The sequence below is a fragment of the Rothia sp. HMSC065D02 genome (assembly GCF_001815285.1).
Lineage (GTDB): Bacteria > Actinomycetota > Actinomycetes > Actinomycetales > Micrococcaceae > Rothia > Rothia dentocariosa.
The window spans coordinates 624,912-682,582 of the sequence record NZ_KV820092.1 but is presented as its reverse complement, the minus strand read 5'-3'; the positions used below and the strand labels follow the sequence as shown (position 1 = coordinate 682,582).

General features: G+C 49.8%; 46 protein-coding genes, 1 tRNA gene and 1 riboswitch (2 of these 48 cut by a window edge). Of the genes, 34 read left to right on the top strand and 13 right to left on the bottom strand.

The window, feature by feature from the left end; genetic code table 11:
- From HMPREF3016_RS10345 to fabF, 8 genes are all read left to right on the top strand, one after another.
- A protein-coding gene (locus HMPREF3016_RS10345) for a YraN family protein (RefSeq protein WP_239661838.1) crosses the window boundary here: on the top strand, nucleotides 1–329 show its 3' portion. It extends 118 nt beyond the left edge of the window; only the last 329 of its 447 coding nucleotides appear in the window; the start codon falls outside the window, past its left edge; its stop codon occupies nucleotides 327–329.
- The gene (locus HMPREF3016_RS10340; protein ID WP_070741974.1) at nucleotides 329–1,873 is read left to right on the top strand and encodes a YifB family Mg chelatase-like AAA ATPase; all 1,545 of its coding nucleotides are present in this window, start codon (nucleotides 329–331) and stop codon (nucleotides 1,871–1,873) included. The genes HMPREF3016_RS10345 and HMPREF3016_RS10340 overlap by 1 nt, the downstream gene beginning before the upstream one ends.
- Nucleotides 1,874–2,073: 200 nt before the next feature.
- Nucleotides 2,074–3,408, top strand: coding sequence for a DNA-processing protein DprA (gene dprA / locus HMPREF3016_RS10335; protein WP_246828539.1), 1,335 nt, complete (start codon nucleotides 2,074–2,076; stop codon nucleotides 3,406–3,408).
- A 60-nt stretch (nucleotides 3,409–3,468) separates the two neighbouring features.
- Nucleotides 3,469–4,539 carry a tyrosine recombinase XerC gene (locus tag HMPREF3016_RS10330; RefSeq protein WP_083315916.1) on the top strand — a complete coding sequence of 357 codons (1,071 nt, stop codon included), beginning with the start codon at nucleotides 3,469–3,471 and terminating at the stop codon, nucleotides 4,537–4,539.
- A 294-nt stretch (nucleotides 4,540–4,833) separates the two neighbouring features.
- Entirely contained in the window at nucleotides 4,834–5,733 is a 900-nt protein-coding gene (locus HMPREF3016_RS10325) for an ACP S-malonyltransferase (protein WP_070741968.1), read from the top strand.
- Between the two features lie 56 nt (nucleotides 5,734–5,789).
- On the top strand, nucleotides 5,790–6,815 hold the full coding sequence (locus HMPREF3016_RS10320) for a beta-ketoacyl-ACP synthase III (RefSeq protein ID WP_070448639.1): 1,026 nt from the start codon (nucleotides 5,790–5,792) through the stop codon (nucleotides 6,813–6,815).
- Between the two features lie 202 nt (nucleotides 6,816–7,017).
- Nucleotides 7,018–7,260 carry an acyl carrier protein gene (locus tag HMPREF3016_RS10315; RefSeq protein ID WP_004004541.1) on the top strand — a complete coding sequence of 81 codons (243 nt, stop codon included), beginning with the start codon at nucleotides 7,018–7,020 and terminating at the stop codon, nucleotides 7,258–7,260.
- A gap of 88 nt (nucleotides 7,261–7,348) precedes the next feature.
- Nucleotides 7,349–8,617 carry a beta-ketoacyl-ACP synthase II gene (gene fabF, locus HMPREF3016_RS10310; protein ID WP_048751633.1) on the top strand — a complete coding sequence of 423 codons (1,269 nt, stop codon included), beginning with the start codon at nucleotides 7,349–7,351 and terminating at the stop codon, nucleotides 8,615–8,617.
- Between the two features lie 208 nt (nucleotides 8,618–8,825).
- On the opposite strand, the gene HMPREF3016_RS10305 is transcribed toward fabF, so the two are convergent.
- Complete coding sequence (locus HMPREF3016_RS10305) at nucleotides 8,826–10,301, bottom strand: GH25 family lysozyme (protein WP_070741965.1); 1,476 nt, start codon at nucleotides 10,299–10,301, stop codon at nucleotides 8,826–8,828.
- 484 nt (nucleotides 10,302–10,785) lie between these two features.
- A riboswitch (FMN riboswitch) is annotated at nucleotides 10,786–10,925 on the top strand.
- Between the two features lie 123 nt (nucleotides 10,926–11,048).
- Between HMPREF3016_RS10305 and pnuC the strand changes: the two genes are divergently transcribed.
- From pnuC to lgt, 12 genes are all read left to right on the top strand, one after another.
- Nucleotides 11,049–11,768, top strand: a complete 720-nt coding sequence (pnuC, locus tag HMPREF3016_RS10300) for a nicotinamide riboside transporter PnuC (protein WP_070741961.1) — start codon at nucleotides 11,049–11,051, stop codon at nucleotides 11,766–11,768.
- The gene (gene ribD, locus HMPREF3016_RS10295) at nucleotides 11,765–13,012 is read left to right on the top strand and encodes a bifunctional diaminohydroxyphosphoribosylaminopyrimidine deaminase/5-amino-6-(5-phosphoribosylamino)uracil reductase RibD (protein ID WP_048751636.1); all 1,248 of its coding nucleotides are present in this window, start codon (nucleotides 11,765–11,767) and stop codon (nucleotides 13,010–13,012) included. The genes pnuC and ribD overlap by 4 nt, the downstream gene beginning before the upstream one ends.
- A 191-nt stretch (nucleotides 13,013–13,203) precedes the next feature.
- Complete coding sequence (gene ribB / locus HMPREF3016_RS10290) at nucleotides 13,204–14,481, top strand: 3,4-dihydroxy-2-butanone-4-phosphate synthase (RefSeq protein WP_048751637.1); 1,278 nt, start codon at nucleotides 13,204–13,206, stop codon at nucleotides 14,479–14,481.
- Nucleotides 14,478–15,239 carry a GTP cyclohydrolase II gene (locus HMPREF3016_RS10285; RefSeq protein WP_013398969.1) on the top strand — a complete coding sequence of 254 codons (762 nt, stop codon included), beginning with the start codon at nucleotides 14,478–14,480 and terminating at the stop codon, nucleotides 15,237–15,239. Before ribB ends, HMPREF3016_RS10285 begins: the two co-directional genes overlap by 4 nt.
- A gap of 82 nt (nucleotides 15,240–15,321) precedes the next feature.
- A complete protein-coding gene (gene ribH / locus HMPREF3016_RS10280) occupies nucleotides 15,322–15,795 on the top strand; it encodes a 6,7-dimethyl-8-ribityllumazine synthase (protein WP_048751639.1) in 474 nt (157 codons plus the stop codon).
- A gap of 139 nt (nucleotides 15,796–15,934) precedes the next feature.
- Nucleotides 15,935–17,527 carry an anthranilate synthase component I gene (locus HMPREF3016_RS10275; protein ID WP_070741959.1) on the top strand — a complete coding sequence of 531 codons (1,593 nt, stop codon included), beginning with the start codon at nucleotides 15,935–15,937 and terminating at the stop codon, nucleotides 17,525–17,527.
- 24 nt (nucleotides 17,528–17,551) lie between these two features.
- The gene (locus tag HMPREF3016_RS10270) at nucleotides 17,552–18,235 is read left to right on the top strand and encodes a Trp biosynthesis-associated membrane protein (RefSeq protein ID WP_070741956.1); all 684 of its coding nucleotides are present in this window, start codon (nucleotides 17,552–17,554) and stop codon (nucleotides 18,233–18,235) included.
- A gap of 173 nt (nucleotides 18,236–18,408) precedes the next feature.
- On the top strand, nucleotides 18,409–18,663 hold the full coding sequence (locus HMPREF3016_RS10265; protein ID WP_048751642.1) for an HGxxPAAW family protein: 255 nt from the start codon (nucleotides 18,409–18,411) through the stop codon (nucleotides 18,661–18,663).
- Between the two features lie 94 nt (nucleotides 18,664–18,757).
- The gene (gene trpC / locus HMPREF3016_RS10260) at nucleotides 18,758–19,552 is read left to right on the top strand and encodes an indole-3-glycerol phosphate synthase TrpC (RefSeq protein WP_070741953.1); all 795 of its coding nucleotides are present in this window, start codon (nucleotides 18,758–18,760) and stop codon (nucleotides 19,550–19,552) included.
- Nucleotides 19,553–19,739: 187 nt separating this feature from the next.
- Nucleotides 19,740–21,071 (top strand): tryptophan synthase subunit beta, encoded by a 1,332-nt coding sequence (gene trpB / locus HMPREF3016_RS10255; RefSeq protein ID WP_070448648.1) that lies wholly within the window; start codon nucleotides 19,740–19,742, stop codon nucleotides 21,069–21,071.
- A complete protein-coding gene (gene trpA / locus HMPREF3016_RS10250) occupies nucleotides 21,068–21,919 on the top strand; it encodes a tryptophan synthase subunit alpha (protein ID WP_070448649.1) in 852 nt (283 codons plus the stop codon). The genes trpB and trpA overlap by 4 nt, the downstream gene beginning before the upstream one ends.
- Nucleotide 21,920: 1 nt before the next feature.
- Entirely contained in the window at nucleotides 21,921–23,048 is a 1,128-nt protein-coding gene (lgt, locus tag HMPREF3016_RS10245) for a prolipoprotein diacylglyceryl transferase (protein WP_083308359.1), read from the top strand.
- A gap of 228 nt (nucleotides 23,049–23,276) precedes the next feature.
- On the opposite strand, the gene HMPREF3016_RS10240 is transcribed toward lgt, so the two are convergent.
- Nucleotides 23,277–23,849: a flavodoxin domain-containing protein gene (locus HMPREF3016_RS10240; protein ID WP_013398977.1), complete on the bottom strand. Its 573-nt coding sequence runs from the start codon at nucleotides 23,847–23,849 to the stop codon at nucleotides 23,277–23,279.
- A gap of 509 nt (nucleotides 23,850–24,358) precedes the next feature.
- On the opposite strand from HMPREF3016_RS10240, the gene pyk reads away from it, so the two are divergent.
- A complete protein-coding gene (pyk, locus tag HMPREF3016_RS10235; RefSeq protein WP_013398979.1) occupies nucleotides 24,359–25,837 on the top strand; it encodes a pyruvate kinase in 1,479 nt (492 codons plus the stop codon).
- A gap of 199 nt (nucleotides 25,838–26,036) precedes the next feature.
- Here the strand turns inward: pyk and HMPREF3016_RS10230 are convergent.
- Nucleotides 26,037–26,116, bottom strand: a tRNA-Leu gene (locus tag HMPREF3016_RS10230).
- 211 nt (nucleotides 26,117–26,327) lie between these two features.
- Between HMPREF3016_RS10230 and HMPREF3016_RS10225 the strand changes: the two genes are divergently transcribed.
- On the top strand, nucleotides 26,328–26,942 hold the full coding sequence (locus tag HMPREF3016_RS10225) for an ANTAR domain-containing response regulator (protein ID WP_004004567.1): 615 nt from the start codon (nucleotides 26,328–26,330) through the stop codon (nucleotides 26,940–26,942).
- 440 nt (nucleotides 26,943–27,382) lie between these two features.
- Here HMPREF3016_RS10225 and HMPREF3016_RS10220 read toward each other — a convergent pair whose 3' ends face one another.
- Nucleotides 27,383–27,847: a PaaI family thioesterase gene (locus tag HMPREF3016_RS10220; RefSeq protein WP_048751656.1), complete on the bottom strand. Its 465-nt coding sequence runs from the start codon at nucleotides 27,845–27,847 to the stop codon at nucleotides 27,383–27,385.
- A gap of 112 nt (nucleotides 27,848–27,959) precedes the next feature.
- On the opposite strand from HMPREF3016_RS10220, the gene HMPREF3016_RS10215 reads away from it, so the two are divergent.
- The gene (locus HMPREF3016_RS10215; protein WP_048751660.1) at nucleotides 27,960–28,373 is read left to right on the top strand and encodes a nuclear transport factor 2 family protein; all 414 of its coding nucleotides are present in this window, start codon (nucleotides 27,960–27,962) and stop codon (nucleotides 28,371–28,373) included.
- Nucleotides 28,374–28,452: 79 nt separating this feature from the next.
- On the opposite strand, the gene HMPREF3016_RS10210 is transcribed toward HMPREF3016_RS10215, so the two are convergent.
- A complete protein-coding gene (locus HMPREF3016_RS10210; protein WP_048751662.1) occupies nucleotides 28,453–29,730 on the bottom strand; it encodes a dicarboxylate/amino acid:cation symporter in 1,278 nt (425 codons plus the stop codon).
- Nucleotides 29,731–29,959: 229 nt separating this feature from the next.
- On the opposite strand from HMPREF3016_RS10210, the gene polA reads away from it, so the two are divergent.
- Together polA and rpsA are read left to right on the top strand one after the other, a co-directional pair.
- Complete coding sequence (gene polA / locus HMPREF3016_RS10205; protein WP_083315915.1) at nucleotides 29,960–32,905, top strand: DNA polymerase I; 2,946 nt, start codon at nucleotides 29,960–29,962, stop codon at nucleotides 32,903–32,905.
- A gap of 321 nt (nucleotides 32,906–33,226) precedes the next feature.
- Nucleotides 33,227–34,687 carry a 30S ribosomal protein S1 gene (gene rpsA / locus HMPREF3016_RS10200; RefSeq protein WP_004004572.1) on the top strand — a complete coding sequence of 487 codons (1,461 nt, stop codon included), beginning with the start codon at nucleotides 33,227–33,229 and terminating at the stop codon, nucleotides 34,685–34,687.
- Between the two features lie 115 nt (nucleotides 34,688–34,802).
- Here rpsA and coaE read toward each other — a convergent pair whose 3' ends face one another.
- Nucleotides 34,803–35,423, bottom strand: coding sequence for a dephospho-CoA kinase (gene coaE, locus HMPREF3016_RS10195; RefSeq protein ID WP_246828538.1), 621 nt, complete (start codon nucleotides 35,421–35,423; stop codon nucleotides 34,803–34,805).
- A gap of 33 nt (nucleotides 35,424–35,456) precedes the next feature.
- Here coaE and HMPREF3016_RS10880 point away from each other — a divergent pair, with 33 nt between their 5' ends.
- From HMPREF3016_RS10880 to HMPREF3016_RS10180, 5 genes are all read left to right on the top strand, one after another.
- Nucleotides 35,457–36,149, top strand: a complete 693-nt coding sequence (locus HMPREF3016_RS10880) for an IMPACT family protein (RefSeq protein WP_280927146.1) — start codon at nucleotides 35,457–35,459, stop codon at nucleotides 36,147–36,149.
- A 139-nt stretch (nucleotides 36,150–36,288) separates the two neighbouring features.
- Nucleotides 36,289–37,488, top strand: coding sequence for a hypothetical protein (locus tag HMPREF3016_RS10190; protein WP_239664686.1), 1,200 nt, complete (start codon nucleotides 36,289–36,291; stop codon nucleotides 37,486–37,488).
- A gap of 114 nt (nucleotides 37,489–37,602) precedes the next feature.
- Nucleotides 37,603–39,771, top strand: a complete 2,169-nt coding sequence (uvrB, locus tag HMPREF3016_RS10185; protein WP_070741947.1) for an excinuclease ABC subunit UvrB — start codon at nucleotides 37,603–37,605, stop codon at nucleotides 39,769–39,771.
- Between the two features lie 209 nt (nucleotides 39,772–39,980).
- Nucleotides 39,981–40,664: a hypothetical protein gene (locus HMPREF3016_RS10875; RefSeq protein WP_004004577.1), complete on the top strand. Its 684-nt coding sequence runs from the start codon at nucleotides 39,981–39,983 to the stop codon at nucleotides 40,662–40,664.
- Nucleotides 40,665–40,818: 154 nt separating this feature from the next.
- The gene (locus HMPREF3016_RS10180; RefSeq protein ID WP_048752307.1) at nucleotides 40,819–41,514 is read left to right on the top strand and encodes a hypothetical protein; all 696 of its coding nucleotides are present in this window, start codon (nucleotides 40,819–40,821) and stop codon (nucleotides 41,512–41,514) included.
- Nucleotides 41,515–41,535: 21 nt separating this feature from the next.
- Here the strand turns inward: HMPREF3016_RS10180 and HMPREF3016_RS10175 are convergent, their stop codons facing one another.
- The gene (locus HMPREF3016_RS10175; protein WP_048752271.1) at nucleotides 41,536–41,934 is read right to left on the bottom strand and encodes a winged helix-turn-helix transcriptional regulator; all 399 of its coding nucleotides are present in this window, start codon (nucleotides 41,932–41,934) and stop codon (nucleotides 41,536–41,538) included.
- Between the two features lie 155 nt (nucleotides 41,935–42,089).
- Here HMPREF3016_RS10175 and HMPREF3016_RS10170 point away from each other — a divergent pair, with 155 nt between their 5' ends.
- Nucleotides 42,090–42,692 carry an NAD(P)-dependent oxidoreductase gene (locus tag HMPREF3016_RS10170; RefSeq protein ID WP_048752269.1) on the top strand — a complete coding sequence of 201 codons (603 nt, stop codon included), beginning with the start codon at nucleotides 42,090–42,092 and terminating at the stop codon, nucleotides 42,690–42,692.
- A 76-nt stretch (nucleotides 42,693–42,768) separates the two neighbouring features.
- Here the strand turns inward: HMPREF3016_RS10170 and HMPREF3016_RS10165 are convergent, their stop codons facing one another.
- The 5 genes from HMPREF3016_RS10165 to HMPREF3016_RS10145 all read right to left on the bottom strand — a co-directional run bounded on the left by HMPREF3016_RS10165 (nucleotide 42,769) and on the right by HMPREF3016_RS10145 (nucleotide 52,501).
- A complete protein-coding gene (locus HMPREF3016_RS10165) occupies nucleotides 42,769–44,220 on the bottom strand; it encodes an alpha/beta fold hydrolase (protein WP_070523762.1) in 1,452 nt (483 codons plus the stop codon).
- A 114-nt stretch (nucleotides 44,221–44,334) separates the two neighbouring features.
- Complete coding sequence (locus HMPREF3016_RS10160) at nucleotides 44,335–45,651, bottom strand: hypothetical protein (RefSeq protein WP_070741944.1); 1,317 nt, start codon at nucleotides 45,649–45,651, stop codon at nucleotides 44,335–44,337.
- 154 nt (nucleotides 45,652–45,805) lie between these two features.
- A complete protein-coding gene (locus HMPREF3016_RS10155) occupies nucleotides 45,806–47,146 on the bottom strand; it encodes a hypothetical protein (protein WP_238789068.1) in 1,341 nt (446 codons plus the stop codon).
- A gap of 694 nt (nucleotides 47,147–47,840) precedes the next feature.
- Nucleotides 47,841–49,205, bottom strand: a complete 1,365-nt coding sequence (locus HMPREF3016_RS10150) for a hypothetical protein (protein WP_048754325.1) — start codon at nucleotides 49,203–49,205, stop codon at nucleotides 47,841–47,843.
- 689 nt (nucleotides 49,206–49,894) lie between these two features.
- Nucleotides 49,895–52,501, bottom strand: coding sequence for a DEAD/DEAH box helicase (locus HMPREF3016_RS10145; protein WP_070535128.1), 2,607 nt, complete (start codon nucleotides 52,499–52,501; stop codon nucleotides 49,895–49,897).
- Nucleotides 52,502–52,866: 365 nt separating this feature from the next.
- Here HMPREF3016_RS10145 and HMPREF3016_RS10140 point away from each other — a divergent pair, with 365 nt between their 5' ends.
- From HMPREF3016_RS10140 to HMPREF3016_RS10130, 3 genes are all read left to right on the top strand, one after another.
- A complete protein-coding gene (locus HMPREF3016_RS10140) occupies nucleotides 52,867–53,451 on the top strand; it encodes a hypothetical protein (protein ID WP_070742078.1) in 585 nt (194 codons plus the stop codon).
- A 236-nt stretch (nucleotides 53,452–53,687) separates the two neighbouring features.
- Complete coding sequence (locus tag HMPREF3016_RS10135) at nucleotides 53,688–55,514, top strand: ABC transporter transmembrane domain-containing protein (protein ID WP_246828537.1); 1,827 nt, start codon at nucleotides 53,688–53,690, stop codon at nucleotides 55,512–55,514.
- Nucleotides 55,507–57,240 (top strand): ABC transporter ATP-binding protein, encoded by a 1,734-nt coding sequence (locus HMPREF3016_RS10130; protein WP_070741935.1) that lies wholly within the window; start codon nucleotides 55,507–55,509, stop codon nucleotides 57,238–57,240. Before HMPREF3016_RS10135 ends, HMPREF3016_RS10130 begins: the two co-directional genes overlap by 8 nt.
- A 112-nt stretch (nucleotides 57,241–57,352) precedes the next feature.
- Here the strand turns inward: HMPREF3016_RS10130 and HMPREF3016_RS10125 are convergent, their stop codons facing one another.
- Nucleotides 57,353–57,671, bottom strand: the 3' portion of a protein-coding gene (locus tag HMPREF3016_RS10125; protein WP_246828536.1) for a hypothetical protein. It continues 770 nt past the right edge of the window; the window shows 319 of its 1,089 coding nt (coding positions 771–1,089); the start codon falls outside the window, past its right edge; it ends in the stop codon at nucleotides 57,353–57,355.

The following is a 57,671-nucleotide window of genomic DNA, read 5'->3' as shown; positions in this document are numbered from 1 at the left end:
TTCTTAGTGTTAATGGGTACCGGATTCTGGAACGTAATTGGCGTCCGCCCGCAGGGCTAGATATTCCGCTGCGGGGAGAGCTAGATCTTATTGCTATTACTCCCCAGGACGAGCTGGCTTTTGTCGAAGTTAAAACTCGATCCTCAGAAGAGTACGGGCATCCTTTTGAAGCTATCAATGGTGATAAGACTAAACGCACACGTGAACTCGCTATACTATGGTGTCGTCTACGCGAGAACCTTGATTTTGGGCATTTTCGTGTTGATGCTATTGCGGTGACAGGAACTCCTGAAAAGTTCACCTTCGAACACTTGATGGGGGTGGCGTAGTGGGGTTTGCACGTACGTATTCGGTAGCTTTGGTTGGGCTTCACGGCCATATCGTTGATGTTGAGGCGGATGTCTCTCAAGGGCTTCCCGGATTTGTGCTCTTGGGTCTTCCTGATACAGCTCTTAACGAATCTAAAGAGCGTGTTCGCTCTGCCGCTAAGAACTCGGGTATTTCGCTAACACAGCATAGACTCACCATTAACCTAACACCCGCAACACTGCCTAAGCGTGGCTCTGGGTTTGATCTTGCGATGGTAATCGCGGCTCTGCAAGCTGAACGAAATTTAAATCCTAGCGGTGATTGCGTTTTTCTTGGGGAGCTAGGGCTCGACGGTTCTTTGCGGTCCGTTCCTGGCATACTGCCAGCTGTAAAAGCTGCCGCTGATGCGGGGCACTCGCGCGTAGTGGTGCCCCACGCCAATGTTGCAGAGGCGTCGTTAATTCCGGGAATTCAGGTTGCCGGATTTCGGTGTTTGGCAGAAGTATTCTCTGCTTTCGGAGCGAGCACAGAGAACCTGAAATATCCACCAGCGCCGGTTGAGTCGGTGACTCCGAATCCTTCTGCGCATACTGCGGTATTAGCTGATATGTCTGATGTTGCGGGGCAACAACAGGGAAGATTTGCCCTCGAAATTGCTGCCGCCGGGGGACATCATATTTTATTGCAGGGTCCCCCCGGATCAGGGAAAACAATGCTGGCAGAGCGGCTTCCTACTATTCTGCCTCTTCTTGATGATGAAGCAGCTATGGAGGTAACAGCGATTCAATCGCTCTGCTCATCGGACGCATCTTTGAGCGAACTAGTGCGTATACCGCCTTTTGAAGCTCCGCACCATAGCGCATCTGCACCCGCTATTTTGGGAGGAGGCAGCGGAATCCCGCGACCGGGTTGCGTTTCAAAAGCCCATCGCGGAGTACTTTTTCTGGACGAAGCTCCAGAGTTTAAACGTACAGTGCTCGATTCGTTGCGCCAGCCTTTGGAGAGCGGAGAAATAGTTCTTGATCGAGCTGCGGCCTCAGCAATTTACCCGGCCCGGTTTCAATTAGTTCTTGCTGCCAACCCTTGCCCTTGTGGAATGAACGTAGGTACCGGTGCTGATTGCACCTGTACCCCTCGTGAGCGACGCTCATATTTCAGCCGTTTATCGGGACCACTTCTTGACCGTATAGACCTCAATCTGATGGTTCCTAAAGTATCCTCCGCCGAGCTTGCTAGCCAAGAACGCGGGGAAAGTTCTCGTAGCATTCGAGAAAGGATTATCACAGCTCGTGCTGCCCAGGTGGAAAGATTATCTCCCTTTGGGTTACGGGTTAACGCTGAGACGAATGGAAAAATTCTACGTGGACCGCTTCGGCTGAACTCAACCTTGGTACAAGGTCTTAACCGAGCCGTAGACCGGGGCACTTTAACAGCGCGCGGATACGATCGCGTGTTACGCACCGCATGGACTCTGAGCGACCTAGACGGCACGACCTCACCCCAACAGGAACATCTTGATGTGGCTTTATTCCTGCGGCAGCAGGGTGGGCATCAAGGGCTATAAAAATTATCCACGTTGATGGAATAAACGAGCATAGTGAAGAGATAACTATCATGCCAGACGTACTTTTAGACGTAGAAAACCATACATATTTTCAACAGCTAATGATGTATCGCCGGAAAGAGCTTGAAAGCCTAGACCAAGCGTACATCCCGGAGCCTTTTGAAAGTTCAACACCGTTTCAGTGGCGAATAAATGCGAAGTTGCAGGATGAAGAAGCCGAGCTGCTATTTGAGGAAAACCTGGAACCGGAAGAACGGATACGCCAGGTGCGAGCCTATATTCGGTTATGTACCGCCCTTATTATGCGCTTTGCTGATCCTGCGGATCCTCTGATCGTTGAGGGACTAAAAACTTTGGGGGCTCCGCTTACTTTGTATTGCGTGACTAATCCGGAAGGAATGACGGAAACGTGGTGGAATGGGGGAGAACCCAGCGAAGAAATTGCCGATGTACTTCGTGCCGCAGGGGTCAGTTATACACCCGGTCAGCATTCCATGAGCTATGAGGACTTTACTCGTGGTATCGCGAAGAAGCGTAGGAGATGGCAGGGACGTCAGCGATTTGAACCTCGACGTGAATGCGCTATGGCGGTATCTTGCGGTATATGGCTTGTAACCCCTGTTGATGATTTTTGGCCTAACCACCTTCAAGATTTAGGGGATGAAACTCCGTATGGTCTGTGGGGCAAGGGTGATCCCGCAAAATTACGGATACTAACAGAGTATTTTCAGAAATGTGTTGCGGTCGTTGGTTCGCGCGATGCGAGTGTGTACGGTGCTGATGCAACATCATATTTAGTACACGAATTAGCGCAGAAGAGTCACATTATTATCTCCGGTGGGGCTTATGGCATTGATGTGGCTGCCCATCGTGCTGCGCTTGCCGCAGGAAGTTCTGCGGTTCCTACGATTGCGCTCATGGCTGGAGGCCTGGATCATTTCTATCCCGTGCAGAACAGCGAGATTTTGCACCGTATTGTGGAGGAAGGCCTTATTCTGAGCGAAGTATCTATTGGAAATACCCCCACACGGTGGAGATTCCTAGAGCGTAACCGTCTTATTGCCGCCCTTTCACACGACATTGTGGTGGTAGAAGCACGTTGGAGGTCGGGCGCCCTCAACACCGCCCGGCACGGACTTGAAATCGGACGGGAACTTTGGGCTGTTCCAGGGAATATTAACTCTCCGAACTCTGTAGGTTGTCACAGGCTTATTCGGGATGGCTATGCTCGTATCCTGAGCGAGATACAAGATATTCTGGAAGCTCGTGAAGGGTTCGATGCTCTGCAGGAAGAAAAGCAAAGTCATGATCACGAGCAAAGCACAATTCTCGATACCATGTCGGAGGCGCAGGGACGGCTTTGGGACATGATGTCCCCACGGACCTACCGATCGGCGGAGGAACTTGCGGGCCACATCGGCTTGCCTTTGCGCGGTACTATGGTAGAACTGAGCCAATTGGCGCAACAAGGTCTGGCAGAAACCGATGGGTTCGGGTGGCGTAAAATACGGCAGGAAGCTCGCTCAGCATCATAGCTTAGTACATGGACTTGCTAACCTCGCAGAAGAGATAGGGACAGAAAGGAGGAAGGAGAAATGACAGCAGCATTTTGGGATGATAATAAAGAGCTTTCAAAGACTTTACCTATGCCCGATGCAGTTCTACCGGAAAGTTCATTAGCCCCTACCCTCCCCATGTCAGCAAGCCAGCAGGACCCCGCCCCAGACCTTGCTCCCGTCTTATCTGGAGAAGTATTTTTACCTATTGTCGAGCATTTCGAACGTTATCTCAGGTACGAGAAGTATCGTTCCGAAGAGACTATCCGATCGTACATATCTGATCTCTACGGGTTTTTCGGTTTTATCGGACGACGGGGAATTAGCCGTGTTGAAGATATAAACCTGCAGCTTATCCGTGAATGGCTGGGGTCTATGCACCTAAAACAAAATGCCAAGACAACTGTAGCTCGACGTGGTTCGACCCTGCGCACTTTTTTCAGCTGGGCTCATGAGGAAGAACTCATCACAGAAAATCCTACCCGGGGAATGAGTACGCCTAAGCGCGACCGACATCTTCCTGCTGTCCTGAGCCAGGAACAAATGAGCTCCGTTTTGGACACCGTAGCACTGCGATGCCGCGAAAATCCGCAGGATATCCGGATGCTGAGGCTTTGGGCTGTTCTAGAGGTTCTGTACTCATCGGGTATGCGTATCTCAGAACTTACAGGCTTGAATCTATCGAGTATAGACCGAGCTAATAAGACGGTTCGCGTTATCGGTAAAGGTAATAAAGAACGTGTTGTACCATTGGGAACCCCCGCGATGAAAGTTCTTTCACAGTGGGTCAAAATAGGGCGCCCGTATTGGATAGCCAAAGGTTCACGCGATGTAACTGCCCTGTTTATAGGGCCACGCGGCAAACGTGCAAACCCTCGACAAATTCGTGAAGATATTAGCCGAATCCTACGTACACTTGAGGATACCGAGGTTTCAGGGGCACATGTCCTTCGTCATTCTGCTGCAACTCATCTTGTTGACGGAGGGGCAGACATTCGTACCGTTCAAGAGCTGTTAGGGCACGCATCGCTCTCAACGACACAGATCTATACCCATGTCTCCATGAAACGTTTAGCAGATACCTATACTCGTGCTCATCCGCGAGCTTGAGTGTACGGAAGCGGAAAAGGCTATTGAAGTTTTTCGTGTGCCTGCCCTGCGCGGTAAGCGAAAAATGATGACGTTACAAGAAGTAGCTGGTATCTAGAAGGCATAAGATATCAAGACCAATATCCAGCGGAGCCTGTGGTGGGCGCTTATGGAATATACCGGCTAAGACAAAAGATGAGTAGAATATCTCTGGAGCGTTTATCAATAATATGTGGCATTTGAGCTACTCCGTACGATGATAAAGCGATAGAATACTATACGCGAGAGCATCATGAGCTATTTGAAAGGTCAAGAATGTACGCTATTGTCTGCCCCGGTCAAGGATCTCAAAAAAAGGGTTTTCTCACTCCTTGGCTTGAGATTGTTGGAGTTCGTGAACACTTTGAGCGTCTCTCACAAGCAGCAGAGCTTGACCTTATCCATTACGGCACCGAAGCCGAGGAAGAGGCTATTAAAGACACCGCTATTGCCCAGCCTTTGATTGTTGCTGCAGGTATTGTCACCGGGCGTCTAACGCTTGCTCGTCTAGGAACAGAGAATTTACTTTTCGCAGGGCACTCCGTAGGAGAAATTACAGCAGCTGCGCTTTCTGGAATTCTTAGCGATGAAGATGCTATGCGTTTTATTCGCGTTCGTGCCACCGGCATGGCCCAAGCCGCCACTGCATCCCCAACCGGTATGGCAGCAGTCCTGGGCGGCGATGAAGAAGAGGTTCGTGAAGCAATTAAAGCGGCGCAGCTGGTTGCAGCCAACTCCAATGGCGGTGGACAAATCGTTGCAGCAGGCGCACTTGACGCTCTTGAAAAATTCACTGAGAATCCACCGGCTCGTACTCGTGTTATTCCGCTTAAAGTTGCTGGTGCCTTTCACACAGAAGCTATGGCCCCGGCCGTGGAACCACTCAAGAAATTTGCAGACACGATCACGGTTGAAGATCCAAAGCACAAAATTTTGAGTAATCGCGATGGCTCTGTGGTCGCTACCGGACAGGAATTTCTCGATTCTCTCGTCAAGCAGGTTACAAACCCTGTGCGGTGGGATCTGTGTATGGCTCAGATGTTGCAAGACGAAGTCACCGATATTATTGAGGTAACACCTGCAGGAACCCTCGTCGGATTGGCAAAACGCGCAATGCGTGGTGTACCTTTCACCGCCGTTAACGCTCCTGAAGACCTCGAAAAATTTGGTGTATAGGTTTAAGGCGTATCAGATCAGACCCACGAAGAAACAGCTCAAGGAACAGTAAACACGTGACTACCCTCAAACAATATGAGAACAATCGTTACTCCCGCATTTTAGGCTATGGGGCTTCCCGTGGTGAGGTGATTGTTCATAATAACGATATCGTTGAAGCTATCAACTCGTCTGATGAGTGGATTAAGCAGCGTACCGGGATTTCAACCCGACATCGAGCTAGCGAAAACCAAACCGTTAATGACCTTGCAATCGCAGCAGCTCATGATGCGCTCGCCAACTCACACGTGATGGGTGAACAGATTGATGCCGTTATTATCTCAACAATTTCCCATCCGTATGCTACTCCGTCACTAGCTGTTCTGGTTGCGGATGCCATTGGGTCTCGGTGTCCTGCTTACGATATTTCTGCGGCCTGCGCTGGCTTCTGCTATGGTATAGCTCAGGCAGATGCTATGGTTCGTTCTGGTATGGCGCAGAATGTTCTCGTGATAGGCGTTGAAAAACTCTCAGATTTTATAGATAATACGGAACGTTCTATCTCATTCTTGTTGGGAGATGGAGCGGGTGCGGCTGTTGTTGGCGTATCAGATGAGCCTGGTATCGCCCCGACTATTTGGGGATCAGACGGCTCTCGTTGGGGAACTGTTGGAATGACCCATTCCCTCCTCGATATCCGTAACCGTGATTTTGTCGCTAACCCCGTGCAGGAAGACGAAAAGATTTGGCCTACCCTGCGTCAAGATGGACCTTCAGTCTTCCGCTGGGCCGTGTGGGAAATGGCAAAAGTTGCACAGCAGGCTTTAGAATCGGCAGGTATTACTCCGGATGAGCTGGGTGCATTAATTCCGCATCAGGCTAATGCTCGCATTATCGATCAGATGGCAAAAACCCTGAAATTGCCTGAAAATGTCGCTATTGCGCGAGATATTGCTGATGCTGGTAACACGTCTGCCGCCTCCGTTCCTTTGGCAGCGCATCGTCTTTTGCAGGAACAGCCTGAACTTTCTGGAAGATTTGCATTACAGATTGGTTTTGGGGCCGGTCTTGCATATGCGGCACAGGTTGTTGTTCTTCCGTAAGTTATCGAGATCATTCTTAAGGTATCTGAATATAACTTTTATGAGATAGCTCAAATTCGTACCTGCAAACACTAGATTTACAGTACGAATTTGAAAAACTCGGGGTTATTGTGTGAGATACTTACACAGACACGATAAACTCGATTATGCACATGCTCTTAACCAGGAGCGTGCTACCACTTCTATGACAAAGGAGCCCTTCATGGCTAACAAAGAAGAGATCCTCGCAGGTCTTGCTGAGATTGTAAACGAAGAGACCGGTGTTGAAGTTGAAGATGTTCAGCTGGATAAGTCCTTCACCGAAGACCTCGATATTGACTCTATCTCGATGATGACTATCGTAGTGAACGCTGAGGAAAAGTTCGAAGTTACTATTCCAGACGAAGAGGTCAAGAACCTCAAGACTGTTGGTGACGCAGTAGACTTTATCGCAAAAACAGCCTAAATTAGGCTGCCGACGGTGGGCGCGGGCAAGTAACCGCGCCCACCTGTCTAGTTTCACCCTCCACCGATATAACCAAGAAAGTGTGAAGATGTCTCGAAAAGTGTTGGTGACCGGTCTCGGCGCAACCACTCCTATTGGCGGCGACGTCCCCACCACCTGGGCAAATGCGCTTACAGGCGTCTCGGGTATCACTAAAATTGATGAGCCCTGGGTAGAAGAATACAGCTTGCCTGTTTACATCGCTGGGCGCCTCGCAGAGCCTGCTCACGAGTCAGAACGACTCACCAAAGTTGAAGCAAAGCGCTTAGATCCTTCAGGACAGCTAGCACTTATCGCTGCTCGTGAAGCCTGGGAAGATGCTGGTTTTTCGGGTTCCGACGCTGAATCCGCAGAAGAAGTTGATCCCTTACGCACCGGTGTAGCATTTGGTACTGGTATCGGTGGTGTGTGGACCCTGCTTGATGCGTGGGATACATTGCGTGAGAAAGGACCTCGAAGGGTTCTTCCCATGACAGTTCCCATGTTAATGCCTAACGGCAACGCAGCCGCTGTGTCGATGAACCTGAAAGCGCGCGCCGCTGCTCAAACCGTCGTATCTGCCTGTGCTTCTTCAACGGAAGCTATGGAGTTGGGGGTCGATATGATTCGCACAGGTAAAGCAGATGTGGTTGTTGTCGGCGGTTCCGAAGCAGCAATTCATCCTCTTCCGTTAGCGGCCTTTGCGCGTATGCAGGCACTATCGTCGCGTAACGATGACCCCGAAAAAGCCTCACGCCCTTATGATGTGGATCGTGACGGATTTGTGATGGGCGAAGGTGCCGCGGCTATGATTCTTGAGTCAGAGGAGCATGCCCGAGCCCGTGGAGCGCGAGTCTATGCCGAGCTAGCAGGTACCGGTGTCTCTGCTGATGCCTTCCATATAACCGCTCCCGATCCTGATGCTCTAGGAGCCACACGAGCTCTGCGTGAAGCACTCAAAGATGGGGATATTGACCCTGCTACAGTTGTGCATATTAACGCACACGCAACCTCAACTCCTGCGGGGGATCTACCGGAAGCAACTGCTATGCATGCTACTTTCGGTGAGCATACAAAGAATATTGCTGTTTCTGCAACCAAGTCTATGACGGGGCATCTTTTGGGTGGTGCAGGAGCCCTTGAAGCAGTGCTTACCGTATTGGCGATTTACAACCGCAAAGCTCCGGCTACTATTAATCTGGAAAACCAAGATCCGCAGATTGATCTTGACGTTGTGACACAGGCACGGGAGCTTCCTGAAGGAGAGATTGTTGGTATCTCGAATTCCTTCGGCTTTGGTGGACATAATGCAGTCGTCGCGTTCCGTTCTGTTGAGTAACTCTGCATAATACTGCATTGGGGTCTTCTCAGGAATTACCTGAGAAGGCCCTTTTCGTATCTGTGTACAGCTGAAGCCATGAAAAACAGTGAGGTATGCATACCTAACGCAGCTGTCATATCTGAAAGTACAGCGGGTAATAATATCAGGGAGGATTCCCACAGTTTTGTGGGGAATCCTCCCTGATTATTAATGAGAAGCGACTATTTTACTTGTGCTTATAGCGGTAGATAAACGCTGCCATCGCACCCCGTTCAACAGGTTGCCAAGGACGGAAGGTGCCATCAGCCCAACCGGTAGCGATACCAGTACCTTTGAGCCACATAATTTCTCGATAAAATTGATTGTTCGCTCCGACATCTGAGAAATTACGGCCTGCAGGCACCGCTGGCTTCCCCGCAAAACGGTAGAAGAAAGCTGCCATCGCATCGCGGTTGACACTATCGTGCGGACGGAAGGTGCCATCAGCCCAACCGGTAGCGATACCTTGCTGATGCATCCAGACAATTTCGCGATAGAACTGGTCTTGAGGCGCTACATCGCGGAAAGGTGAACGTGCTGGAAGATTAACCGGGGGAGAGCCCGCCATACGGTAGAAATAAGCTGCCATCGCAGCGCGTTCTACACCTGCGTCCGGTCGGAAAGTGCCATCCGGCCAACCGGTAGTAATTTTCTCGTTGGCTAACCATTCAATTTCTTTATAGAAAGGCGAGCTCTGCGGAACATCTCGGAACCGGGTCTTAGGAGCCGTTTCTACTCGGGGCGCGGGTTGAGGATGCCATGAACGGTTCTTTGCCCCCGCGTTGGTGGCTAGTGCACGTAAATCGTGAACCGTACCTGGGAAGAAATTCGAGTCTCCAACGAAAGGTCCTTCAGAAGAGAACTGCCAGATATCGTAATTACCCCACCCGGCTGGCATAGGACCGGGATAGTAGTTGTAATTTGCCAGATGCAGGAGGTGGTTACCGAACTCTGTTGCGCCTACGCATTGTCTCCACCAGTAATTAGCGGTATAAATCATAGGATATCGACCGGTGAGGCTGCGGTAGGTCTCCATGAAATCACGAATCCACCGAGTGAGATCGGCACTGCTCATGTTGTAGCAGGTGTTGCCAAGACTCGGATATGGGTTGTATTCAATATCGAGTAGGCCGGGCATTGTAATTCCGTCGTTACTCCATCCACCGCCATGTCTGACGAAATAGCGTGCCTGTTCAGCTCCAGAGGTAGAGCGTGGGTTGGCAAAATGATAGGCACCACGAATCATACCTGACTGTGCGGAACCGTTGTATTGCTGAGCAAAGTAAGGGTTAGTGTAATAGTTACCCTCTGTTGCTTTTGTGTATGCAAAACGGGAGCCCATATTATATGCACGGTTCCAGTCTACATTTCCTTGGTATGAAGAAACGTCCATACCGAGGGTCCCACCTGTGGGAGTCCACATGGAAGTGGCATTAGGGGAGATCTTGCCAAGAGTTGAGGATTGCGACTCTGCAAGGCGAGCTCGCTCACCTGCACCCATTGGAGTATTCATTTCCTCGTGAGCGGGAATTTGAGCTGTAGCAGAAGCATCAGAAGTATTTTCATGAGCTACTGCCGGGCTTATAGTCCCTAGAGCCAGCACCATAGCGCCAACGGCTGCTAGGGTCTTTGAAATAGACTTTTGCCGGTTAAAAAGTTTCATGTTTACCTGCAATTTTATTTAGTTGTGTATGTGAGAGTGATATGTGCTGCGCATGATTTAAAAATACGAATGAGTTTTTCGATTCTTAAAAATGCACTGCAGTTCGTGCTCTTCAGGGGAAGCATGAACGAAATGTATTCTAGAGATAATTTCCTATAAATTTCAAATATTCTGCTGCTTTGTAGCATGGTTTTTCGGGGTTGTGAGTATTTTTTGAGCATCAGGTATTAATATTCCTTATATTCCAGATTTAATATCATTAAATTATATGTTAAACCTCATATATGGCGAAAATGGTTTTATGTTTTTTAATATAAACAGGTGGGAGTGAACAATACATTCTATATGAGAGTGTATAATATATAAATCACAGACTTAGATGTACATAAATTAGTTATATCTTTACCTACACATGTGCAAGTACTGGTGCCTTCTCCAAGACCTGCTTTTGGCGATCTTGCGTGGTGTGCCATAATTGACCCGTAATCGTGCTCCGGGGTCGGTGAAATTCCGAACCGGCGGTGACAGTCCGCGAACCGTGCGTATCAGTTATTGTGATGCTTACGGCCGAACCGGTGCAACTCCGGTACCGACAGTACAGTCTGGATGGTAGGCAGCACGAGCAGAAAGCACGGGATGCGGTCACGGTATATATTCGAAACCGTTATCTAATGTTCCAGCAATTGCCGGAATCAATGCATTTTGTTCTCCCCGGAGTCGCCGCAATGACGATGAAAGGGAGGAACAGTGAACGTTCTGCGGTGGCTCTTCGACGCACAAATACAGTTTGGAGACCAGATTCTTCTTGTGCGCGAAGTTTTAGGTAACCTTTTCGGTTTAGCCTCAGCTTTGGGCGGAATGCGCCGTAAAGTCTGGGCATGGCCGATCGGTATAGCCGGAAATCTGCTGCTTTTTACCGTTTTTATGGGTGCCTTCTTCGGCAGCCCCAACCCCATTAATATGCTTGGTCAGGCTGGGCGCCAGGTTATGTTCATAACTGTTTCTGTATGGGGCTGGTATCGTTGGCGGCAGTCCTGCAGAGCTCAAGGAACGCGTGCCGAGGGGGCAGCTGTAATTCCACGATGGGCATCCAGGCTGGAACGTTTTAGCATTATCTCTGTACTTATTCTTGGCACGATAGCGTTAACTCCAATATTTCGTTCTCTAGGGTCATACGAGCCCGTATGGTCAGATGCTTGGATATTTACCGGTTCGCTTATAGCGACCTATGGTATGGCACGAGGATGGGTAGAGTTCTGGCTAATTTGGGTTGCTGTTGATATTGTTGGTGTTCCGCTGCTTTGGAGCGCAGGCTACTATGCCACCTCTCTGATGTATGTTTTCTACGGATGCTTTACTCTTGTAGGCTTCTTCGTATGGTGGAGTACTCGGAATCGTGCAGAAAAAACCCGAGTCCAAACGCAATTTCCGGATATTACTGTTGACGTGGAATCGAGCAAATCATGACAACGTATCTAGGTCCTGAGATGTATACGCCCGTAAATGATCTTGACTATTCTGCTGCGGAGTACGGTCATCTTCAAGGAATACCCGCTTCGGTAACTGTGAAGGTCCCTGAAGGGGCATTGACCGATGATCGTGCTATGAGTTTGGCTATAGAAGCCGCTCGTCAGGGTATACGAGGGGCTAACCCACTTGTTGGAGCGGTTATTACAAACTCTGCCGGTCAAGTACTGCATATTGGATGGCATCGCGGGGCAGGAACCCCTCACGCTGAAGCTGATGCCCTAGCTCAAGCCCGCGCGGCTGGCACGGATATGAGCGATGCAAAAATGTATGTGTCGCTAGAACCCTGCAATCATACAGGCAAAACTGGTCCGTGCTCGCATGCTATCAAAGAAGCTGGAATTTCTCAGGTCTTTTATGCATATCCAGATAGGAACGCTCAGGCTTCTGGCGGAGCAGAATATTTACGCTCTCACGGAGTCGTAACAACGTATATGCGAGAATTTGCTGAGGACTCGTACTCGCTAAATGAACGATGGTTTATTTCGGTCGCAGAAAAACGACCATTTATTACCGTTAAATCTGCTTCAACTCTTGACGGTTTTATCGCGGCAGCAGACGGCACCAGTAAATGGATAACTGGTTCACAAGCACGTGCTGATGGGCATCTCATCCGAAAACGCGCAGACGCCGTGATGATCGGAACCCGCACTACACTCCTTGATAATCCCTCACTAGATGCCCGTGATATCTCAGGGCAACGCTACAAGAAACAGCCTTTACGGGTTGTCATGGGAGAAACAGATATACCAAGCACCTATAAAGTGTGTGGTCTAGGTACAAGAGACCCAGAAAATTACATGCAGGTTTACACTCACGAGCCCAGAGTCCTTCTTGACGAACTTTACAGTCGTGGGGTGCGACACCTCATGATTGAGGGAGGACCGGGAATGGTTGGTCTATTTACCGGGGAAGATCTTCTTGACGAACTTGTTTGGTACCGCGCTCCTATACTCATGGGGCACGGTAAAAGTGCAATGTACCGACTTATTACCAACACGTTGGAAAATGCCCCTCGTCTGCAGCTTGATGATCTCGGGATGCTTCCCGCAGTTCGGGTCTTAGGCGAAGACACCGCAACGCACCTGATACCAAGCCCACGCAGTACCGCAAAAAATACGCCGGGTATTCGTCGTGTACTCCCACGTTTCACTCACAAATATTTTCCAGAACCACGAGAATAAAAATTACAAAAGTTACGCATAATTCCTGGAAACAAAGTGTAGGAAAGGGAACATCGTCTTTGAGATCGTTCCGGTATGCACCTGCACGATATTTCGGGGAATAAAGGACTCGTCTTTATAGTTGTAGTGCAAGTATCGTAGCGGCATCTGAATTCCATCTCGGTGCAGCTGCCACAGAGGAGAAGACACACATGTTCACAGGAATTATCGGTGCGCTAGGTACCGTTGAATCCGTTCAACCAGTCTATAATGCTCAAGGGGCTTCGACCGGAGCTGCATATATCACTATTAACGCTGGTGACATTGTCTCTGACTTGGACCATGGAGGATCCCTAGCTGTCAACGGTGTATGCCTAACTGCCGTTGATGAGGATAGCATTGAACCGCAGCAATTTCGCGCTTATGCCATGGGGGAGACGCTCACTCGGACCAATCTAGGCACACTAACTCAAGGATCGGTCGTTAACCTTGAACGGTGCATGCCTGCCAGCGGAAGGTTCGACGGACACGTAGTCCAGGGACACGTAGATGGTATCGCGACGGTTACATCAATAACGGAACATGATGCATGGTGCACTGTTCGTTTTTCCATTCCTCAAGAACTTGCTCCGTATCTGGTTGAGAAAGGTTCTATTGCCGTCTCCGGCGTATCGCTGACAGTAACAGCGGTTTCTGCCTCTGTTGAGAGCGCTCCCTGGTTTGAAGTCGGTTTAATTCCTGAAACTCTTAGCGCAACTAATCTAGGGCAGCTTACCGTAGGAGATACTGTCAATCTTGAAACAGACGCGCTCGCTAAATATGTAGCCCGGTTGATGGAAACGAGAAATATAGATTTCCATGAAACTTCCGTAGTTGCACAAGAGCTGGATTCTATTCAGGAGGCCATTGAGGCTATCTCCGCCGGTCGAGCTGTCGTTGTAGTGGATGATGAAAACCGTGAAAATGAGGGAGATATAATTTTTGCGGCTGAATATGCTACAGAAGAACTCATGGGATTTACTATCCGCTATACTTCCGGAGTGATATGTGCTCCAATGAGTCACGAACGCGCAGACAGCATGAACTTACCGCCGATGACCGCGCACAATGAAGATCCTAAAGGTACTGCATATACGGTTTCTTGCGATGCGCGTGTAGGAAGCACAACAGGTATTAGCGCTGCCGATCGTGCCCGTACAGTCAGAGTTCTTGCAGACGCCTCAGCGGGCCCTGAAGATTTGAGCCGTCCGGGGCATATATTTCCCTTGCGTGCCGTAGCTGGTGGGGTTTTGGAACGTGCTGGGCATACAGAAGCGGCCGTAGAACTTACTCGTGCGGCAGGTCTTTCGGGCGTAGGCGTTATCGCCGAGCTTGTTCATGATGATGGAAGTATGATGCGCTTTGAGGCTTTGCGCTCTTTTGCAGCTGCACACAGCCTCCCCATGATTTCGATCGAAGACCTTATTCAGTATGTGAAGGAACGAGCATGAGTGATACTCCAGAAAAGCAGAGCACTCAGCACAAGCACATACCCTCAGAGCTCGAATTCGAGAAACGCGATCTTGCTGAGAGATTTGCCCACCAATACACAGCTTCGCCTTTAGACTTAGTGCCTCATCCCAGCCCGCAACTGGTGGAATCGACCGTTGAGGTTATTGTTCCTACACCCCATGGAAACTTTGGGGTACGTGCTTGGCGGTTTGCCGATGGTGCTGAGCATATGAGCATTCGTGCTTTAGACGACCAAGGGAACCCTATTGCATTTTCGGGAGAAGCTCAGATTCCCGCAGTGCGAATCCACTCCGAATGCGCTACTGGAGATATTCTGGGCTCCTTCCGATGCGACTGTGGTCAGCAGCTTGAGAATGGGTTAAAAATTCTCTCGCGTTATGGTGGTTGGATTCTCTATATTCGCAATCATGAAGGGCGGGGTATTGGGCTTGTAAATAAGTTGCGAGCCTATGCACTTCAAGATGTTGGCCTTGATACCCTAGACGCAAATTTAGCGCTTGGCTTAGACGAAGATATGCGTGATTACACGCAGGCGGCACTTATTCTGCAAGAACTCGGGGTTCATAATCTGCGACTTATCACAAATAATCCGGCAAAGGTTGACGCGCTGACCGAGCTGGGGCTTGAAGTACATGAGGTAATTCCTGACGAAATTCCGGCGCGTGCTGAGAACGCCAAGTACCTTGAAACAAAACGTCGGCGTATGGGGCATAGGCTCCATGGGCCTAGTATATAGTTCTTCTGGCTGATAACAGCTTGCTGTGTGGTCAGAGGACGACTTTGCGATATAAACCAACGACACCAAGGAGTTAAGAAATATGAGCGGCGCAGGAGCAGCAGATACCACTCTCAATCCCGAGGACTACACTGGATTCAAACTAGCTATTGTTGCGGCAAGCTGGCACACTCAGGTCATGGAAGGGTTACTCAATGGGGCGCAGCGCGCCGCCGCTGATGCGGGGCTGGAGCCGACTATTGTGCGTGTTCCGGGGACTTTTGAACTACCTGTTGCAGCAACCCGTCTTGCCGAAAAATACGATGCGATTGTTGCCCTCGGCGTTGTTATTCGCGGTGGAACTCCTCACTTTGACTTCGTATGTCAGGGCGCTACGAGTGGTCTGACCGATGTTTCCGTGCTGACTGGTCGCCCGGTCGGTTTCGGGGTACTCACCTGCGATAATGAACAACAAGCTCTAGACCGTGCCGGACTTCCTGGTTCCTCTGAAGACAAAGGCTATGAGGCAACGGCGGCAGCTTTGCAAACCGCAGCGACTCTCAAACGACTGAGCTAATTAACAGCGCGAAGTGTCAATTTTGATACTTCGCGCTGTTTGTTCAAACCACTGTTAGATGTGGTGGAACTTGTACACTAATACGAGAGCCCCAGGCAACAGTTTGGGCATCAGCAATCGAGCACGAAGGATTAGTCCTATGCAGGATTTGGGCATTATCTCACCCTCTCTTGAAGAATTCCGGGAACGCGCAGTGACTCACCGAGTTATTCCGGTGTGCATCAAAATTCTTGCAGACTCGCTCACACCCATTGGTATTTATCGTTCGCTGGTTCTACACGATGGTGCCGCTGATCCTGGAACTTTTTTGCTTGAATCGGCTAAGATCGCGACCGAGGGGGAATCGGCAGCTTGGGACCGGTATTCTTTTATCGGCGCTTCTTCTCGTTCAACCCTGACCACACGAGACGGCAAGATGTATTGGCAAGGGCAAACTCCGGCGGGGGCCCCAACAGAAGGCGACCCCGTTGAAGCTATCGATCAAACCCTTCGTATGCTTCATACTGAACCGGTTCCTGGCCTTCCACCGTTAACATCGGGGTTGGTAGGTTACTTGGGCTGGGACGTAGTACGCCGCTGGGAGAACCTGCCGTATCCGCCAGCTGATGACGTGAATCTCCCAGAATTTGCCTTGAACATGGTTTCTGATATGGCAATCCATGATAATACTGACGGTACAGTGCTCTTGATCGCAAATGCCATTAACTTCAACGGTACCGATGAAAATGTGGATGATGCATACGTCGATGCGGTCGAACGTCTGCACCGTATGCTGCAGCAGCTAGAACAGGGTGCCTCTGAAACGGCATCGGTTTTAACCGGCGTTTCTGAGGTAAATGCTCGAATTCATCGTGAGGTTACTCAAACTTGGTCGGTGCAAGGTTATCAAGACGCAATTGATCGTTGTAAGAAAAATATTATTGATGGCGACATCTTTCAGATCGTGATCTCACGTCGTTTTGAAGTTGAAACTGGCGCGGATGCGCTTGATGTCTATCGCGTCCTTCGTCAATCTAACCCTTCACCCTACATGTACCTCTTTAACTTTGAGGATGCTGAGGGTATTCCTTTCCAAATTGTTGGTTCCTCCCCAGAAGCCTTGGTGACCCTCAAGGAGGGTCGTGCGACCTCGCATCCTATCGCTGGTTCCCGGCCTCGCGGTGCAACTCGTGAACAGGATATAGCTCTTGCTGAAGAGCTTCTTGCCGATCAAAAAGAGCGCTCTGAGCATTTGATGCTGGTTGATTTGGCGCGTAATGATCTGTCTCGAATTGCAAAGCCTGGAACGGTCTCTGTTGATGAGTTCATGGTGATTGAGCGGTTTAGCCATATCATGCATATTTCTTCCTCAGTGAGTGCTGAACTTGACCCTCAATTCAGTGCTTACGATGTACTTCGCGTTGCTTTTCCGGCGGGGACTCTCTCGGGGGCTCCCAAACCGCGGGCCATGCAGCTTATCGACGAGTATGAGCCGACCCGCCGTGGGGTTTATGGGGGTGTCTGCGGATATTTTGATTTTGCTGGAAACATGGACATGGCTATTGCAATTCGTACTGCTGTTCTCAAGGGAACAAAAGCTTATGTACAGGCTGGAGCCGGTATTGTGATGGACTCCAACCCGGAGTCCGAGACTGAAGAGACCGTAAATAAGTCAGCTGCTCCGCTCCGTGCTGTATTGACGGCATCGGGTCTGAAACCTCTGCAGACAAAACGCGTTACCACAGCAGATTAAGAACCTGCGGGAGGGCATAATCCCATGAATACACAGCGGCATAAGTCTTCGTCTTTGAATCAATCAAATAACCATGAGACAACGAGTACTGCTACGGCTTTTAGTGCGGCGGATGAAAACTTACACTCGAAACCTGCGCGACTACAAGCGCCTGGACTGGTGCTTTTAACAGGGCTTGCTGTGGCTGCCCTTGCCTTTAGTACGACGCTTTTTCCTTGGGTCCAAGCGCATGTGAACGGGGTCTTGGGGGAACAAAATCTTGACATTACTGGGTCTCGAGCGGCCCCCGCAGTAAGCGCACTGGCGATGGTAGCTTTAGCAGCTCCTTTAGCGGCGCGCATAGCCCCTCAGCTTTTGCGGTATGTTATCGCATTGGTAAGTTTAGGATCCGGGGTAGGTATTATTCTCTCTGCGCTGTCGGTGGTGATGAATCCCGCAGGTGCGGTTGTAACTGAGACCAGCAAGGTAACGGGAACCGTGGCGTCTACAGGTACGTATGCTGTGACTGTTTGGCCGTGGATTTCATGCATATCAGGTTTTCTTATTATGTGCGTGGGACTTTGGACTCTTGTAGTGGCTCGACACTGGCAAGGTGGGCGTAAATATAACCGCACAGTGCGTAACCCGCAAGAAGCTCCTGGTGAGGTCGACAATATGGATGCATGGGATCTGCTGAGCAGGGGAGAAGACCCTACCGTAGAAAAATAGTTTTAAATAGTGAAAGAGGCTTCAAACACTGCGAGTTGTACAACATTGCTCGTCTAAATATTTGTACGATTCTCACCAGCAAATTCACAGAAGACGAGGTCATGACCTAAAATCGAAGAAAGGACGTCTGTACGCATTATTCGCGTATCTGTGCACACACATGAGGAGTTTTCGTGACGGAAGAGAAAGTTGTTATTGTTCCTGAACGCCCGTATGCAAATCACGGTAGCACCGTAGCATCGTGGGTTATGATCGCCATCATGACGACCGGGGTACTTGTTGGTGCTGTTGCGTATGATCTGGCTCAGCCCGTTATCGTCTTTGTTGGTGCTGGCATTATCGTGCTGGGTCTAGTGGCTGGATTGCTTCTCAAGAGTGCTGGCTACGGTCAAGGTGGTTCTAAAACCAAAAATACTGAGCGTCACTAGTAAATACGCTACGAGCGCCTCGCCCATGACGAGGCGCTCTCTCTTGTGCTATCTCAAACTTTTGGATATTTGATGACTATGAGAAGGAACACTGTTGAGTACCGTACTAGATGAAATTATTGGTGGAGTACGTGAGGATTTAGAGGATCGTCGTGCAAAACATCCTCTGGAAAAGGTGCAGGAGCTAGCGCTCTCTACGGCACCAGCTCTTGACGCTGTATGTGCTTTACGTGGTGATGGCCAAACTGTGCGTATCATTTCAGAGGTGAAACGTTCGTCTCCATCGAAAGGTATCCTGGGGGAAATAGCGGATCCAGCGGAACTAGCGGTGAAGTATCAGCGTGGAGGAGCAGCAGCTATTTCGGTGCTTACCGAAGAACGCCGTTTTGGCGGAAGCCTGGAGGATCTGGATGCGGTGCGTGCTCACGTCAGTATTCCCATATTGCGTAAAGATTTTATTGTTGATGAGTACCAGATTTGGGAAGCACGTGCACACGGCGCAGATCTGGTGCTTCTTATTGTTGCTGCCTTGGAAGAAGATACCTTGAGCGCTTTCTTAGAGCTTGCCGAATCGCTTGGTATGAATGCTCTCGTAGAAGCACATACTTCAGAAGAAATATCTATCGCTCAGCGTGTCGGAGCCAAAATTATAGGTATTAACGTTCGCAACCTAAAAACTCTTGAAGTCAAGAACGCGCATTATGCAGAGCTTGCGGCCGATCTGCCGGAAAGCGTTATTAAAGTTGCAGAATCTGGTGTATCTGGGCTGAGCGATGTACAGAACTACGCGCAGGCTGGTGCTGATGTCGTGCTTATTGGTGAGACTCTGGTCAAATCTGGAGACCCGGAGAAAACTGTACGTGAATTTTCGGCTGTACATCATCTCTAATGCAGATTAGAGCTATCTTACGTAGATGACAGTTTTTCACATGTGAATAATCATAGGGCTTTTCTTTATATACGCTGACGCTATGTCATTCCGCGTAGAATAGTAAGAATACGAACAAGCCGTACCATGAGTTAAGTGTACAAACCTAACTCATGGATGAAAATAAAAGTACCCGGGAAGGACAACAATGAGCGAAAACCTGGCAGACGCATTTCTTGAGGGGAAATCCCTCAAAAATGCACCCGGTCCCTACTTCGGGCAATACGGTGGGCGATGGATGCCTGAATCGTTAATTGCCGCCATGGATGAGCTTGAGTCTACCTTCCAGAATGCTAAGCAGGATCCAGAGTTTATTGCGGAATTTCAGCGACTCTCTGCTGAATACTCGAATCGTCCTTCATTGCTAACGGAAGTTCCGCGGTTCTCAGAGCACGCTGGGGCTCGGATCTTTCTGAAACGTGAAGATCTTAACCATACCGGTAGCCACAAGATTAACAATGTTTTAGGACAAGCACTTCTCGCAAAGCGCATGGGTAAGACACGTCTGATCGCAGAGACCGGTGCTGGTCAGCACGGTGTAGCAACGGCAACGGCTGCTGCGCTTTTCGGCATGGACTGTGTGATTTACATGGGTGAAGAAGATACCGAGCGGCAGGCTTTGAACGTGGCGCGTATGCAGCTTTTGGGCGCGAAAGTTATTGCCGTTCAGAATGGCTCCCGTACTCTGAAAGACGCTATTAATGAGGCTCTTCGAGACTGGGTCGCTAATGTCGAGAATACCCACTATCTGCTGGGTACAGCGGCGGGAGCACATCCTTTCCCTGCAATGGTGCGTTTCTTTCATGATGCTATTGGTTCTGAAGCACGCGAACAAATTCAACAGATGACTGGGCGTCTTCCCCACGGAGTTTCTGCATGCGTTGGTGGGGGTTCAAACGCCATTGGAATCTTCCATGCATTCCTTGATGACCACGATGTAAAACTTTACGGTTTTGAGGCGGGGGGAGACGGTGTAGAAACCGGACGTCACGCCGCAACTATTAATCTAGGACGCCCAGGAATGCTTCACGGTGCCGTAACCTACCTGATGCAAGACGAAGATGGGCAAACTATAGAGTCGCATTCGATTTCTGCTGGCCTAGACTATCCCGGCGTTGGGCCCGAACACTCGTACCTTTCAGACTTAGGCCGTGTCAGCTACCAGCCGGTGACCGATACTGAAGCTATGGATGCTTTTCAACTGCTTTGCCGTACTGAAGGTATTATTCCTGCCATCGAATCGGCGCATGCACTTGCCGGTGCGTTACGGGTCTGTCAGGAGTGGGCGCATCAAGATTCTGAGTCTGCCCGTGAAAAAATAATGGTGGTGTGCCTATCTGGTCGTGGCGATAAAGACATGGAGACCGCCTTGAAATGGTTCGATCTAGGGAAAGCAACCCCGTCATCTTCTCTCATGACAGGCAATAAAGAGGCAGTTGCTGAGAAGGCAGTGCAGGCAGAAAGCGAGGCGCACGCATGAGCTATCAAGACGCACAGCCGCATGCGGCAAAGTACGAAGTCCTTGACGGTACCTTCCCGCCCCAAAACCCGAACTCGCCTCTCGTGCAGCGGTTACGCGAATGCAAAGAAGATGGGCGTGCAGCACTTATCGGGTACCTCCCCGCAGGTTTTCCCAATTTTGAAGATTCTGTGGCAGCAGCTATCGAACTAGGCAATAACGGTGCCGACATTATTGAGCTGGGTGTACCGTACTCGGATCCGGTCATGGACGGCCCCGTTATCCAGCACGCCACAGGTGCCGCATTAGAAGGCGGCTTCAAACTTTCTCGGGTTTTTGATGCTGTACGGCGCATTACCGAGGCAACCCAAGCTGTCGTTGTCGTGATGACGTATTGGAACCCCGTACTTGCCTACGGTGTTGATAATTTTGCACGTGACCTTGCGGCTGCTGGAGGAGCTGGAATGATCACTCCAGATTTAGTACCCGATGAAGCATCGGCTTGGTTCGAAGCCTCTGAAAAATACGGGTTAGATCGTATTTTCTTGGCGGCCCTATCGTCATCCCATCAACGTTTAGAGACTATCGCTAAGGCTTCGAGCGGGTTCGTTTATGCCGTTTCTGTCATGGGCGTTACAGGGGCTCGCACCTCAGTCTCAGAAGCTGCCCAAGGACTTGTCGAAAACCTTCATGCTGCAGGTGCTGAATACGCGTGTGTTGGTTTAGGCGTTTCAACTCGTGCCCATGTTGAAGAGATCGGAACTTATGCAGATGGTGTGATTGTAGGAACGGCACTTGTAAAAGCTCTAGCTGATGGAGGTCCTACTGCGGTGGGAGCACTAACTCGTGAACTTGCAGGACGTGCATAGTATGAATGTTATATTATCGGAATCCTTTACCTCAGCAGTATCCCTTCCTCTGGCGTCAATCCCGTCGCCGAGTGTATCTTATCTTCAGCTTGGGCCGTTTCGTATCCATTTTTACGCACTTTGCATTTTAGCCGGAATAATCGTGTGTCTATGGCTTAGCGCTCGGCGCTGGGCACAAGTTGGCGGCACACGTGAGCGCGTATATGACGTGGCAATGTGGGCTATTCCCGCTGGAATTATTGGGGCGCGTGCTTACCATGTGCTCATTACAGACCCTGGCAGCTATTTTGGTCCCAATGTCTCTGATCCTTGGGCTTTCCTGAAGATTTGGGAAGGCGGCATCGGCATTATGGGAGCGGTGTCCGTAGGAGCCCTGGGGGCCTGGATTGCTTGTCGCCGATACCAGATTAACTATGCAGCATTTGCGGATGCAGTTGCACCAGGTATTATTTTGGCGCAGGCTTTTGGTCGTTGGGGCAATTGGTTTAATCAGGAGCTTTTCGGTAAGCCTACTACCCTTCCGTGGGGTTTGGAGATTAGTCAATCGAGTGGGAATTTTCCTGCTCAATATCCCGCAGGAACTCTCTTTCACCCCACATTCCTTTACGAATCATTATGGAACCTTGTGGGCGCATTCCTTCTAATTTTCCTGGGGAATAGGTTCCTGAAGCGCGGACAAACTTTTTGGCTCTATGTGCTGTACTACGGTATTGGACGGTTCTTCATTGAAGTGTTCCTGCGTATTGATACCTCTGAAACACTTCTGGGGCTGCGGGTTCACGTGTGGACATCGGGTGCCCTGATTGTACTAGGGTTGATCGGCTTTGTTGCCGCTGGTATCCGTGCTAGGGCTAAAGCTGCAGCGGGCATTGCTGAAGCTCCAGTTCAGGGAGCATCGGTTCAGCATACCCCTGACTCAGAGAAAACTGCCGCCCAAGATCCGGATGAGGTTTCTAACCAGGGTAAAGAGACCTCGAAAGAATCTCGGACATCCGAGAAGAAGGTAGAGGAAGAGAAGAAAGCTACAAAAGACAAAGAACCAGGCGCCCAAGAGTCTGCAGATAAGATTCAGACCGGTGATAGGCAGGATAAAACTCCTGAGATCCCGTGGAAAAAATCTAAATCGTAAATTCCTGGACAACTAACCTTGGGTCCTCTTCACTGTTTCAATGGTGGAGAGGACCTGACTTTTTCCTTGATGAAAGATAAAAGGAGGGGGTGGGCCGCACACACAAGACCCACCCCCTGCAACCGAATACGTTATCGGCGCGGCCTCGCACCCGCATCCGGAATCAAAAGACCGGAGGAGGAGAGAAAACCTCCGGCCAAGCTTATTTTGGTAACCTGCTATGCAATATCAGAGGAATTTGGATATTGCTTCAACAAGTGGTTTTAGAGACTCTCGGTTGGTGTAATCCGCATGACCGGTTTTATAGCACTCAAGCATTTGCTGAATACCTTCGTTGGGGTTTGGATTAGCCATCAACCAAGCGCGAACCGGACCTTTAAGAGCGGTCTTATGAGCAAGTGAAAGCTCTGAAAAGTCAATCCCACCACGTAAATGGAAAGTCGGGCGTCCATCGGTGAGTTCTGCAGTATAACTTTTAGCGACAGCCTTGTCGAGCAGTTTCTTGGAGTACTCGCCTGTGAAGGAAACCGTGAAGAATGCAGTACGTTCCTTTTTAGGGAGAATAAAGGGAACAATCTTCTTCTTGAGGCTGGGAGCGCCTGTAAGGAACCCGCCGTAATCGCTACCGCCAATAATAACGGAGTCCGCTGCTTCCACAAGTTCAGGGGTTACTTCTGTAGCCCGTAAAGTATCGACTTCAGGAGCCTGTGGTAATGCTCGCAGATCTTCTGCTATCCAGTTCGCATAACGCTCGGTGTACCCATAGGTTGAACCGAAGATAATCAGCACACGAATGGTCACTGAAGCCTCCCAAAGCAAATTTGCATACAAGATACTAATTATTGATTCCAGTCTATGGCAGGTGGTGATAAATGTGAAATTGCTTAGCCAATACTGGCGTGTCGTTTTTATCACATGGAAGAGGGGAGTGAGCGATGAACATCAAGGTGTGTCATACATGATGTGGGCATATTTGTTTCTCGGACAGGAGCGCTTGGCCATAGTTTCAAATGAGATGTCAGAAAACAACTAAAACCTAATTATTGTTCTGAGGGGCAGGTAGAGAGCACGTGAGTCTTGAGTGGGCAACATGGTTCGAGGTTAAAACAAGGATTTCCTGAAAATACCGAGAATTTTCCTCCCGAAAACGCTTGAGAAGGAATATACTAGAAGGGATGAATGCCGCACATGCCATGTTGTGTATACATGGTGTTGTGTGGGAATAATTGGGACTCCTGATGGGAAGGTTCCATCTATATTATGGGTATCTTTCTTAGAAGGTTCCACCCCAACACACGAAGGTTAGGTACATGAGGCGCGCAAAAATCGTTGCAACCATTGGTCCGGCTATTTCTTCTCCCGAAAAAATTGCGGAAGCGATCAAGGCGGGTATGAACGTTTCCCGTCTGAATATGAGTCATGGTGACCACGACGTTCACACTAACTCTTACACAACTATCCGTGAACAATCCGCGGCGTTGGGGAAAGAAGTAGCTATTCTTGCTGATCTGCAAGGTCCTAAGATCCGTTTGGAGCGCTTTGTAAACGGGGAAGAATATCTAAAGCCTGGCGCTGATTTTACGATTACTTCTGAGGACGTTGAGGGTACCAAAGATATCTGTGGTACGACTTATAAAGGTCTTCCTGGCGATGTGAAGCCTGGCGATAAACTTTTGCTGGATGACGGTAAGATCCAGCTGGAAGCCGTTGAAGTAACTCCAACTCGTGTTCGCACTCGTGTGATTGTAGGCGGACCTATTTCAAACAATAAAGGCATCAACCTTCCTGGGGCGGCCGTTTCTCTTCCCGCACTGACCGAGAAGGATGAGGCTGACCTTCGTTTTGCCCTGAATTTGGGCGTAGATATTATTGCTCTTTCCTTTGTACGTAGCGGGAAAGACGTAAACCGCGTTCATGAGATCATGGCCGAAGAGGGTATCCGTATTCCGGTGATTGCCAAGATCGAAAAGCCTCAAGCCGTTGATAATCTGCAAGATATTATCGACAAGTTTGATGGCATCATGGTTGCCCGTGGCGACCTTGGCGTGGAACTGCCGTTCTCTGAGGTGCCACTGGTTCAGAAGAAAGCTATTGAGATGGCTCGTCGCTGGGCTAAGCCCGTTATCGTGGCAACTCAGGTACTTGAGTCCATGATCTCTAGCCCGACTCCTACGCGCGCGGAAGTCTCTGACTGTGCAAACGCAATCTTGGATGGCGCCGATGCGGTGATGCTCTCCGGCGAGACTTCGGTGGGCAATTACCCCATTATTACCATTGCGGCAATGGCCTCCATTATTCGTGATACTGAGGAAAAGGGTCTATACCGCGTACCACAGCTGGACCGTAAGCCCCGTACCCGTGGTGGTGCCATCACGCGTGCAGCTGTAAACATTGCGGAACAATTGGATGTAGATTACATTAGTACTTTTACCCAGACGGGTGACTCAGCACGCCGTTTAGCACGTCTACGCCCTGCGCAGCCGGTACTTGCTTTCACCCCCAACCCAAAGGTGCGTGCTTTTATCTCACTGTTGTGGGGTGTTGAAGCTGCGCATGCGCCGGTGGCGACCAACATTGACGGTACGACCGACATCGTAAATGACTACCTGGTCGAGCATAAGCTCGCAGAACCGGGTGATCTTATTGTGATTGCTGCAGGTTCGCCTCCCGGGGTGGCGGGATCAACCAATATGGTTAAGGTACACCGTATTAAGGAACAGGGTTCCGGCGAACATGAACCGGAAGAGCGTGAGCACCTGCGCCCCTACGGGGAAGACGAACACAAGTAAGGTTCTTCTTTATCGTGTAAACATTTTTCGAACTGAATCTATGAGAAGTCCCGCCTCTTTGATGCAGGAGGCGGGACTTTCTATATGCGGAAAGACCCACCATATGAGTTGCGGGTACACAATCTATTGAACTGGAGCTCCAAGAAAATAAAAACTCGTCTCAAAACCATAACTATGGTCAAGACGAGTTTAGTAAATGTGCCCGAGGTGGGACTCGAACCCACACTCCGAAGAACCTGATTTTGAGTCAGGCGCGTCTGCCAATTCCGCCACTCGGGCTTGCACTCAAAGGTACGCATAAGATTTTACCCTATCGATTGGCATAAAATCGAATTACAAAGAGTGAGAAATGTCCACAGTATTCTTTGAATCCTCGACGATAGTTTTGCATCTAGACGAGAAACATACAAATTTCAACCTTATACAGTAGATGAAGTTTTATTAACTACTGTAGAATAAAGGCGACTGAAAATAGACCAAGGAGAGAGTTATGTCAGAGAAGACCGCTCACGAACACGAGGGAGATCAGGTCTCGGCGCGCACCGTTGTGGTTGCCGAAGACGAAGCATTGATTCGCCTGGACATCGTCGAAATCCTGAAGGACCAAGGGTTCGAGGTCGTGGCAGAGACCGATAATGGTAAAACCGCTATCGAGCTTGCCAAAAAACACCATCCCGATTTGGTGCTCATGGATGTCAAAATGCCAATTATGGACGGTATTACAGCCGCCGAGGAAATCGGAAAGGAAAAAATAGCGCCTGTGGTGCTCCTGACCGCTTTCAGCCAGAAAGAGCTGGTGGATCGTGCTGTTGAAGCTGGGGCCATGGCATATGTGGTCAAGCCCTTTACTCCTAATGACCTTTTTCCCGCTATCGAGGTGGCGCTTTCTCGATATGAACAGCTGCGTACGCTAGAGAAAGAGGTCACAACTATTCGTGATCAGTTTGAGACTCGAAAGCTCGTAGATCGTGCCAAGTCTTTGCTTATCACCAAAATGAACCTCACCGAGCCCGAGGCATTCCGGTGGATTCAGAAGACCTCAATGGACCGTCGCCTCTCTATGCGAGAGGTATCCGATACTATTATCAAGCAGCTGTCTGAGTAATATTCTTGAGACCTTAGTATCAAGTCCCAAACGATGATTAGCTGCTGCTCTAGAATATAAAATTCAGGAGTGTGGATTTTCAGGACAACAAGACTCTTGTTGTCCTGAAAATCCACACTCCTGTTTTACGCTTTCATTTGCTCACGACAGCCTTGAAATGAATGTATTAGCGTCGCATTATACGGGTTATGTCGTCATCGTCATCACTACCATGAGGACCTTTAATCGGGCGTGCTGTTGGGGACCCAGCCCAGAGTAAAACGCCAGCTGCTATGAAAAGTCCTAGCCACCAGAAACTTCCTGGATTTCCCATAGCGGTAACCCAACATACCAGTAGAGCAGCTATGGCTAAGGGCAATGTAATACGTTTTGCACGGACGATTTTTGGATAGCGTTTGGAATACGGTTGGCGCGCCATATCAATCCTCTATATGTCTGCTTTAGGGTCGTGGAATGATCATATTAGTTATACGAGCTGTACAAATAGTTCGATCGGACTCATCCATAATCTCTATAGTGTGTACGCAAACGGTACGTCCCAGCTTAACTGCCGTACAGATTCCCGTAACGTGGCCACTAATGGCGGGGCGCACGTGAGTTGCATTGAGATCTACCCCAACGGCTATGGAGTCAACTCCTCCATGGATACCTGCTGCTAATGAACCAAGAGTTTCTGCAAGAACAGCCGAGGCACCTCCGTGGAGCAAACCGACAGGCTGGGTATTCCCCTGCACAGGCATGGATGCCACAGCTCGCTCAGCAGTTAGCTCACTAAAGATAATTCCCATACGGGGGATTAGCTCTCCCAAGCCCTTCGGAAAGAATTTATGAGTCTCTGCGGGCACACCGTGCTCGTTGAGCTGCACTACAAGGTCAGCAGATAGTTTAGGGGTAGATTCAGTCATGCCTTCAAGTGTACTCCCAGTGATAGGGTGGAGTAGAAAAAGAGCTCTTATAAAGTATGTGTTTGTCGGGATTGAGAAGAAACGAGATTCTTGCTTTGGAAGGTGTAAGAATATGGATGATCATGCACGTATCTATGAAGAATGGCATCGGTACGCTAAAAACCGTGATACTGAAGGACTGCTCAGCCTTTATGCTGAGGACGCAGTTTTTGAAAGCCCCCTCGTGTCAGCAATAATTCCCGAAGCTGGCGGCGGCGTTTTGCGGGGACGAGAAGCGATTAAGCATTTTCTGGAAGAGGGCACCCAGCGTCGTCCGAATGAACTTGTACGTTGGTACCGCACGGGGGAGTATCTGACTAATGGGAAAACTTTGGTGTGGGAATATCCGCGAGAAACTCCTGAAGGAGAACAAATAGATATCTTAGAGCTCATGGAAATATCCGATGGGCTTATTGTGAACCATCGCATCTATTGGGGTTGGAAAGGATGTCAGCATATTAGCGAAGCACTCGTACGGAATAAGTAAGGTGTAAGTAAAGCTCCATATGAATAACGGGGTGCGCATCCAAGGTTTCTGGACGCGCGCCCCGTCGTTTAGGTCAAGGCTATGCCGAAATTGCTTCTGCTTTTTCGATGTCTTCATCGCTAATCCCGGCAGTTGGATCAACCCCCAACATCTTAGAGATACGTTCGGTAAACGTTGCAATGGTGGCATCTCCGGTGACATTAGTTGCGGTACCGAAAGAGTCTTGCGCAAGGTACAGAGCAATCATGAGGGCGATCATGGATTCATTGAAACCAAGCATCGACTCCAGCAGCCCAATGGCGGTCATCACGCCTCCGCCGGGTACACCCGGGGCCGCGACCATCATAATGCCTAGCATAAGCACCACTGGAGTTACTGAGGCAAAATTGGGGTTTTGCCCAGTCATATACAGGACTGCGACTGCACATGAAGTAATCGTGATCATAGAACCCGAAAGGTGGATGGTAGCGCATAGCGGAATAGCGAAATCAACCACGCGAGAAGAAATACCAGCCTTCTTCGCGGATCGAACCGTTACCGGGATGGTAGCTGCTGAGGACTGGGTTCCGATGGCTGTGAAATAGGCGGGCATCATGGTCTTGAGCATCCTAAACGGGTTGCGCTTTGAAACGCTTCCGGCAACTGTGTACTGTAGCGTTAGCGTTACCCAGTGCAAGATAATGACCATAATGAATACCATGCCAAAGACCGAGAGAATCTTAGCAACCTGGCCCGCAAGGGTCATATTCGCAAAGACACCCACGATATGGATGGGTAGAAGCGGAATAATAACGTAGCTGAGAAGCTTCTCAATGATAACTTGAAAATCCTCGAAGAGATTGAGCATGCTACGAGTCTTGAGGGCTGTTATTCCCAGACCTAGGATAAAGGACAGAATAAGTGCGCTCATCACTCCCATAATGGGGTCAAGCTCAAACTTGATGTATCCTGTCGAGAGTGCATTTTCAGGGTTATCAAAAGATTCTAACCGTTGCCCCTTCAACAAAATAGGGTACAGGAATAGTGCCGCCGTTAAAGCTAAAAATCCAGCAACAATACTGGAAAGATATGACAGAGCTACGGTAATGCCCAGCATCTTACCTGCACCTTGGGCTAGCGAACCAATTCCTGGAACGATAAAACCGATAATAATAAGCGGGATAGAGAAGCTCAGGAACGCACTGAAAACAGTAGAGAACGAGACAAAGATCTGAACTACAACATCGGTAGGGATAGAGATACCCAGCCCGCTATTTATGCCACCGATCATCCCAGGAGTTGTAGCACCGATAAGAACACCTGCAAGAATTGCAATCACAATCCAGGCAAGGAGAGGGATCTTTTTGAGTAGTTTCATAATTTCCTATGTGTGTTGGGACCGATAAGATCCATGCCGCTCATCCCCGGTATTCTCAGGGAACACTCAAGTATAGAGTTATATCCTAGCGTGAATGAATATGTTTATCCAGCGACAGGACAGACGTTCATGACATGAAAACGCCTAGCCGGTACTAGGCCTTTTAGAAGTTTTCAGGCGTGTTGCGTTCACTATCACTCCCCCCGTCGAAAACCTCTAGAATGGGATTGTGAGTAACTCAGAAAATACCCTGCTCCTTATTGATGGACATTCACTGGCCCTTCGCTCTTTCTTTGGCATTTATACAATGGCAGAGAAAACGGGAAACCATGTTTTTGTGCGAAGCGACGGGCAGCATACGGAAGCAGTTCATGCCTTCCTGTCTACCTTGCTGAACATTATTAAAGACCATAACCCCAGCCATATTGCGGTGGCATTCGATCTGCCCGGTGGTACTTTTCGCACGGAGGAATACAGCGAATATAAGAGCGGTCGTAACGTTATCCCTGAAGCCTTCGACGGGCAGCTTGATCTCATCAAGAAGATGCTCGGAGCTCTGAAAATCCCGGCGCTCACCCAGGAGAATTATGAGGCAGATGATATCGTCGCGACCCTGACACGGCAGGGATCAGAAGCTCAATACAAAGTGCTCATTCTTTCAGGAGACCGCGATATTTTCCAGCTTGTTACGGACGATGTTACATTGCTGTATCCCGTAACGACTGGTCCCTCCAAAGGTATTCAGCGTATGGATCCTGCAGCGGTTGAGAAAAAAACAAAAGTACCACCTCGGCTGTATCCGGATCTCGCTGCGCTCACCGGTGAGCAAGCCGATAATCTGCCTGGAGTCCCCGGAGTTGGACCAGGCTTTGCTGCTAAATGGCTTCACGAGTACGGTGATCTTGAAGGTGTACTTGCTAATAGCGAGAACATCAAAGGTAAAAAAGGTGAGGCTCTGCGCGAAAACATTGAGAATGTGCGCAGGAACCGTCGCCTCAACCAGCTTGTTGACACGCTCAATTTGGATATTGAGTTCGATCAAATGCGGTTTATTCCGGACCTTCAGGAGCTTGAAACGTTCTTCGATGAAGTGGAATTCCGCACTATTCGTAAGCGGGCCCAGGATATATTAGGGCCTGTCATACGTGCTTTGGGCGCGCAAGCTCGTACCGCAGGTGAAGAACCCATGACAGATAACGGGGTTCCGAGTGGTCCCACCTTTGAGCCGATTCGTACCGATGATTCGATCACCGTGACATCGGCCGCAGATTTTCGTGCATGGTGCGAGCATGCAACCCACGTTGGGTATGGGCGTGACGCATCGGGGAATGCCATAGAGGTCCCCGAAAGGCTTGAAGGCGCGGTTACGCTCTTCCCTGTGATTGATGTGCCTGTAGCTCGTGAAGGTGTGAAAGTTACCAAGACTAAGATTCGTGCTGCTGAAGAGAATCCGGTACTGCGAGGAATTATTCTGACCTCGAAAGAATCGTCGCTGTGGATCAACCTGACGAATATTTCCGAAGATCTCGCCTCAGCATTCGCGGAGTGGGTTTCTGACCCTCAAATGCGTAAGATCGTGATGGATCTCAAAAATCAGCGGAAACTCTTACGTGAGTACGGGTATAAACTCGATGGAGCCATCGAAGATCCGTCGTTATCCTCGTACATGTGCGGATACATAGCAGCTGCGAATCGTAGGCTCTTTGCTGAACGTATTGAGGATTTAGCTGAGAAATATCTTTGGATTCCCCAACAGGAATTCAGTGAACTTGTCTTCCCAGAGGAAGCACCCTCACTTTTTGAGATGCCTGGTGAAGAGAACCTACGTTACTTTACCCAGGTTTCACGGGTTATTCACGAACTGGCGCGTATTCTGCACTTCGAAATGCAAGAACAGGGCCAGCTTAAGATTTATGAAGATATTGAGCTGCCGCTTCTGTACGTTCTGGCTGATATGGAGCAGGCGGGTATCGCTGTCTCAGATGCCTTACTAAACGAGCTTAATGATACGTTTAGCTCACGCGCATCCATGGCCGAGGAACAGGCGAAAGTACTTATTGGCGGTGACGTCAATGGTGAGCCCCTCAACCTGGCATCTGTGAAACAGCTCCAAACTGTACTCTTTGAGAGGCTCGGTCTTCCGAAGACCCGCAAAATTAAGTCCGGGTATTCAACGGATTCAGAATCTGTGGCTGACTTGTTGACCAAAGTATCGCCGGAATCAGATGGTGCTCAATTCTTGATTGCGCTCCAGGCGTACCGAGATAATATCAAGCTCAAGCAGACTGTCGAAGGTCTACAAAAAGCGGCAGTCACAGATGGTCGTGTACACACTACTTTCCAGCAAAATGCTGCATCAACGGGGCGTCTTTCCTCGACGGCACCGAACCTGCAGAATATCCCAATCCGCACTGATGAAGGACGACGTATCCGCGGTGCCTTTATCGTGGCTCCAAAAGTTTTAGACGGTGTAGAGTATGAAGGTTTGCTCACCGCCGACTACTCGCAGATTGAGATGCGTATTATGGTGCATCTCGCCGCCGATGAGAAATTAATCCAGGCTTATGCGGATGGTGAAGACCTGCATCGGTACGTTGGCTCTGAGGTGTTCGGGGTTGCCCCCGAAGAGGTGACACCCCAGATGCGTGCGAAAGTTAAAGCAATGTCTTATGGATTGGCATACGGTCTTTCTCGGTTTGGTCTCGCAAAGCAGCTTAATATTAGTTCCGATGAGGCAGGAGAGTTGCGTACCAACTACTTCAAACGATTTGGTCGTGTGGGGCGTTTCCTGCGCGGGGTCGTCAAACAGGCTCATAACGACGGTTATACCGAAACTATTTATGGGCGCCGACGTTCACTGCCAGATCTTGACTCTCCAAACCGAACTCGACGTGAGGCAGCTGAACGAGCTGCCCTCAACGCTCCAATTCAGGGGACAGCTGCAGACATCATTAAAATCGCAATGATTAACATTCACCGCCGACTTCAAGAAGAGAATCTCAAGACCCACATGCTCTTGCAGGTTCACGACGAGATTATCCTCGAAGTTGCCGTCGGTGAACGCGAAGCAGCGCAGCGCATCCTAGTAGAGGAGATGAGTGAAGCTATTGAGCTGAAGGTTCCTCTCGACGTGCAAGTTGGCTGGGGCAAGTCCTGGGAAGAAGCCGGACACTAGTCAGAAGCCGCGAAGAGAGATGAACGATGCCGTCGGACTTATTCGGAATATATTGCACACAGAATAGTGCAAGAAATACCCGCATTGATGCGCGTCGTTCATTGACGACACGCCCGAAAAACACGTACACTAGTAATCGCGTGTATCAGCATCCCTATGCACCAGAGGCATGTACCTACGCATCTTCCGGATGATACGCGCGGTAAGTATCCGTCAGACTCGACGTCACCTCTCGTGCTTTGAGTAGGAAACAGTAAGTGAGCGCTCGCAAACTTGCCGGAGACGTCGACCTATTATTAATCCAATTGGAGCCCTAACTACATGAGCACCAACATCCCTCAGGTCGCAATCAACGACATCGGCAACGAGGAAGAATTCCTCAAGGCAGTTGACGAGACCATCAAGTACTTCAACGATGGCGATCTCGTCTCCGGTCAGGTTGTTAAGGTTGATCACGACGAGGTTCTGCTCGACATCGGTTACAAGACCGAAGGCGTCATTCCCTCTCGCGAGCTTTCTATCAAGCACGATGTAGATCCCGGTGAAGTAGTCGCAGTTGGCGATGAAATCGAGGCTCTCGTCCTGACTAAGGAAGACAAGGAAGGTCGCCTGATCCTCTCCAAGAAGCGCGCACAATACGAGCGTGCATGGGGCGACATCGAAAAGATCAAGGAAAACGACGGCGTCGTCACCGGTACCGTTATTGAGGTTGTCAAGGGCGGTCTTATCCTTGACATTGGTCTGCGAGGCTTCCTGCCCGCATCCCTCGTTGAGATGCGTCGTGTTCGCGATCTTGCACCCTACATCGGTCAGCAGCTCGAAGCTAAGATCATCGAGCTTGACAAGAACCGCAACAATGTTGTTCTCTCTCGCCGTGCATGGCTTGAGCAGACTCAGTCCGAGGTTCGCTCCACTTTCCTCAACCAGCTCGAAAAGGGCCAGGTACGCGAAGGTGTTGTATCGTCTATCGTCAACTTCGGTGCCTTCGTCGATTTGGGTGGCGTGGACGGTCTGGTTCACGTTTCCGAACTCTCCTGGAAGCACATCGACCACCCCTCCGAGGTTGTCGAAGTTGGTCAGCCTGTAACCGTTGAAGTTCTTGAGGTTGATCTGGATCGTGAGCGTGTCTCGCTGTCCTTGAAGGCTACCCAGGAAGACCCGTGGCAGGCATTTGCTCGCACTCACGCTCTGGGTCAGATCGTACCCGGTAAGGTTACTAAGCTCGTTCCCTTCGGTGCGTTTGTTCGTGTTGAAGATGGTATTGAGGGTCTGGTTCATATCTCTGAGCTTGCTGTGCGCCATGTTGATTTGGCAGAGCAGGTTGTTTCGGTGGGCGAAGAGCTCTTCGTCAAGATCATTGATATTGATATGGATCGTCGTCGTATCTCCCTGTCCCTCAAGCAGGCTAACGAAGGCGTTGATCCCAACGCTACTGAGTTCGATCCCGCACTGTACGGTATGGCAGCTGAATACGATGAAGCTGGCAACTACAAGTACCCCGAAGGCTTCGATCCCGAAGCTAACGAATGGCTTGAAGGCTTTGACGCACAGCGCGAGGCTTGGGAAGCACAGTATGCAGAAGCACAGGCTCGTTTCGAGGCACACAAGGTTCAGGTTGCTAAAGCACTTGAAGCTGACGCAGAGGCAGCCGCTGCTGCTCCCGTTGCCGCAGCTGAGCCAGCACCCGCATCATCTTACTCTTCCGATGAGAAGTCTTCCGCTGGTACTCTCGCATCTGACGAGGCTCTAGCAGAACTGCGTAAGAAGCTGACTGGCAACTAAGGTTTATTCGTTTATAGAGTAGCCTCTAGTTCTAGAGTATAAATATCACGCACGAGGGTTCCCCAAACCTGGGGAACCCTCGTGTAGTATTGTGCGTCTTTTCTCGCGTACAGTTTTAGACCTCAGCACATAGCTCGTTCCAGACCTTTTGAACCTGTGCTTGAGTATCTTCACGAGATCCACTATTGGTAATAACCCACCGAGCAATGTCGGCACGCTGCTGATCGGTGGCTTGAGCAGAAATGCGTGCTTGAGCTTCTGCATGAGGCATATTCCGATATTTGCTAAGTCGCTCTAGACGAATGGGGAGATCTGTCTGTACCGCAATGACAGCATCAAATTCTGCAGCGCGTTGAGTCTCAACCAGGAGCGGAATATCATCAATGATAATGCCCGAAAAGTTGTGGGAGTTTACTGCATCGTCAACAATCTCAGAGGCGCGAGCACGAACTTTGGGATGCACAATAGCGTTGAGTTTCTTTCGTTCTGCGTCATGGGCAAAGATACGTTCCGCTAAACGAGCACGATTAAGGGTTCCGTCTGCATTGAGGACGGACTCTCCGAAGAGGTCGACTGTGCGAGCAAGGACTTCCTGCCCAGGCTCCATGAGTTCACGCGAGATCGCATCTGCATCAATAATAACGGCGCCTAGATCCCTGAACATCCGCGCGACTGTGCTTTTACCGCTTCCAATGCCGCCTGTCAGAGCGTAGCGACGGTACTGTGTAACGTCCATGAAACCCCTAGAATAGTAGTTGTGAGTACTCAAATGTTCCAAGAATCCCGCACACAACGATACACAGTATTGCATGGAATAGAACCCTATGAGAGTCTTCTTGAGATTAAGCGTAGCGAATTTATTGGTCATGTTAAACGCGTATACACAACAGATGAGGCACGTGCTTACATAGATTCGCTTCGGAAGAGCTATCACGATGCCCGCCATGTGTGTTCGGCCTTTGTTCTTGGAGCGGACCGTGAAATTCAACGTTCATCGGACGATGGCGAACCTGCCGGTACTGCAGGAATTCCAATGCTTCAAGCTCTTTTAGCACGCCAGACACGCATTGATGAGGGCGGTACTGACCTTTCTGATCTTGTGGCCGTTGTTGTTCGTTACTTTGGGGGTATCAAACTGGGCGCTGGCGGATTGGTGCGTGCCTATACCGATGCGGTGGTGCAGACTCTCGATAACGCCCATTTTGATTCTCGGGAACGGATGCGGGTAGGCACCGTTTTAGTTTCTCTGGCTGAGGCTGGGCGAGTGGAGAATGAGATTCGGGCATCAGGAATTGAAGTATTAGGTACGGATTATCTTGTAGACGGCGCCCAGATCTCTCTATGTGTTTTCGATCGGGAGCAGAAGAAGCACGAGGCACAGGAACGTGTTATAGCAATAACTTCTGGTCAGGAAAATATCGTATGGGGTGATACTCGGTGGGTAGATATTCCATGTTTTTAGCCCAGCCATATTAGATTTAGAGCATACCCTAAATTTTAAACTAGGCTAGGCATAGTATCTTGGTGCTGATTGTGGTACGTTGAATACGGTGCAGCATTGTCTGCCACATACACCGCAAGTGAAAGCTGAGAATTTTCCCGTGCATTTTAACTCTGAACAGCATAGCTCCGTCACACATACGTCTAAACCCGATGTTGAACCTGCGACTGTTGAGCAGATTCTCAATGCTTATGCGCAGGGTAACCTAGATACGCTCCTGAATGTGTTGACGCAGCGGCCGCATGATTTTGCGCAACAGCTTAACCGTATTTGCCGTGCTTTTCCTTCTGAAATTGAACGTATTGCAGTCACTCTTCAAGAAGTAGGCGAAAATCTTCCTCAAGGAACCCTAGTTCGCCTCTATAATCAGTATTCCAACGCAGCTCGCGGCGTGGGGGAGAAAATCTCTCAAGATAATTCTCGTATGCTGCATATCATCCAGGCTCCTGTGATAACTCGTGCTCATGCTGCCCGTCTACTCCTAGCCCTAGAGCTCTGTTTGGCACCTAAGATGCGTGGACTAATTGTGACCATGCCGCCTCAAGATTTTTACCAGCCTATGGAAGCCGAACCCCAGCCGGTCTCATGTAATCCAGCGCTCGATGGTGCAGTTAACCCCTTTATACCCAGTTTGTGGGAAACTTTTCCGTTGGGAAACTCCAATGAAGCTGTGGCGCTGAGTGCTACAGGTATACGCGAAATTCCTGACGGGTATGAACTATCTGTTATGCTCCTCGACGATGACTACCAACGCGTGCATACCATAGAGCGGGGTGCACCAGATACTTGCTTCTCATGTTTCTGGGATGAAGAAGTAGAAGATTCAGAGAACGATATTCGATGTGGGCTTGAGCTGGGATACCGTATTGAAGAATACGCTGAAATTAACGTGCACCGCGCCATGAAAATGGGAGCGCGGTATATTGTGGTGACGGCTCTTGTAGGTGAGTGCTTTCCTCAGAGCACTGATGAGGATGATACCTGTAATGCACCGTCGCAAAATGGCGCTCCACGGTTTGATTCTCGGGTTGCGCCAGATCTGCGATCTTTGATTATTACCCCGGATGAAAATATTCGCCCGGTTGCACATCGCGGTAATTTTCACGTTCTGGATGTTCCAGGGCGCACGGTTTGTGCCGTACTCGATCTTTATAAGCAACGAATTACTATGCCTGCGGTCGGCATTCCAATGAAAGCTGACGAAGACGATACGCTCGTTGCTCTCATGGGAGCGCTAAATGGCTACCTGCCCATGACAGTACGAGATTTCATGCAGCTATCGGGAGCTATAGTTAAATAAGTATCAAGTTTGGATCGTGTGGAATATTAGACCCATCAATTTCTTAGATGGTGGCATGCATCTTCCTAGAGTGAAACCCTCTGATTTCTCGAATACATCAACTAGAATAGATGTATGAGTCTTGCCCCGGAGATTAAACGAGTCGTAGCCCCTTTTGAAGTTGTCAGTCCATATCAGCCAGCTGGTGATCAGCCTAAGGCTATTGCTGAGCTTACTGAGCGCGTGGAGAACGGTGAAAAAGATATCGTTCTGATGGGTGCCACCGGCACCGGTAAATCTGCTACGGCGGCATGGGTGGTCGAATCTGTGCAGCGCCCTACGCTTGTTATGGTGCAGAATAAGACTCTTGCTGCCCAGTTAGCCAATGAACTACGTGAACTCTTGCCCAATAACGCGGTCGAGTATTTCGTCTCATACTATGACTACTATCAGCCTGAGGCCTATGTTCCGCAGACGGATACTTTTATTGAGAAAGACTCCTCAATCAATGAAGAAGTAGAACGCCTGCGGCACTCTGCTACGAATTCCCTTTTGACTCGCCGCGATGTTGTTGTGGTCTCGACTGTTTCGTGTATTTACGGTTTGGGTACGCCCGAAGAATATGTGGAGCAGATGGTCACTCTTAAGCGCGGGGATGAGATAGATCGTGATGACCTGCTGCGCCAATTTGTGAATATGCAGTACGCCCGCAACGACATGGATTTTCACCGTGGAACCTTCCGGGTGAGGGGAGATACTGTCGAAATCATCCCTATGTACGAAGAGCATGCTATTCGTATTGAATTTTTCGGCGATGAAATTGAGGCTATCTATACTCTGCACCCGCTCACGGGTGAGGTTATTCGAGAAGAAGACGAGATGTATGTCTTCCCGGCGAGCCACTATGTTGCTGGTCCTGAGCGTATGGCTCGCGCTATTGCCTCCATCGAAGACGAGCTCCAGGAACGTCTACAAACGCTAGAATCTCAGGGGAAGCTTCTGGAGGCACAGCGGCTACGTATGCGTACCACCTATGACCTTGAGATGATGGAACAGATGGGGTTCACCAGTGGTATTGAGAACTATTCACGCCATATCGACGGTCGTTCAGCAGGTTCGGCTCCGCATTGTCTGTTAGACTATTTCCCCGATGATTTCCTGCTTATTATCGACGAGTCACACGTGACGGTACCTCAAATCGGCGCCATGTACGAGGGCGATATGTCTCGTAAACGTACGCTCGTGGAACATGGGTTCCGTCTGCCTTCTGCCATGGACAACCGCCCTCTAAAATGGGATGAATTCTTAGAGCGCATAGGGCAAACTATTTATCTTTCGGCTACTCCCGGCAAGTATGAGCTTTCGCAGGCTGATGGTTATGTTGAGCAGATTATTCGTCCAACAGGACTGGTGGACCCAGAGATTATTGTAAAGCCTACGAAGGGGCAGATTGACGACCTTCTTGAACAAATTCAAGAGCGTACTGAACGCGACGAGCGTGTTTTGGTGACGACTCTAACCAAACGTATGGCAGAAGACTTGACCGAGTATTTGGTGCAGCATGGAGTACGTGTGCAATATTTGCACTCCGATGTAGATACTCTCAAACGCGTAGAGCTGTTACGTGAGCTTCGCATGGGCACTTTTGATGTTCTGGTAGGTATTAATCTGCTTCGTGAGGGACTGGACCTTCCTGAGGTTTCACTGGTGGCTATTTTGGACGCTGATAAAGAAGGATTCTTACGTTCGACGACCTCGCTCATCCAGACGATTGGTCGTGCAGCGCGTAACGTCTCGGGGCAGGTACATATGTATGCAGATACTGTCACCGATTCAATGCGTACTGCTATTGACGAGACGAACCGTCGTCGAGAGATTCAGCAGGCGTATAACCGGGAGCATGGCATAGATCCGCAGCCTCTGAGGAAGAAAATTGCGGATATTACAGATGTTCTCGCTCGCGAAGAGGAAGACACCCATGAGCTTTTGCAATTACGCAAGAGCGGTAAGAAAGGTTCTCGAACAGTTGAAGCCGGAGCGAAGACAGGGTCAAGTACTTCTTCGAAGATCGCAGCAAGTACCCCAGAGTCGGATGCTCTTCTTGCCAAAGCTCAAGACCGTGTTCGCGCCGATGGTCTCGCAGCTGAGCCTGCTGAGGATCTGTTGGAACTTATCGAACAATTGAGTGAGCAGATGCGTCTGGCTGCAGAAAACCTGCAGTTTGAGTTAGCGGCACGTTTACGTGATGAACTTACCGATCTCAAAAAAGAATTTCGGCAGATGCGAGAAGCTGGGCATGCGTAATGTCTTATTAAGAATGAAAATATAAAGGTTCAACCTTATACTTGTTGAGATATTGTGTTTTGTCCTAAAATTTAGAATATTGCTTCGATGAAGATATGCGTTATTTTCACTTCACAGATGTATAGGAATTTGCGCGTTATAATTACTTGTTAGCAGAGAAGCAATTACACTCACTCACAAGATATGCATAGGCATTCAAGGAGAAGCTTTTGCCCAGAAATAAGTCAATACCTATTAATCGACGTGCTGTGGCTAAGGGCGTCGCATGGGCTACCCCGATAGTGGTCGCTTCTACAGCGGTTCCAGCAGTTGCTGCATCCCGATGTGACCCTAAGAGCGCCCCTGGATTTCGCCAGGCGGGTTCGTGGGCCATTAAGAATCCAGACAGAGGAAAACTCAAGTCCGCTGGATCTAATCGTCCGAGCACGTTTCATGGAAAAGAATATTGGATTTCAAATACAACTGCTTTAGGCGAAGAACCCGCTACTATTAGGATTACTGCGGGGTTTGAATCAGGAGCTGATGACAGCAGTATTTTAAATACTGAATGTGGTATGTATCGTGTACGTATCTATATGACGGCTATAGAAACACGAGCAGCTTCCGGAGAATACCGTGGTAATCCTAAAGTAACTATTACCCTGAGAGATCCTCGAGGAAAACTTATTAACGGGAAAACTCTTCGATATACCACCGACCCCGCTGGACAACCTGGGGGGTTTATTTCAGTTCCCTTAGGTGAAGATATACAGGCACAAGAATGGACTCTCAAAGCAATTCCTGGAGTCTATAGGTTTGAGGCTGTATTTGACGTTCCTGCCGAGGGCCTGGAGTCTCGTCGAGTCCAGAATCGTGGTCTTGGCTTTACTGTGCCAATTTTTGAGCCAATGTAAAGTAGATTATTTTGCATAACCTTGTACATGCACAGAAAGATAATAATGTCGTAGTGCATATGCATAGATTTACATGTATGCCTACACTCTGGATTTGTTCTTGTTCCATAAGGGTTTAGGTGGTCATCAAAACTTGAAAGAAGGAACAATACCTGTGCGAACCGGTGCGTCGCAGAGCTGCGATTACAGGGCAAGTCGCCGCACTGTTACTAAAGGTATAGCCTGGGCGGTACCTGCAGTGCTGTCAGCAGCGACAGTACCAGCTTTTGCAGCTTCCGGCTGTGAAGATGTACCTGGGCCCAGTTTTGCCCAGCTGGAGCGGTGGTCTATCTCCAATCCTGCATCCGGGGAACTGATATCGCCTGCCTCGAATGGGATAAAAATTATTGGTGGGCAGGAATACTGGATGTCGGAAAGCACCGCAGTAGGCAATGAAAAAGCGAGTATTGTTTTGCGCACTGCATACCGTGCTGGCTACGATTCAGAAGCTCAGCTACGACCAGGATGTCGGTATTCTTTTAAATACTCTGTAGCGGCACATGATGCAGACCATGGTAGGCGTAAAGGCAAAGGTGACGTCAAGTTAGATGTTTACCTCTATGACCCTGATGGGGTCCAGGTGCGTAACAGTGGGCATACCTATACGACAAAGCCGAGGCAGAACACTAACAAATCAACCTCTGTTCCTCTTGGCGGGCAGGTGTCTGCGCATGAGGTTTATGTAACTGCTCAGGAAGGGCTTTACCGCCTCGAAACTGTTATTACTGTTGCCGCGGAAGAAAAACGGCGCGATAAAGTCGTAGCCCGAGCAATCGGAATTACCTCACCCTGCTTTGAATTTGCGGGGTAGATGCTTCCTGCCTAGGGAAAACTATGAGGCAACAACGTTCTGATCGTAACGTTCGCGGGCGGCGAGAACTGCATCCATATTAGTTTCTGCCCACTGGCGTAAAGCATTCATCGGGGCAATAAGTGTATTACCAAGCGGAGTTAATGAATAATCTACACGTGGTGGCATAGAAGCCGTGACCGCGCGGGTGAGCAGGCCATCGCGCTCCATGGAGCGCAAAGTCTGGGTAAGAACTTTGGGGGATAACCCTTCGATATGATCCTTAATCTCCCCAAAACGAGCACTTGGCTGATCGGCAAGAACAGCAACAATCATAGGAGTCCAGCGGTCCGTAAGATGTCGCAATACAGTACGTGAAGGACACGCGCTAGCCAGAATATTGGCGGGGGCTCCATTACGTGATGTTAGAGTTGCAGCCATAACTACTTTCCAGTCCAAAAATTGAGAAAGTTTCTATAGTTACCTTGAGGTATCTGGTTACTAAAGGATACTATTGTCTCGGAAGCCCGGCAAGCTGGGGGAGTACAAGACAAAAATCCGAGCTGGCGTGTTTGGAAACAGGAAAGGATATACAGATGAACATCGCGGTTATTGGGGCAACCGGTATGGTCGGGGAGCGCACTGTGGCAGAGGCAGTTGCGCGCGGGCATCAGGTCGATGCATACAGCCGTTCTGGTAACGCTGTACCCGGTGCAGAAAGCAAAATCGTTGATCTAGCTAACACCGACGAACTTGTCTCAATCGTTAACGGTCACGACGTTACCATTATTGCTGTTTCTGCCGGTCGCGGTACTTCTGCAGATCCGGTTATCAACGCTCATAAGGCGCTAATTGCAGCCAAGCCTGCTGGCCGTCTACTGATTGTAGGTGGTGCCGGTTCCCTCATGGACGAAAATGGCGTGCGTCTCGTTGATACCGCTGGGTTCCCCGAGGCATACAAAAATGAAGCCAAAGCTTTCTGCCAGATCCTTGAAGAATACCGAGCATCCGACGGGCTAGCTTGGACGTTGCTTTCCCCCGCACCTCTTATCCGTCCCGGTGAGCGCACCGGCAAATACAATGTATCGCTTGACACTCCTGCTGGTACTGAGATTAGTGCTGAAGATTTTGCTGTTGCTCTACTTGATGAAGCGGAAACCCCAAAACATCCCGGTGTTCGCTTTACCGTTGCTCACTAAAATATAGGGTTGGAAATACTAAAATCCGGTACAGCTTCTTACGAAGCTGTACCGGATTTTAGTGTTCACGAAGAATTTACTGATTATGAACCTCTGCTAGCATATTCTTCAAATGGCCCAAAATAGTAAGTGGATCGGAACCAAAACCATCATGATGATGAGTTTTCGAGGTCCATACCTGGGTATTACCAACCCAGCGGGCTGTTTCCATTGAGTTCTCAAAATCCACATAAATATCTGGGTTGTAAGCTGCGGCAACTACCGGAACCTCATTCCGATGCAACTGTTCATGATCGTAGAGTCGTCCCCAGTCTTTCTTCTCCGCAAGAATCTGCGCAACATCTGCCAGAGGGCGCAGTGCAGGATCTTCTTCGTAGTACCACGGGAAAATATGCTCGCCCGTGAAGAAGAGAGTATCGGCTTCAGGAGAAAACTCGGGGCGCTGTGCAGCTACCCGTGCCGCTGCCCAATTAGTGGGGGCGGGCGAAGGTGAGAGCTCATAACCCGCAATGCCTGGCAAGGTACCGTCAGCGGGACCATCTGCATAGATCGTCTCATGCATAAGGGCATAGAGAGGATTTGCCAGGAAAGAAACTTCGCTGCTCATAGATGAGAGGAACTGATCTGAGAGGCGATCGTCTCCTTCAGCGAAAGCAGTTTCTAAGAAGTAGTGCAGACCGCGCTCGCGCCAGCGCCCACCTAAATAGTGACCAGCCATCTGAAAACGGTGATCGGTCAGACGCTCACCCGTGGGAAGGTACTCTTCGTGGGTGCGCAGATGTTCTGCGATGCGAGTAGCGAGAGCTGCATCCTCGGGGAACCACTCATAGTATTCCTTGTTGCGCTCAGCCATACGATCGAAGGTATGCTGGTACACGTTGTCTACTGTGGTGCGAATTGGTGCCAAACCCGCAGTAATCCTCGAATCACGCAGTGATTGTGGGGCGAAGGACAGGTAAGACAGAGTCAAGAATCCGCCGAAGGACTGACCGATGGTTGACCACCGCTTGTCCTTACGGCTGGCGAGCAAGACCTCGCGTATAGCTTCCGCATCTGCGATGATGGAGTCTGCCCGGAAAAGCTCAACATATTCGGCCTGAATCTGGGGGTCACCCACCGCTGTAATGTTGCGTGCGGATAGGGGAGAAGACATACCGGTACCACGCTGATCCAGCAGGATAACGCGGTGAGTTTTAGCCAGCTCGGCTATCCACCCACCGATGGAACCGGTCTTAGGGGAACCAAACCCAGGACCGCCCTGTAGATAGACGATATAGGGACGCTTCTCGACGGGAAGAGTCAGAGTCTCGCTTGTATTGATGACTTCACGAGCAAAAATTTTGATGCTTTGATCTGCAAAACGTGAAGATAGCGCGGCATCACGCCCTTTGGAAAAAATCAGGCCGTGAGTGAGCGGAACCTGAAACCAATGGTCGATAATTTCGTATCCATCATGTTTGACGACAGTGCCTTGGCGGTATTCAACTTGAGGAAGTGCAGAAATGGTCAACGGTGAACCTTCTTTCATACCTATAAACTCATCATGTGTATAGTCTATCGCGCCCCACCTCTTAAGGCAGAGCGCGATAATTTTATGGTAGTGCAAGAAGTCAGATTCGCTTACATGTGCGTACTTAATGTGTTAGGAAAGCTTGCACAGCGAAGACTCAGCGGTTCCATTAACACGACGACCTGGGGAACCCGGGGTCGTGCCTGAAGAAATATTAGAGTTATAGACTTGCGAGCTATCTACATATGAACCGCCTGCGCCGCCGCCGCCCGAAAAAGCAGAGGCACCCACAGGAGACCATGTACGGGTAGTCCACGGTCCATATGTTTCACGAGTCCAGCTCTGATCGGTGATGTAGCCGCCCGATGTAGTTACCGAACCTGAACCACCGCCTCCATAACCCCCACCACCGGTTGCGCCGTGGAGAATAGAACATTGGTTAACTTCTTCATCGGATGAATTCGTCGTGTTCACCATGCCGATACCGACGACACCGGAACCCCCAGTACCACCGTTGGAACCATTACCCGTTAGACGTGCATCATCTCCCATGCTACCCGCAAGGTACTGGTTTATTGTGGAATGCTCGGCATTATTCTCATAGGAAACCGAAGTGATGTTCCGTGTATTAACGGTACCGCCAACAGCGCCGCCAGCACCTCCGCGCCCGTCACGGCCACCAAGTCCACCATTCATTTTGAGTCCGAGACCTGGAAAATAGTGGTATATTTCTTCATAACTACCGCCGTTCGTGTCGCCAGAACCTCCCGTACCACCATTAGCGACGGTACCCGGAGTGAAATAAAGGGATTTAAAGTCTGCTGGGCGAGGTCCAAGGCTATCTTCTCGCCAGTCCGTATAAAGCGTCTGGCGACCGCCTCCTGCACCGCCACCGCCAGCGATAGCGATAACAGTACCGTTGAGAAGAACCGCAGATGCGCCTCCGCCCGTAGGCGCATAGAACTCCATCAATCCGCCTGGATGCTCCTGAAACCTTTGTACCTGACTATTAGTGCCAATATATGCACCAACATGGGAACCACCGTCTGCCCAACCGCGTCCCGGTGTAGAAGCAGTAGAACCATAAGGGCCGCCTCCACCGGCCACAATGAAGGTGATAACGTCACCTTCATTGACATTGACAGCACCAGAAACTGTGGCTCCCGCACCCCCGATGCCACCTTGGGCAGACCCCTGGTACGAGCCTCCAGAGCCACCGGTAATAGAAAATTTGAAGGCCTTAGTTTTCTTATCTACCGTTACAGTATATGTACGCGACGTACCGTCGGCTGAGGTATTTGCAAAGGCCTGTTCGTAGCCGCCATATTCACATTCCACCGATGATGCGTAAGCGGGAATGGTAGCGCTTGCTGTCACGAGAGGGACAGCCCACGCCGACCCCTGTACAAGAGTTCGACGAGATAAGAAAGGGGAGGAATTTGCTTTCATGGGATTAACTCCTTGAGAAGTTGAATAAAGATTTGCGAAGTGCAGTAGGGAAGATAGAGCAATCGCACGTATAGGGCAACTCCCTGGTTAAACGCATTAGAGGGATAAGAAGTACGGTGCGAAATACGTACAAGTATTTCGCACCGTACTTTATTTACTTGGTCTTCTTGTCTGCTGTGAAATTACGGCATACAACAGCGGTTGCCGCGCCATTCACACGCATACCGGGCTTACCAATGTTACTGCCGGTAGTTATATTGGAGTCATAGACGCGAGAGGTATCGACGTAGGACCCTCCACCGCCACCTGCGCCGGAGAACGCCGCTGAGCCAACTGGTGACCAGTATCCCCCCTCGATGTAGTTCCCATCAACCCAACCTGTGACAGAGGCGTAGGATTGATCCGCGCCATAACCGGCAGCAGTAGTCACTGACGCGCTACCGCCGCCGCCGTATCCACCGCCGCCGGTTGAGCCGTGGAGAATGGAACACTGGTTCAGATCACTTGTGCGGTACCAGGTAATAGCCATACCGATACCAACCACGCCTGCACCGCCTTGACCTCCATTATTTCCTTGGGAATTTTTTGTGAGGGTAGCATCGGCACCTGCGTTACCGGCAACGTTTTGGCTGAATAAGTAGCGCTCTTGTGAACCCTCAAAGGAAATAGCGCTGTTGCTCTTCGGATCAGACAAAGAACCTGCAGGTGCACCTGCTCCGCCCTGCCCATTACCGCCGCCAAGACCACCGTTCATGTTGAGGGCAGGTCCTGGGAAGAACAAGTAGGTTTCTTGGTAGCTGCCGCCGCGTTCACCCACACGTCCGCCAGAACCGCCGCTTGCCATATCGCCTGTATTGAATTTGAGACCTTTAAAGCTTTCAGGCTGCGGACCGTAAAACTCCTTATTCCAAGAAGTACGCGAAATCTGGCGAGCCCCTGCACCGCCGCCGCCGCCAGCAATAGCAATAGGAGTACCATTCAAGAGGATTGCTGATGCACCGCCGCCAGTAGGACCATATAGCTCGTTTATTAGGCTCTTGCTAGAATGCTCCTTGTACCGCTTCGTGTACTCATTTTCATCCATGATCGCTTCACTATGAGAGCCACCGTCAGCCCAGCCTTTACCCGGTGTAGACGGGGTATTATTATATGGGCCTCCGCCGCCAGCAATGATGAAGGTTACCTCATCGGTTGGGTTAAGATCGAGGGTTCCGGTAACAAGAGCACCAGAACCACCGTGGCCATCGCGGGCATTGCCTTGATAAGTACCACCAGCTCCACCCAAAAGGGTGAAGGTCATGACTTCAATATTGCCAGCGGTGAAGGTGTGGGTTACAGAATCACCGTTTGTCGTAGTGTTAGTGGGTACATCCAGGGTAATACCTGGGGTGCATAGTGATGATGCGAAAGCTGGTACAGAAGCGCTTGCTACGACCATAGGAGTAGCCCACGCAGCACCTTTCACAACGTTGCGGCGAGATATGGAATGCTTCATTGTGTCCTTCCAGTGTTTGATATGTGAGTGATATGAAAATCTTAGCGCTATTTTTGACGCACTATCGAATGATGGCATTATCACCACTGTCATTAGTAGGCGATAGGTGTCATTATCCTTGGTATCTCTGCAGATTTATCAGCCAGAGCTGTTAAACCTCTGATATGAAACTGCTCTGCGGAGATGAGAAAGTCCTAAGTTATTTTGTGTAGCGGTGTCTTTCGAGGATAGATATAGTACGATCATTTGAAGCGCATGGATTATTTAAGGATTATAGAGTATTTTCTCTGTGAAATGTATTTCCAAAGTTGAGAATATTATAAAATTCACTATTTTACGTCAATATTGATGTGATATTTACAAATCTCTCAACCTCTTACGGAATGATATCGAGTAAAAATATTAAGAATGTGTCATGTAGTGAATGAGGGAGCATGATGAAATGCATGAGAAGAGATTTTGATATAGGGAGCATCTAGAAATGATTTATTAGTAAAGTTATTTTTGATAAAATTTATGGCTTGCGATACACGCATGAAGTCAGATTCGAAATAGTATTGATGTAAAGTTTTACTTATTTGGGGTATATGAGATAAGGCTTTGCATGGTCAAAATTCTACACATGCAAAGCCTTATCTCTAGAGAGCACCGTAACGCGTAAGCATCATCATATGCTATTCGGCGTTGTCTTTACTTACTCACCTTTATTGTCTTTATTATCCGAGTTTTCTTTCTTGGGGTCCTCGTTGTTGGGGAGGCGGCACCAAGAAAGTTCTGCTACTGCGTTAATACGGCTCAAAGCAGTAGCCGGACGGGTGGCCAGATCCGGTAGGATCTGCCCTTCAAGGAGAGCATCGTCATGGGTTAGGTATGAACCGCCCGCACCCGCGCCGCCAGACACAGCGGCAGCACCAACAGGAGCCCAGCCGCCTCGGTCGTATTTAACCCAGCGCTGATCAGAAGCATAAGCACCTGCGGTTGTTACGGAGCCAGAGCCGCCCCCGCCGTAACCCCCGCCACCGGTTGAGGAGTGCACAAGCGCGCCCTGGTGCAGATATTTGTGGGTAAACTGACGGTTATCGACAAAGGCGCGACCAACTACGCTGCCACCACCTGTGCCGCCGTTATTGCCGAGGCTATTTCTGTCAAGGGTAGCGTCTTCACCCGATTTGCCAGCTACATCCTCGTAAAATACGTCGTTTTCATCGTTAGTTGCAAAAACAATGGAAGCATTGGAATCCATATTGCGCAGACCACCTGTTGCTGCGCCAGCACCACCCTTACCATTCTCTCCCGCAAAACCACCGTTTGCTCTTATGCTGGGACCAGGGAAGAACTTGTAGATCTCAGAGAATGAGCTGCCATTTGCGCCGTTTCCAGCGCCGCCGCTGCCGCCTTGGGCAGCTTCGGTTGTTTCAAGAACGAGAGGGAGAAACTCTTTGGGCTGGGGGCCGGACTGCATATCGTTCCATACGGTGTAGGAGTAGAACCTAGTTCCCGCTCCGCCACCTCCACCGGCGACGGCAATGAGTTTGTCATTGAGGAATACCGCAGATGCGCCACCGCCCGTAGGGCCGTAGTATTCCTCGGCAGTGTTGGGGCCTTCAAAGAATTTAACGGTGCGTGCGTCGGTCGTTTTGTAGGATGGTCCGTGTGAACCGCCGTTAGCCCAGCCCTTACCTGGTTCCGTTGGCTTATCGCGGTTATAGGCGCCGCCCCCAGCAAGAACAAACTTGAGAACGTCATTCTCCTTGACCGCAAGAGTCCCAGTAATGAGTGCGCCTCGGCCGCCGGAACCATGCATTGCAAGACCGCGGTAAGAGCCGCCCACACCGCCAGTAATGCGGAAAGTAACGGTTTCAACACCAGCAGGAATGGTGAAAGCTTCTAGGGTAGATGACCCATCATTAGTGAGGTTCTGGTTAACCGGGACAGAAATGTCGGGAACGCATTTTTCGCGGGATGATGCGTATACAGGAACGGCGGAGCTGGCGATAACAATGGGGGTTGCCCATGTGGTGCCCTGAATAACACGACGTCTAGAAATTGAGCTTGCCACGTATGATAATCCTAAATGTCTGAGATGTAGTGATACTGTCTTTCCCTGTTTGCCTATCAGAGCAAATTCCGGGATGCGTTACTGAGCACAACAGACGCAAAGAATTACATAGGCGAACCTTAATCTGTAATCAACAATATATGTCAGGTATAAGTATATACTTGGCAGAATATATGCTGATATTAAGGTTAGATTCTTGTTATCTGTGTGTTTTGAATCGTAACTGTATCTATAGTTTACGTGGTTGAAGATTGTAGTGGTCGGAAATGCAGAGAGATTTTGGTAGTGCACTTCCATAAAATTTGTTTCAGATCACAAAAAATTTAAGATTTATAGAAGTTTTTGTGATGTAAGATACTAAATATTCTAGAAATTTAGGCACTTTGGCGGAAATTTGTGATTTGTGACATATTTTTCTAAGTAAAGAAACTATTCTTCATATTTGGAAAATGAGCGTGTTCGATAAACGCGGTATGTGGACTATAAGTACATCAAACTACGCAAGCTATTTGCAATGTATGACGGCGCAAAATGATGTGGAAGAGGATAATTTTATAGACGCGGGGGGGGGGGCAATCCTACTCTCGATAGTTTAAGGCTATGCGAACTCTATTAGCACTGGAATCGTTTTATTGGATTATGAAATGTTTAAACAATGCATTGAAAGTACGCAGCTGATCGCACATATTTTAGAATTCACCCACACTTAGGATCTTCAGAACTGGGTAACCAGCATCATCGGAGGCAGCAAGAGTTACCTCCGCCCGAATACCCCAGTCGAAGTTGTCCTCAGGATCAGCAAAGGTCTGCTGTACTTTCCATACGCCAGGATGTTCCCGCACATCATCGTCAATTTGAACGAGCTTAGGGGAGCGAGCCTCAGCATCCGTATAGATATCGTCGTAGGCATCAAAATAGTCATCCATCGCATCCGCCCAAGCGTCAGCATCCCATCCTGAGGCCTCATCTAGTTCCCCAAGTATGTTCTCTCGCTCATCGGCGAAAAGCTCCACACGGCGGAAGAGAGCATTGCGTATCATCACCCGGAACGCGCGTACATTCTTCGTGACGGCTGGGGGAGTATCATCCTTAATCTCGGCGGCGGCACGATCGGCTGCCAAGGATGCAGCGTCCTCGCCAGCGGCAAGTTTCTCCCACTCGTCCACCAGCGATGAGTCGGTTTGGCGCACTAGTTCACCCAGCCACTCGATAATCTCCGCAAGATCATCGTTGACGGCCGACTCGGGTACCGTTTGCCGCAGCGCCTTATACGCATCTGAAAGGTAACGTAACAGCACGCCCTCACCACGTTCTAACGCATAGTACTGCACAAAGTCGTTGAAGCCCATAGCGCGCTCGTACATATCACGCACCACAGATTTTGGATGCGGCTCAAAGCGTGCCACCCAGGGTGCCGACTGCTGATACGTAGTGTATGCCTGCTCGATTAACTCAGTGAGAGGCTGAGGGTAGGTTACCTGATCGAGCTCATACATACGCTCGTTATACTCCACACCGTCTGCCTTCAGCTGCGCTGAAAGCTCGTTCTTAACCTTACGCTCCTGTGCATATAGCACCAGGTGAGGCGGTTCCAAAGTTGCCTCAATCAGCGAAAGAACATCTAAAGCATAGTTGGGAGAATCAGGATCCAAAAGTTCAATGGCTGCCACCGCGAATGCAGAAAGCGGCTGATTTAAAGCAAAGTTATCCTGTAAATCTTCGGTAAGCCGCAGGTATGAGCCATGCTCATCCGGGGTATCTGCGCGCTCAATAACCCCGCCGGTCAGTAGTTCCTTATAAATACTAACGGCTTTACGCAAAAGTTCCCGGCGACGCTGCGGAGGCTCGTGATTCTCCTGAAGAATGCGATAGGCTGCGACCACCGGGTTCTGAGGGCGCTGCATCAGGTTCAAAAGCATTGAGTGGGTAATATCGAACGAAGAGGTCAACGGCTCAGGCTCTGCCGCGACCAGCTGATCGAAGGTCTTCTCTGACCAACCCACAAAACCTTCCGGCGCTTTCTTGCGTTTAGACGACAGTGACTGATTAATCTTCTTTGTATCGTCACCGAACTTCGCCTGTGCTTTGGCCAGTAGACGCGCATTTTCTATATCGTGTTCGGGCGCCTGCACCACTACGGTACCAGCGGTATCAAAACCAGCTCGACCGGCACGTCCCGCGATTTGGTGAAATTCACGTGCGCGCAGACGGCGATTCTTCGACCCATCAAACTTCGACAGGGCCGTGATAAGTACGGTGCGAATAGGCACGTTAATGCCCACGCCCAAAGTATCGGTACCGCAAATCACCTTTAACAACCCAGCCTGCGCAAGCCTCTCCACAAGGCGACGATATTTAGGGAGCATTCCCGCATGGTGAATACCGATACCAGCCCGCACCAGTTTATTCAGCGCCTTGCCGAAACCCGGACCAAACCTGAACTTCGCAATAAGCTGCGCGATCCGCTCTTTCTCTTCCTTCGAAGCAATAGCTACTGGCAGCAGCGCGTTTGCCTGTTCCAGGGCGGCCTTCTGTGAGAAATGAACAATATAGACAGGGGCTTGCTTAGTCTGCACAAGCTCCTGAACCGTTTCCTGAATGGGGTCGGTTGAGTAGTAGAAATGAAGCGGAATTGGACGTTCACTACTGGCAACCAGCACGCTTTCGCGGCCGGTGAGCGTCGTCATCTCTTCCTGGAAGCGCGTGGTGTCGCCTAGGGTCGCGCTCATGAGCAAGAATTGCGCCTGCGGAAGCTCCAAAAGCGGCAGCTGCCATGCCCAGCCGCGTTGCGGATCGGAGTAGAAATGGAACTCATCCATAATAACCTGGCAGACATCCGCAGACTTACCCTCGCGCAGAGTAATATTCGCCAGGATCTCGGCGGTACAACAGATAATGGGGGCATCCGCGTTAATAGCCGAATCCCCGGTAATCATACCGACATTTTCGGCACCAAAAATCTCGATAAGATCAAAGAACTTCTCGGAAACAAGCGCTTTGATGGGTGCGGTGTAGTAAGAACGCTGCCCAGTCGCCAAACCGGTAAAATGCGCCGCCACCGCCACTGTAGATTTACCCGACCCGGTGGGGGTAGCCAGCACCACATTATGCCCCGCCGCAATTTCCAAGACAGCTTCATCTTGGGCTGGGTAAAGCGTCATGCCTCGGCTGGAGATCCACCCGGTGAACGCCTCATAGATTTCATCCGGGGTGAGCGGATTGCCAGTATAGTCACGCCGGTTATAATCGCCGGGATTCTCCGCGAGTTTGGGGGAAAGGTATTCAAGAATGCTCATGGTGCTTCAATTTTACCGAGCCTAGAGGCAGAGAATTAGCAGAATCCGTCAAAATCAGCGATGCGCACAATATTGGGTAACTATTGCGTTGCGCAGGATATACATGCCGCAGGAAACTTAGGTTGTGGTCATTTTTTACGCTAGCAGAAACCCCTCTGACTGTTAGACTTGCGTATAGCGAAGTGCGGTTAGTTTCCCTTCTGATAAGGAGTACGCAATACAGCATGAGAATATCCTTAAAGGACACACAAATAGCGGGATACTGGGCGACCGCAAGGAAAAATACTCTTGATGATTGTGTGTCAGAACTTCACCATTTTATGACCTCGCTTGAGTCACTGTACCCGGGCGGACACTGGCGTATCATGCGCGAAGCTCCTCAGCGGTTAGGGGCTAATGTTGAAAACGCTATTCCTGGATTGACCGATCTGCTATTGGGCCAGCTAGAGGGCACGAAAACTCCAGACGCAGACGCCTCATTTGGGTACTACGTTAACCTTGAATATCTGGGGCCGCTCCCAATAATTGTCCAAGGATGCGTGGGAATACAAACCGACAATAAGAATTTTAAAAACTTTGTCCTTATCAAATTTTGGCGAGACCCCGAAGTGCCAGAATCTTCAAAGGGAGAACTCACTCTTGAAGCCGGCCACCAACTGCTTAAAACAATTATTTGTTGTTGGTCACCACACTTAGCCACATGGACGACAACCACTTGGTTACGTGCTGTACCGAAGAGAGAAGCGTATACACCATCTCTAGGGTGGAAAACCTATTTCAGCGAACCAGCAGTATGCGAACTAATCAGCGACTTAGGAAATCCCCTGTATCAGGGAATACTTCTTGAAACCTCATCGGACATTCACGATGTCACCCCGGAGAAAATTGTGGCGCTTGCGCAAGAACTATCGAACCGTGGAATAGAGAGTGTACTCTACCGCGGTACATGAACGTATAGAATCAGCGTCTTGAGTCTTCGCGTCAAAAAAATACTGCATGACATCTCATGCTGTGTATGTTTCATCTAGATTGTCTACAAAACTATCGTAGCTAGTTTCTGTAGGCCCTCGTGAAAATAAGCGGTACAGCAGAAAACTATAAAATCTGCAATGCAACATGTCACACATATAAGGTAAATGTGTTAGCCTCAATATTTAATGAAATAGAGGGTATAAGCGAGGCACATATGGCGAATGTGGATGAGCAGCATCACCAAAGAAGTACAGAAGAAGCTCCCACTAGTACAAAGACGACACAGCACCAGCAGAAAAATCCTACACAGTCCTCACAAACTCCCAAGGTAGGTATTTCTGACGATGACCTGAAAAATCGGGTATCTTTACGTGTGAGTGCCCCCGGTTATACATATCCCTGGTACCGTTGGGTTATCCCCATGCTTGGCGAAACTACTGCGGGTATAGGCGCTATCGGCATTCCCGTTGTCGTGGGCACTTTTATCAATCACCAAATCGCAGGACACACGGCTGATGCCTGGCTGCTGTTTTGGGTCGTTGTCGTCTCCATCGGGTTTATCGCGCTCAACGAATACTTTGGGTGGGGCGCATCCATGAAATTTGGTGCCGAGCTAGACCGCGACTGGCGCACCTATATTAACGCCCTGCTCAACCGCGCAGCGCATAAGAACAATGCGGGTGAGATGGTTACCGTTATGAGCAAAGACGTGCGCCGTATCAGCGCAGTATTCTTCTCAATCCCTCTCTTCACCAACGCCATGATTATCGCAACTTTAGGCGCTATACAGTTGTGGCTCATTAGTCCGCTCACTGCTGCGGTGACTCTTACCGGAACAGCCTTAGTGATATGGGTTCTGGCGAAATACTCCACCTTCATGGAAAGTAAAGTGGGCGTATACCGCGCGAAAGATGGTGAAAATTCTTCGCGTGCCTCAGATATAGCAACGGGACTACGCACCATCACGGGACTGGGCGCTGAACAGCAAATGCGCGAGCGCTATCACCAGGGAGCAGATGATGTTTTCGATGCTCTCATGGAATATGAGAAAACTCATCGCTGGATGTTCCTTATCCGCGTATTCCTCAGCGGAACAGTCACCCTGCTTGGTATTGGTTTCGCGCTGACGGGACATGTTGAGAACGGACGCTGGGTACCTGATGTTCCAGCTGCTTCCCTAGTAACGGTTGCTTCTATTATCGCCATGATGGGTGGGCCCGTCTGGATTTCACAAAACTTTCTCACCGAATGGCGTTACGCCAAGGTGGGGCTGGCTAAAGTTGCTCGGCTTGAAGGGTACGCCGGGGTACGTCAAGGTGTGCTCAAAGAACCGCGAACAGATACCGAACTTGAAGCATATGTGAGCCATGAGAAAGAACACGATATGCCGGTCGTCGATATCCCGCAGGTTCCCGCAAAGGCAAGCAACACGCGCATCGTATACATCAATCCTCGGCATTGGCAGCTGACTGCTCAAGAGTATGCAGAATCGCTTGTCGAACATGTGCGTGCGCTCGCTGCCGAAAAACTGCCGGATAAACAGCGAATCCTACTAAGTGATCCTAACCCTATGATTTTCGCCGGAACTCTGCGGAATCACCTACGTCTGGGCACCGTACCGCCCGAAGACACTGTGGCTGCGCAAGCGAAAGATGAAGCTCTCCTTCAGATAACCGACTCTAGCGAAATTGCTTACCGTTTGGGCGGGCGAAATCCAGATGAATATTTTGAAGCGCTGATCACTAGCGAAGGAGCTAACCTTTCGGGCGGACAACGCCAACGTTTAGCTCTTGCGCGTGCGCTCGCCCAGGACACCCAAATACTCATTTTGACTGAGCCCCTTAATTCTGTGGATGAGCCAAGCCAGAAATATATTTACGACAGACTTGAGGAATGCGCGGGCATACCTACAGCGCCAGAGCTCTATCCTGGGCTGCTTGCGGGCTTTGAGACTATTTACGTTATTTCGACAACTGCAGAAGTATCTCGGCGTATTGCGCGAGATAACAATATCGAAACCCAGAGGGTAAATCATGTCTAAGTTACCAACCGAACCGCCCCGTGTGGTTGTGCAGAAAATGGGTTCTTATATTGTGCGTTATAGAGGGCGTGCGTTCTTCACTTTTATGGTTTATGTGTTGAGCAGCATCATGGGTGCGGTAGTGCCTCTGCAGATTGGTGCAACTGTTGACGACGTTGTGGCTGGTAAGTATGTGCAATTTCCGTGGAAACCTATATTGATTATTCTTGCTGCTACTGTTGCTCAAGCCATCGTGATGCTTTTGGCTATGTACAGCGCCGCCCGTCTTGGCGCCCTCGTAACACGCCAAGCAAGTATAGATACCATTGATGCAACTCTAGATCTTGATGCGCGAACCGTCGAGGAATCCGGCAGCGGCGACCTGCTCACACGAGTAACTGATGACCTGTCTTCAGCCTCGAACGCCGTCAGCTTTGACCTGCTCGAAATTCTTTTTGTGATTCTGTATTTCGTAGTTTCTATGGTTTCACTTGCCACACTCAGCGTACCTCTGAGCGTTATCTTCTTGCCTATGATTATCGGCTTGGGCGTGTTGATGGGATATTTTCTGCCGCGTCTTGCCCGTGAAAATCAGAGCGTGCAGGAGATTACGAGCGAGCTTAATAGCGTGCTGACCGAGAACGTCCGGGGCGCATCCACCATTCGTGAACTTGGGGTGCATGATGCTCGCAACGAAACATTCGAGGCTGATAACGATCGGCGTTATCGGGCTACACTCAAGATGGTGCGTATACGCCAGAATTATTACACGCTTGATGCTCTGAATGCGTGGTTCCCTACCGTTATCTGCTTGCTCTGGGGGTCCTTCTGCGTCATGCAAGGGTGGGCAACCTGGGGTGCCTTGGCGACTGCATCCATTATGGTTTTCAGCTTGAGAACTATGGCGGATATTTTGGGGCATCACGTGGGCAATATACGCATAATGCTGGTTAATATGGGGCGCGTGTTTGGGATTATTAATCTGGCGCAAGCGCAGCGTGCTCGGCGCAAAGATATTCGTAGAGCACAACATCATGAAACTTTGGGGAATACCACGCATGTAATCGAGTGCTCCCATGTGTCGTACGGTTATTCTTCAGATGCGCTTGTACTGACTGATATTAATCTGAAGATTGCGCCTAGGGAGTGCTTAGCGTTAGTTGGGCGTTCTGGCTCTGGAAAAACCACGCTTGCAAGGCTCATTGGCGGTTCCTTAAGCGCGCTTGACGGTACAATCCGTGTGCTGGGAAAACCAGTTGGCAATGGGGAATTTCCAACCGACAAGTACGAAGATGGTAGGCCGCGACTACTGGTTTGTACCCAAGAAGCGCATATTTTCTTTGGTACCGTTATTGATAATTTCACCGCTGTAGTACCAGAAGCCACCGAGAAACAGATCGGTGAAGCTCTGGATGCTGTTAGCGCTCGTTGGTGGCGTGAGCTTCCCCAAGGGTTGAAGACGCGTATCGGTACGGGAGAGCACGAACTCACCCGTGACCAGATTCAGCAGCTTGCTTTAGCGCGCATCGTCGCGGCAAACCCTCACGCGGTGATTCTTGATGAATCGACCACCCAGCTTGAGCTTGTGGACGCGACCGAATCATTACAGGCCGTGCTCGCGAATCGTGCTGTGTTGATTATTTCGCACGATGCGCGTATCGCATCCCTGGCAGACCGCGCCGTTTTGCTTCAGGAAGGCATGATTACCGCTGAGGGCACGCCCGCTGAGATTTTCGCTCTGACCTAGAAGATGATAGTCAAGAACCGTACACTCTCTGTCCTTCTCGTAGATGGGCACAACGGCACGATAGAGAAGAAAAGTGTACGACGCTCGGACAGGTTATAGAATTGGTTGGGATTTATTTTTTCTTATGGAGCCGCCATTCGGTATCGCCTGCTCCCGAGTCATCGCGATGCCAATGCTGCCCTGTCACCGGGTCAGGCTGCGTTAACTTTGGATTCGGGTTATTCCGATCGGGCTCATCCGGATGTGCTGGGCATCCTCGAGCACCAGGGTCTTCGTGGCAGGTTTTACCTACAGAATGCACCTCGGTATCCCACACGCGTACTAGAGTGGGATCACTGCGAACCGTAAGCGAACCAACAATATTCCAGTCCCCACCTTTGAGACGGTACCGACCCTGATAGGTGACAGTAACGTAAGCATGATAGTTGCCG

What these genes read in the sequence shown, in the direction of transcription:
- HMPREF3016_RS10220 (WP_048751656.1), bottom strand. Translation starts at nt 27,847, where the DNA reads ATGACTGAATCTACCCCTAAACTATCTGCTGACCTTGTAGTGCAGCTC.
- coaE (WP_246828538.1), bottom strand. Translation starts at nt 35,423, where the DNA reads ATGGACGTTACACAGTACCGTCGCTACGCTCTGACAGGCGGCATTGGA.
- HMPREF3016_RS10330 (WP_083315916.1), top strand. Translation starts at nt 3,469, where the DNA reads ATGACAGCAGCATTTTGGGATGATAATAAAGAGCTTTCAAAGACTTTA.
- ribD (WP_048751636.1), top strand. Translation starts at nt 11,765, where the DNA reads ATGACAACGTATCTAGGTCCTGAGATGTATACGCCCGTAAATGATCTT.
- lgt (WP_083308359.1), top strand. Translation starts at nt 21,921, where the DNA reads ATGAATGTTATATTATCGGAATCCTTTACCTCAGCAGTATCCCTTCCT.
- HMPREF3016_RS10270 (WP_070741956.1), top strand. Translation starts at nt 17,552, where the DNA reads ATGAATACACAGCGGCATAAGTCTTCGTCTTTGAATCAATCAAATAAC.
- HMPREF3016_RS10215 (WP_048751660.1), top strand. Translation starts at nt 27,960, where the DNA reads ATGGATGATCATGCACGTATCTATGAAGAATGGCATCGGTACGCTAAA.
- trpA (WP_070448649.1), top strand. Translation starts at nt 21,068, where the DNA reads ATGAGCTATCAAGACGCACAGCCGCATGCGGCAAAGTACGAAGTCCTT.
- fabF (WP_048751633.1), top strand. Translation starts at nt 7,349, where the DNA reads ATGTCTCGAAAAGTGTTGGTGACCGGTCTCGGCGCAACCACTCCTATT.
- rpsA (WP_004004572.1), top strand. Translation starts at nt 33,227, where the DNA reads ATGAGCACCAACATCCCTCAGGTCGCAATCAACGACATCGGCAACGAG.
- HMPREF3016_RS10155 (WP_238789068.1), bottom strand. Translation starts at nt 47,146, where the DNA reads ATGAAGCATTCCATATCTCGCCGCAACGTTGTGAAAGGTGCTGCGTGG.
- HMPREF3016_RS10175 (WP_048752271.1), bottom strand. Translation starts at nt 41,934, where the DNA reads ATGGCTGCAACTCTAACATCACGTAATGGAGCCCCCGCCAATATTCTG.
- HMPREF3016_RS10135 (WP_246828537.1), top strand. Translation starts at nt 53,688, where the DNA reads ATGGCGAATGTGGATGAGCAGCATCACCAAAGAAGTACAGAAGAAGCT.
- HMPREF3016_RS10140 (WP_070742078.1), top strand. Translation starts at nt 52,867, where the DNA reads ATGCGCGAAGCTCCTCAGCGGTTAGGGGCTAATGTTGAAAACGCTATT.
- HMPREF3016_RS10160 (WP_070741944.1), bottom strand. Translation starts at nt 45,651, where the DNA reads ATGAAAGCAAATTCCTCCCCTTTCTTATCTCGTCGAACTCTTGTACAG.
- HMPREF3016_RS10305 (WP_070741965.1), bottom strand. Translation starts at nt 10,301, where the DNA reads ATGAAACTTTTTAACCGGCAAAAGTCTATTTCAAAGACCCTAGCAGCC.
- HMPREF3016_RS10130 (WP_070741935.1), top strand. Translation starts at nt 55,507, where the DNA reads ATGTCTAAGTTACCAACCGAACCGCCCCGTGTGGTTGTGCAGAAAATG.
- ribH (WP_048751639.1), top strand. Translation starts at nt 15,322, where the DNA reads ATGAGCGGCGCAGGAGCAGCAGATACCACTCTCAATCCCGAGGACTAC.
- HMPREF3016_RS10165 (WP_070523762.1), bottom strand. Translation starts at nt 44,220, where the DNA reads ATGAAAGAAGGTTCACCGTTGACCATTTCTGCACTTCCTCAAGTTGAA.
- HMPREF3016_RS10285 (WP_013398969.1), top strand. Translation starts at nt 14,478, where the DNA reads ATGAGTGATACTCCAGAAAAGCAGAGCACTCAGCACAAGCACATACCC.
- HMPREF3016_RS10210 (WP_048751662.1), bottom strand. Translation starts at nt 29,730, where the DNA reads ATGAAACTACTCAAAAAGATCCCTCTCCTTGCCTGGATTGTGATTGCA.
- HMPREF3016_RS10325 (WP_070741968.1), top strand. Translation starts at nt 4,834, where the DNA reads ATGTACGCTATTGTCTGCCCCGGTCAAGGATCTCAAAAAAAGGGTTTT.
- pyk (WP_013398979.1), top strand. Translation starts at nt 24,359, where the DNA reads ATGAGGCGCGCAAAAATCGTTGCAACCATTGGTCCGGCTATTTCTTCT.
- HMPREF3016_RS10145 (WP_070535128.1), bottom strand. Translation starts at nt 52,501, where the DNA reads ATGAGCATTCTTGAATACCTTTCCCCCAAACTCGCGGAGAATCCCGGC.
- HMPREF3016_RS10275 (WP_070741959.1), top strand. Translation starts at nt 15,935, where the DNA reads ATGCAGGATTTGGGCATTATCTCACCCTCTCTTGAAGAATTCCGGGAA.
- HMPREF3016_RS10315 (WP_004004541.1), top strand. Translation starts at nt 7,018, where the DNA reads ATGGCTAACAAAGAAGAGATCCTCGCAGGTCTTGCTGAGATTGTAAAC.
- trpB (WP_070448648.1), top strand. Translation starts at nt 19,740, where the DNA reads ATGAGCGAAAACCTGGCAGACGCATTTCTTGAGGGGAAATCCCTCAAA.
- HMPREF3016_RS10225 (WP_004004567.1), top strand. Translation starts at nt 26,328, where the DNA reads ATGTCAGAGAAGACCGCTCACGAACACGAGGGAGATCAGGTCTCGGCG.
- HMPREF3016_RS10170 (WP_048752269.1), top strand. Translation starts at nt 42,090, where the DNA reads ATGAACATCGCGGTTATTGGGGCAACCGGTATGGTCGGGGAGCGCACT.
- uvrB (WP_070741947.1), top strand. Translation starts at nt 37,603, where the DNA reads ATGAGTCTTGCCCCGGAGATTAAACGAGTCGTAGCCCCTTTTGAAGTT.
- HMPREF3016_RS10880 (WP_280927146.1), top strand. Translation starts at nt 35,457, where the DNA reads ATGTTCCAAGAATCCCGCACACAACGATACACAGTATTGCATGGAATA.
- ribB (WP_048751637.1), top strand. Translation starts at nt 13,204, where the DNA reads ATGTTCACAGGAATTATCGGTGCGCTAGGTACCGTTGAATCCGTTCAA.